Genomic DNA, 57671 nt, shown 5'->3' with positions numbered 1-57671 from the left:
CTTTGATAGGGAAATGTACCTAGTTGCTTAAACGTTTTGGCATCAAATATAAATCCGATGTTTTCTTGCCAAGTAAGCATGATAATTTTATCGCCAATTCTAAGACTGCCTTCTCCAAAAAATTCTGGCGATAATTTAACCTGTTGTATATCTTTCCCAGTTTTAAGATCAACATATTTTAGTGCAGAGGCCCCCTTTTCGCCGGTACTCTCTAAAAATTTACCCTCAACATAACTTAAGCCCTCGGTATAGGAAGTGGTATTATGGGGAAAAGTGTTTATAACCCTATAGCTAAGCTGAACAGGAGGAATATTAGATTTGAGAACTATGTTGGTAGAAACGGTATCCCTCTCCTCGCCCTTGGCAACAATAGCAGTAATCATTCTATAACCTAGGGGCAGATTAGTAGTAGTTATCCAAACTGAATCGGCATTTTTTTTCTTTGCAATAAGATGGTTGTCTACTAAGTATAAAACCGAATCTATTTTAGAATTCTTATCTATATCCAATTTAACTTTAATGGTATCCCCAACATTAAAATTCCTGCCCTGGGCGGGCTCAAAAAATGTAATATTAAATTTGTCTTCTTCTTTACACGAAGTTAAATAGCTACAAAAAAAAAGGAGCAAAATATAATGAAATCTTACTAGCTTGTTATTAAATGGGCCAAAATGCATCTTCAATGTGATTTATAGTAAATTTATTCTGTTTGTCAAAAAGAACCGAAATGATATCAAAACGCACTTCCCCTTGATGATTCATTAATTCGATATATTCATCGGCTGCAAATTGAAGTAGTTTCTGCTTTGTTTCGGTTACAAAATCTTCAGGATAACCAAAGGCAACCGAACTCCTAGTTTTAACTTCAATAAAAATGAGCTGCTTATTTAAGTAAGCGATTAAGTCTACTTCTGCTTTACCGTGAACCCAATTTTCCTCTAAAATTTCATACCCTTTACTGCTAAGGAAATCGAGTGCAATTTTTTCGCCTTGCTTCCCTAGATCGTTATGTTTTGCCATGAGTTAAGAGGTAGGCGCACAGCGCTGAGCGTTAAGTTCATTTTACTTCACAATTACGGATCCTAAAAATCTGGAGATTTCTTTTTCTACATTTTTAATAAACGCATAGCGTTGCATTAATATTTCTTGATTGGTGGCATCATTTTCTATTTTAATCTCTTTTAACAGATCTAATAGTATTCGATCAACCTTACGTTTTTTGAGGTGGTACAGCCCTCCCAAAATTGTGGCCTTTAAATTAACTGTTTCATCACGCACATAGATTTTGTGCCTATTGTACCAGTTCTCACTTAAGCTATAGGGCGAGCTCGAAAGCGTGATAGCTAGATCGGCTATTTCACGATCATCACTCTTGATAAACTGGTTGGCTGTTGGTAATTGTCCGTTTTCTATTTCTGTTCGGTAATGATCTATAATTTTTTTGCAAAGCTGATTTTCAAATACCACATCGGTTAAATTCTGCATAATGAAGGAGCCGATGTACATATTATCAATTTTATCCCAGCTTACGAGTTCGTGCCCGAAAGCTAATAATAAACGTACAATTTCTTGCTCTTGGAGCTCGTCATTCGCTTCTACAGAAACTGTGGGGGATTGTTCCTCATCAGCAAATAGATTATCTGGCGGAAGGTCTTGTTGATGTGCCTGCTGTCTGGCTTGAGGAGTGCCTTTCTTCAGCTTTGCCGCCCTCATCGTATTCAGCTCGCTTAACAACACCCGTTCTTCGATAGCTAATAAGGTACTGCATTCTCTAATAAACACCGAAGCCTTAATGTTGTCTGGAATTTTGGCGATACTTTCAACGATATCTCGTATAATACCAGCTCTTTTTATGGGATCTGCCCCGGCTTCGGCCAGCAGGATATTGGCTTTATATAAAATAAAATCTTGGCGGTTATCTTCAATATAGCTTTTAAATGCTCCAGCACCCACTTTATGCATATATGAATCAGGATCATCACCCTGTGGAAAAGAAACAACTTTTACATTTAATCCCTCCTCTAAAATCATATCCAAACCTCGTAATGAAGCTTTTATTCCCGCGGCGTCGCCATCGTACAAAATGGTTACATTCTGCGTGAAACGACTAATTAGCCTAATTTGCTCTATGGTTAACGAAGTTCCCGATGAAGCAACTACATTTTCGATATGTGCTTGATGAACAGAAAGTACATCTGCATAGCCTTCTACTAAGTAGCAGTTATCCTGATCCCGGATAGCTTTTTTAGCATGGAAAAGCCCATAAAGCACATTTGATTTATGATAGATATCGCTTTCGGGCGAGTTAACATATTTAGGAACGTTTTTGTCTGTTTTAAGGGTTCTACCTCCAAATCCGATTACCCGACCCGTAAAATTATGGATCGGAAACATAACCCTTCCTCTAAATCTATCGTAGAGCTTAGCTTTATCGTTTTTTATAGACAGGCCTGTTTTTTCGAGGAATTCTTCATTATGCTTGTTTTTAATCGCTTGTTGGGTTAACGCATCCCAAACATCAGGCGAGTAGCCTAGATTAAACTTTTTAAGAATATCTTCCCTAAAGCCACGCTCCTTAAAATAGCTCAATCCGATAGTCTTTCCATCATCGCTGTTCCATAACTGGTCTTCGAAAAAATTGGCCGCAAACTGCGAAACTATGTAGAGGCTCTCTCTAGCATTTTGGGCTTCTACATCTTTAACGGTTTCTACCGTCTCTTCAACTTCAATGTTGTATTTCTGCGCAAGAAATTTAAGTGCTTCAGGGTAGGAATACTTCTCGTGTTCCATAACGAAACGAACGGAATCGCCCCCTTTACCGCAGCCAAAACATTTATAAATCCCTTTGGTAACAGAAACATGGAATGATGGAGTCTTTTCTCCATGAAAAGGGCAATTTCCAATTAAACTTGTACCGCGTTTTTTTAGGTGCACAAAATCGCCTACCACTTCTTCTATGCGAGCGGTATCCATTATTTTGTCTATAGTTTCACGGTTAATCATACTAGGATTATAGGATTTTAGGATGATAGGATTAAGGTATTAACTAAGATTTATAGGATCTTATGATGCTAGGATTAAAGCATAATCTTGAAATCCTATAATCCTACAAATCTTAGTCTATTTAATAAATGGTAACATTTGGTCGGCCACCAATTTATTGCCTAGGGGATTAAGGTGAACCCTATCTGTTGTTAAAACGCCTTTTTCTTTATCTTCTGCATTATTTGCCGCTTCATAATCCATAAAAGCCTTTCTTAAATCACACAGTGGAAGATTGTTTTTTGCTGCCAGTTCTCTTATTCCAGCAGCATATTTGGTTAGATCGGCATCGGCTTCATTTGTGCCCTCTTTTTTCTCGCCAATAACCGAGGGCGTGCACAAAACTACCTTGCTTCCTGTAGCTTGAATCTTATTGATGATGGCTTGATAAAACTTAAAATATTTATCGTAGTCAGTACCCGTTTTTGAAGTTAATTTATGCCAAACATCATTGATGCCAACATATACAAAAACAAGATCCGGCTTTTTGCTGATTACATCTTCCTCGATTCTGAGGTACAGATCGTAAACTTTGTTACCACCTATACCTGCTCCAATTAATTGGAATTTTGTGGTATCCACGGATTTTTTTAACAGGTTAATGTAACCATTACCCTTAGCGCCTTGTTGTGTGATTGAATCACCAAAAAAAACCACTTTTTTAGGTTTTGGCTTCATTGCCACACTAGCCAATAGAAATACCAAAATCGCGATCAAGCCCAATAGTTTATTATGTTTCATATTACTTATTTATTTTAAAATCTAAATCCTGAAAATCAAAACTAAAATCTGTTAATGGAGAAATTGCTTCCATTTTAAACCCATCAGCTACTGCTTCATTATTTAGATTGAAATTAACGAAAGCATCAGCATCTAAGCTTCTATCGTACCATTTTACAATAAAGGTATTCCCTTTGTAAAATGTCATATCACCTCTTAGCTTTGGGGCATTTTTGGCAGCGAAATGCATTTTGCCGTTTACCTCACTAATGGTAACCTCTCCAAACCAATTGTCTTTAAAAGTTCCCAAGTAATTCTTTATCTGTGGTTTTGCCGTATTCAACTTCTGTGTTTCGACAATCGAAGCCCAAGTTTTATCTACGATTTCTTTTGCCTGTTTTTCATTTCTGAGCCGGTTATCATTATACAATTTAATTCTATCCATCCCTTTAATGTCTAGATAGCCATCTTTTATTGAATTGGTTATTGAATTAAAGGCAGCACCAGATTGCTGATTAGTTAATACGATGATCCCCAGTTTAAGCTCAGGCAAAATGGTTACTTGCGTTACAATCCCTGATAAGCCACCAGTATGAGTTGCTTGAAATTTCCCATTAACAGAACTTAAAAACCAACCTAGCCCATAGCTGCTAAAACTACCTGGATTTCCTCCAATAAGGGTTTGAGGAGTCCAAAGCTCTCTTGCTACAGCTGGACTAAACAATTTTTTTTCCAGATTATCGCCATACTTACCCCCATTGATCATAGCGGTTACCCATTTGCTCATTTCGGTAACGCTCGAATAGATGCCACCAGCCGCGTTGGCCACTTCGCCGAAACTCAAGCCCACAGGCAATAATTTATCTTCATAAGGCGCATGGCCATCAATCACGTTAGATTTATCTTTTAGACGATACCAGGATGCGGCAGTTTTGGTCATACCCAAAGGTTTAATAATTCTACCTTCGATAAAATCTTCATAGGTAATTCCTGATACTCTAGCCACCACTTCGCCTGCTACGATATACATTAAATTATCATAATCGTATTTAGTACGGAAAGACGAAACTGGCTTAAGATAGCGAAGGTTATGAATTAGCTGTTTTTTATCTACTGTAGATGAATCTGGCCATATCATAAGATCACCTGCTCCCAAACCTAGTCCGCTGCGATGGGTTAATAAATCTCTAACCGTAAATTCACTGGTTACCCAAGAATCGTACATTTTAAATTCTGGGATAATATCGATGACTTTGGTATCCCAAGTTAATTTTTTCTCGTCTATCAAAATCCCTAAAGCCGCAGCGGTGAAGGCTTTGGTATTAGATGCTACTCCGAAGAGGGTATTTTCATCTACTTTTAGGTTTGTTTTGATAGAGCGTACCCCGTATCCTTTGGCGTGGATTACTTTTCCATCCTTGATCACGGCTACTGCAATGCCTGGCACATTAAAAGTGGCTAAGGTTTTTTCAGCTACGCTATCTATTTGTTTGCTGGTTAAGACTTGGGCGTGTAAATTAATGCTCGCAAGAAGCACAATTACAAAACTTAGTTGGACTTTAAGGCGATAAAATGATTGCATAAAATAATGATTTTAAACGTTAAAGATACTAATCTTTTGCGTTTTTGGAGAGGGATATAAGAGATGTTAATTCGTTATTTCGCCTTCCCCAACCTGTAATCTTTATGCACTACCAAAAAACTGGCTCGCTCCTCAGATTTTAGAGGATAATCCCAATTTCCCTGATAGGTAATCTTAGTAGGCAACTTCACTTCATCGAAATAGCTCATTTCAATATTCATTTGTACATCGAAATCAAAAAGCATATTGCTATACTTCATGTCTACATAACGCCCTAATATTTCAAAAGTTCTCCGGTCGAAAATGGTAACGAGTTCCTTAATCATTAATCCATCTTTGGTCCAATTGCTTAGATCTGGTTTAACGGCAACCTTGAACCTATACACAGGTATCGAGTCTAAATAAGTTCCAGAATAAAATGAATAGTCATAATATTGGCGCATGTTTGCCGTAAAAATTTCGGTTTTGTTGCTAATAAAAGGGATGCCTTTTACTGGTCTGCCAGGATTAAAGATCAAGGTTTTCAGTTTGGATTTATAACTTTCATTGGTACCCCCTTTACCATTGCTTGCTGGTGCATTTGGAATAAAATCGGTGTTGTAGGCATTCATGAAAATGTAATCGAACATCTCAATGGTATACAATTGGTATTTTCCGTTTTTCTTGTACAATTTACCATTATCTTCCTTTACCAGATATTCCATTTTATATGGTCCATCATTATTATGTCTAATCTTACGATAGATCTTACCATCAACTTTGTTGTTTTTATCATAGCTAAAAATCCGGTTTTCTGCTATGAAGGTGTATTTTTTCATATTACGGAAAGCCTGATAAAAACTCGTGTCGTTAATAATGGCGTTGATAAATGTTTCGATATTTAAACGTTGGGCTTTAATATTCACTACCGAATCCAACTGAATAGTTTTAATAGTATCCGGGTTAAAGCGTGGTATTTCCTGACTAAAAGCAGTTATGTAGAAAAAAGCAAAGGTCAGTACTAAAAGTATTTTTTTCATTTAAAAAGTTTTGCAAAAATAATGCTACTTGGATTTTAAAATGGAAGTTGGGCAGCATTGCGGCACATCTTCCATTTTACATTTTTACATCTTACATCAATTACCTAACTGCTTAAGTGCAATGTAGGCCATTAATCCAGTAGATGTTTTGAGGGCGTCCTCATCAACGTCAAAATTTGGCGTATGTACAGAATAGGTGGTACCTTTCTCGGCATTGCCAGTTCCTAATCTGTAAAAGCAGGCGTCGGTAACCTGCGAGTAATAGGCAAAATCTTCGGCAGCCATCCAAATATCCAAATCTATAACGTTAGCCGCTCCCAAATAGTCTTCGGCAAAAACCCTGACATTTGCAGTTAGTTTTTCTTCGTTGATAAGAAAAGGGTAGCCTCTCATAATATTAAATTCACAGCTTCCGCCCATGCTCTCTGCAATGCCTTCAGCCATTTTTTTCATCAATCTATGTGCCTCATTTCTCCAATCTTCGTTGAGGGTTCTAAAAGTACCTTCTAATTTCACTTCATTGGGAATAATATTCGTTGCTCCATTTGCGTTTACTTTCCCGAAAGAAAGTACCGACGGCAAACGTGGGTCGGCATTTCTGCTCACGATTTGCTGCAATGCCACAATGATATGAGCCGTTATAAGTACAGGATCGATATTTTGATGGGGTTGTGCTCCATGACCTCCCTTTCCGTGTACGGTTACGTACAATTCGTCTGTTGAGGCCATATAAATCCCAGACCTAAAACCTACCTTTCCAGTTTCGATCAAGGGCATTACGTGTTGGCCTACAATAGATTGTGGCTTTGGGTTTTCGAGTACACCTTCTTTGATCATGATACTTGCCCCCCCGGGTAAAAGTTCTTCCGCAGGCTGAAAAATCAATTTTACAGCGCCTCCAAATTCATCCTTAAGCTGACTTAGGATATGCGCCGTTCCCAAGAGCGACGAGCTATGGACATCATGGCCGCAAGCGTGCATTATTCCATGGTTTTTAGAACGATAAGGTTTGTTGTTAGCCTCGTGGATGGGTAATGCATCCATATCTGCACGCAAGGCGATGACATTATCTGAGGGTTTGTTTCCTTTAATTAAACCTACAATCCCTGTATTTGCCATATCAATAAATTCGATGCCCCAAGCTGTAAGTTTGTCCTTAATAAATAGCGAAGTATTGAATTCTTTGAACGAGAGTTCGGGATTAGCATGGATATGTTGGCGATACCCAACCACATCCTGATATATCTTAGCGGCTAATTCTTGTATTTTTTGTTTCATTGTGCAGTATGTTTGCCGTTACTTATTTTGAAAGTCTAGATCAGGTGCATTTATCTTTTCTCTGAAGATAAACAGGGTTGGGAAATTTGCTTTGAGCTCGTTTTGCATTTTTTGCGCCTCCAATCTAGTTCTAAAATCGCCTACCCTCAAATAATAATTTGGTTCTTTATATGTGATGTAGGCGTTAAATTTAGGATAAAGTGCTTTAAAACGTGTTTGTTCTGAAAAAACTTCCTTTCGGTCTGATCCATAAAATACCTGAACCCGGTATCCCATTCCATTAAATATAACGGGAGAAACAGGGTTGGTAGTTGTGGGCTTTTTTTTATTTAGTTCAATACGTTTGGCGATTAAGCTATCTATTAAAGGATCTTTAATTACTGTAACTTCTCCCCTGGTTTGAGCGGATGAAGTGAATCCAGTGCCTAATAAGATAACGAATAGTAGAATTCTTGTTGTAGAAATGCCAAACATCCCACAAAAATCGGCATAATTGATGGGTAATACAAATTGTTATTGAGATGGATGAGATATTGCAGCTAATCCATTAATATGCTGGTTTGCCACCAAAGATTTCATTTGGATGATGGCAATTTTATTTAATTGGACTATTCGGTCGGATGAGGATAGATTTTGAGAAATCAGCAGGGCATTAATGCTTTCGAGATTGCTTAAAACAATAAGCTGTTCTAATGTTGCTTGATCGCGTATATTTTCGGCAGCTTTTTGATTTTCCCTGCCTCTCTTGAAGGAAGAAATTCTCCACTTTTTTGCGGTTGTACCAAATAAGGCCATGTTCAGCAGATCGGCCTCGTTTGCATATATGTTTGCAGCTTGTTCTTTGGTGATTTCTTTTGGGATAAGATTTTCCTTAATCGCATCGGTATGGATTTTATAATTTATTTTGGAAATTGTTCTTTGGAGATCCCAGCTTAGGTTAGTGAGATTGGCTTCGGCTTCTTTGAGCCGTTGGAATTCTTTGATGAGATAGAGTTTAAAAACTGGGTTTAGCGCAGAACAAAACTCAAACGCAATATCTTTATGGGCATAAGTTCCCCCATACTTGCCAAGAACTACACGCATACCTTTTGCATGGGTTTTAGCAATCCATTGCCCAGGACCCAGAACAAAACTATGGAGGCCCGCCTCCATTTAAAGTGGTCGAATTCGACCACTTTAAACTCTTCATTATATAAATTTTCCCATGCCCCCAGGAACTCTAAAGTTGTTCTGGTTCTCATCCAATTTTTTATAATTTCTGCTGCTCTAGAATCTCCCTCCTTAATTTTGGCAATATCTGTTAAAGAAATATAATCCTTATCCATGTCTTAATAAATTGACACAGCCAGTCCTTTTACAATTAGTTCATTGTGCTTTTTCATGTTCTTAGTTTTAACTCATAGATTCGATGGACTGATTTCAAATTGTGTCGAATTCGGCATAATTAACCCGTCAAATTCGAGGGGTTTAAAACCAAACTAAACAGAAGAATCAACTTAACAATGAAAAATTTTAAACTTCATACCCACAATTAAAATATTAATTAACAGCTAATTATATTTAATCATCAGTAGAATTAGACCAAAAAAAAGACCCTAACTCTCGTTAAGGCCTTTAATTATTATTAAAAGATTGCTTCTTTTAAGCATTAGCACCATGGCAATTTTTATATTTCTTGCCGCTTCCGCAAGGGCATGGCTCGTTACGCCCAACGGCTGCTTCTTTTCTGATGGGTTGAGGCGGTGCCATTTCTCTAGTGTCATCCATTGGCATTGCACTGCTGCTTGATTGGCTAAACTCTGGTTTAGACATTTTCAATTTGTTCTGTACAGGCTTTGGCGCTCTCACTTCTCTTACATCTTCGGCATCTTGCTGAACAGGAATACCACCTTTGTACAAGAAGCTCACCACTTCTTTATTTACTACATTCAACATGCTTTTAAACAGGTTAAATGCTTCCATTTTATAAATAATCAGTGGGTCTTTTTGCTCATAAACCGCATTTTGAACAGATTGTTTCAGCTCGTCCATTTCACGAAGATGCTCTTTCCAGCTATCATCTATCAAGGCCAGAATAATGGTTTTTTCGAATGCCTTGGTTACTTCTCGGCCATTATTCGCAATTGCTTTTTTAAGATCAACCGGCACTTGGATATGACGAATTCCATCACTAAAAGGAACCACCACTTGTTCTATCTGTTGTCCACGCTCAGCAAAAACCTGTTTTAACACCTGCATAGATTGGTTAATGATGCCCTCCGATTTTCGTGTATAAAAAGCAGTTACCTCCTCAAAAAGCAGGTCAGTTAGCAGGTGGATGTTTTTTGCATTAAAATCCTGCTCAGTAATTGCGGTATCGGCAGAGAAGTTTTTGATCACCTCCAATCTAAAGCCCTCATAATTTGAAGCTTCTTTATATTCTGTTACAATATCTTCAGCCACATCAAACACCATATTGTTCATATCTACATCCAAACGATCGCCAAATAGGGCATTTCTACGTTTGGCATAGATTACTGTTCGTTGAGAGTTCATCACATCATCGTACTCTAACAAACGCTTACGAATACCAAAGTTGTTTTCCTCTACTTTCTTTTGTGCACGTTCTATTGAATTGGTAATCATCGAATGCTGGATAACTTCACCATCCTCAATTCCCATTTTTACCATGATATTTGAAATTCTTTCTGAGCCAAATAGGCGCATCAGGTTATCTTCTAATGACACGAAGAATTGTGAAGTACCCGGGTCTCCCTGGCGACCAGCACGACCACGCAACTGTCTATCTACACGACGTGACTCATGGCGCTCTGTACCTACGATCGCTAAACCTCCAGCTTCTTTCACACCCTCGCCCAGCTTAATATCGGTACCACGACCAGCCATGTTGGTGGCAATGGTTACTGTACCTGCTTTACCTGCTTCGGCAACAATATCAGCCTCTTTTTGGTGCATTTTCGCGTTTAGCACGTTATGCTTGATGCCGCGTAATTTAAGCATACGGCTTAATAATTCTGAAATCTCAACGGATGTTGTACCCACCAATACCGGACGGCCAGCCTCTGTTAATTTAACAATTTCTTCTGCTACAGCATTGTATTTTTCTCTAATGGTACGATATACATAATCTTGTTCATCTTTTCTGGCCATTACCCTATTGGTAGGAATTTCTACCACATCAAGTTTATAGATAGACCAGAATTCGCCTGCTTCAGTTGTAGCAGTACCTGTCATTCCGCATAGTTTATGATACATCCGGAAAAAGTTTTGCAAGGTAACCGTGGCATAGGTTTGTGAAGCATCTTCAACTTTCACGTTCTCCTTGGCCTCAATAGCCTGGTGCAATCCGTCAGAATAACGACGGCCATCCATGATACGGCCTGTTTGCTCATCTACAATTTTAATCTTGCCTTCATCAATGATATATTCAACATCAATTTCAAACAAGGTATAGGCTTTCAGTAATTGATTTACAGAGTGGATGCGTTCTGCTTTAACCGCATAATCTCGCATTAGATTATCTTTTCTGGCAATCTTGTCTTCGCTGCTCAGTTCTGATTTCTCTATTTCTGCGATTTCAGTACCCACATCTGGCAATACAAAGAAAGTAGGATCTTCGCCCTGTTGGGTAATCAATTCTATCCCTTTTTCTGTAAGCTCTACCTGATTATTTTTCTCATCGATATAAAAGAATAGTTCTGAATCAACCTTAGGCATGTTCTTCGACTGATCTGCCATGTAATGGTTTTCGGTTTTTAACAAGGTTTGCCTTACGCTTCCTTCACTTAAGAACTTGATCAATGCCTTACTCTTTGGCAAACCACGATGCGCACGCAACAGCGCTAAGCCACCATCCCCTTCTTCGGTACCGGTTTTGCCATCGTTGATTAATTTTTTGGCCTCATTTAATGCTTGGGAAACATACGTCTTCTGTGCATTTACCAGGCGTTCGATTCTTGGTTTTAGTTCGTGAAACTCGTGTTGATCACCGAAAGGAACTGGTCCTGAAATGATCAAAGGTGTACGGGCATCATCAATCAGTACCGAATCGACCTCATCAACCATGGCAAAATGCAATTTACGTTGAACCAATTGATCAGGTGTTTGCGACATATTGTCACGCAGGTAATCGAAACCAAATTCGTTATTGGTACCATAGGTGATATCCGCTAGGTAGGCATTTCTACGTTCCTGGGAATTTGGCTCATGCTTATCAATACAGTCTACACGTAAACCATGGAATTCAAATAATGGCCCATTCCATTCTGAATCTCGGCGTGCAAGGTAATCGTTTACCGTTACTATGTGTACGCCCTGGCCTGCCAATGCATTTAGATAGGCTGGCAGTGTACTTACCAAGGTTTTACCCTCACCTGTGGCCATTTCGGCGATTTTACCACCGTGCAATACCATACCACCGATCAGCTGTACGTCGTAATGTACCATATTCCACACTACTTCTGTTCCGGCAGCTTCCCAACGATTTGCCCAATAGGCTTTATCCCCTACAATCTTAACATTGTTTTTGCGGGCTGCATAATCCCTATCAAATTGTGTGGCGGTTACCTCTAAAGTCTCGTTTTCGCTTAATCTTCTTGATGTTTCTTTAATTACTGCAAATGCAGCAGGCAAAATTTGGGTCAACACCTTCTCTAATGCTACGTCACGCTCTTTACCTAAGGCATCAACCTCATCGTACAATGCGGTTTTTTCTTGTAATGAAAGTTCTTGGCTTTCGGCTCTTGACTTGACATCCGCTATATTAGCATCGATATCTGCAAGCGAACTAACTATTGTTGATTTAAACTCAGTAGTTTTTTCGCGAAGCTCGTCGTTGCTTAAAGACGCTAACTTCGCGTATTCTTCATTGATTTCTACTACTAACGGCTGCAAAGCCTTTATATCTCTTTCTGATTTGCTTCCAAATATCTTGGCTAAAAATCCTAACATGTTCTTATGATTGTGTTTTGGTTAAAAATATTGATTTACAACAACTAAGCCATAGCCTAACGTTAAGTCATCTTGGCAGTTGCTGCGTAATGGGGATAAGTTTGGGCGACAAACTTAATTAGGGACTATTGTTTTTTGGGTTTTTTCTTATCGTAAGATCAGCAATAACCTGATTTTTATTATTGTATTCTAGCACCGGGATTTCAGAAAGAATTCCGATCAGTGTTAGTTCATTGTATGATAAAAAGAATGGATTTCTATCTTCATTAAGCTGCACGCTAGATGAATATGTTACTTCTCTACTGATTTTGTGATCGTTACAATAACGCTCTGTTAATAGCCTTAGTCCATCAACACGCTCGGCTTGAGCAAGATGGGTTAGACTAAAAAATACAAGAGATAGGGTAACAATGTGTTTCATTTAGCGGCAAATCTACCGAATTAATTAGCTAATTAGCAAATTATTTATCCCGATGGCCAAGGGCAAGCTAATTAATTTGTCGATACATATTGCCTATTTAACGATACCATTTCGCGATGGGAAGTAACCTTTACATATTTGATCAGCCAAATAGGTTAAGGGAGGGTTAGCCTAAACTTGACTAGTAAAAACTATCTTTAATTTGTATATGCAAATTTTTAAAACATCAACTGTGTTTATTCATGTAGCGGGATGGCTCCTCTTTTTAACCTTCCCATTATTGTTCATCAACAATGAGCAATCTGGATTTAGCAGTTTGTTGTTGCTTTCTTCACCGTACTATTGGTTATTTTGCATTACCTACGTGGTGATGTTTTACATCAATTCCCTAATCTTGATCCCTAAGTTAATTTTTACGAAAAGGTATTTCAGTTATGGCATATTGGTGTTTATCTTATTTGGATTTGTATACTATGCCCAACCCTATAACAATTTATTGAGCCATAATGCAAACGTTATTAACGTGCTTAAAGGTACATCGGGCAATCGTTCTAGGGGATTAAACCAATCGCTTTTAGCTCAGCCCGATACTGTAGGGCCAAGCGTAGGCATGCCTTTCGGGCCACTGCCTAATAAAGATCTCCGAATGCAGGATCCTAATTTAAAGAAGCCCAAAAGCATGCTCGATCTCCATCAATCTCCAGATATCGACATGGTTAGTTTGTTTATCTTTATGATGGTTATTGGAATAAGTATCGCAACCAGTACCGTACAGCGCTGGCAAACTACTGAACAAAAAGTGGTAATAGCAGAGGCTGAAAAAACAACCGCAGAGCTTTCATTTCTGAAGGCGCAGATCAATCCGCATTTTTTGTTTAATACCCTCAATAATATCTATACACTATCGATAATTAATAGTGAGCATACTGCGGATAGCATCATGAAGCTTTCTAATATAATGCGTTATGTAACTGATGATGTGACCAATGATTTTGTGAAACTTAATGATGAGATAGATTGCATTAGAGACTACATAGAACTTCAACGAATGAGACTTGGCGCAGACGCCGAAATTAGTTTTAACGTAAAGGGAACGCCAAAGGATAGAAAAATAGCGCCCTTAATTTTTATGACATTTATTGAGAATGCATTCAAATACGGTGTTACCAAAAAAGAAAAAACGGTAATCAAAATAGAACTAAGCATTGAACCTGAAAAAATTAATTTCTTTTGTCAAAATAAAATCCACCCTTATAAATCGAATTTAGAGCGTACAGGAATTGGGATTACCAATACCAAACAAAGATTGGTTCACCAGTATCCAAACCAACATGAACTTAAAATTAGCGATAATGATGAGTTTTTTACCGTCGAATTGTGTGTTAACTGTTAATTAATTAGCTATGCCCTTAAAATGTGTTGCCTTAGATGATGAACCTCTTGCCTTAGAGCTGATCAAAACATATGTAAAACGGTTTCCGGGTTTAGAGTTGGTTGCGGCATTTGAGGATGCAATTTCTGGCGCCGAATATCTAAATCAACATACTGTTGAGCTGCTGTTCTTGGACGTAAACATGCCCGATATTTCTGGAGTAGATTTGGCAAGAAGCTTAATAAACAGCCCGATGATTATTTTTACAACTGCCTATCGCAATTACGCATTCGAAAGTTACGAGTTACAAGCAATTGATTATCTATTAAAGCCGATTGATTTTAAGCGATTTACTACCGCTGTAGAAAAAGCTATCGATTTTAATTCTTATAAAACAGCGCCGCAAGATACCAATGGTGATGGTGCTATCTATGTATATTCGGAATATAAGATGGTAAAAATCTGGCTAAAGGATATCATCTATATCGAAAGCATGGGCGATTATCTTAAAATATTTCAGGATCAGCAAGAGAAACCGTTGCTAACCTTAACTACGATGAAAAAGATCTTGGAAAAACTTCCTGAAAATCAATTTGCCCGTATTCACCGGGGATTTATCGTGGCAATTGATAAAATTAAATCTATCCACAACAAAAAGATCCAGTTAGCAGATACAGAATTGCCAATTGGTGATGCCTATAAGGATTTTATACAACAACAAAAAAGAAATTAGTGATGATGAAACTAAAAAGCAACATTGCAACCAGCGAAAACGGGTTTATTTTTAATCCCACCACTGGCGATTCGTTTACCAGTAACCCAATTGCAGCAGAAATTATTACCTTTCTTAAAGCGGGAGAAGACGAAAAACAGATCAAATCAAAGCTGCTGGCAAAGTATGATGTAGAATCGAAACAATTGGAGCGCGATTGGGAAGATTATATGCTTCAATTAAGAGAAGCTAATTTACTAACATTATAGAGCGCTACACTCCAACTAACCATGAAAGATCAAAACGCCTCTCCTCTGTGTATCGCTGTTACCGCTCTTAATGCCAACGATAATCCTGGTCCTGGCATTGCCGTTGTTCGTGCACTAAGGGAGGGTTTTGGCGAAGATATAAGAATTATTGGCTTGGCATACGAAAACTTGGAACCTGGCATTTATTTAGGCACACAGGTTAATAAAACCTATAAAATCCCCTATCCAGCTTCTGGTACACAAGCATTATTAGAACGCCTAAAATATATCCAGAAAAAAGAAAACATAGATGTGCTGATCCCAAATTTTGATGCAGAACTCACAAATTTCATCAAATTGGAAGGCGATCTAGAAGCAATTGGCATCAAAACGTTTTTACCCTCTTTAAAACAACTAGAAAAACGTGATAAAGTTAATCTCAAGGAATTTGGTAATCGTTTTAAATTTAATGTTCCCGATGATCACATAATCTATAAAGAAAGCGAATTGGCCAAAGCTGCCGATGATTTCGGATATCCCCTAGTGGTTAAGGGCAAATTTTATGAAGCCTATGTGGTGCAACATATCGCCGAAGCCCACAAATCATTCCATAAGCTCCAGGCCAAATGGGGATTACCCATCATCGTTCAGAAATATATCCGGGGAACAGAAATAAATATTGCAGGCTTGGGCGATGGAAAAGGCAATGCCATTAGTGTTGTGGCAATGAAAAAATTGTTCATCACAGATAAAGGCAAGGCTTGGGCCGGGATTACGGTTGAAGATGATGCGTTGATTGAAATTGCCAAAGAATTTACAAAATCTACGTCGTGGAAAGGTGGATTTGAGCTTGAGATTATGAAAAATGATAAAGGCGACTTGTATATCATGGAAATCAATCCACGTTTTCCGGCATGGATTTACCTCGCCGCAGCTGCTGGTCAAAATCAACCTACAGCATTAGTACATATGGCATTGGGAAATCACGTGGAAGAACTTACAACCTATCAAAGTGGCAAAATGTTTATCCGCTACTCATGGGATAACGTGGTGGATGTGAGTGAATTTCAGAAGATAGCGGCGTTTGGGGAGCTAGAGATGTGATGGAAGATGTAAAAGGGAAAAGGGAAGATGGGCAGAGACCCCGAAAATAATAAAGTAAAAAACAATCGGTGACATCACCCTAATCTGTGAAATCAACCGCGAAGCGTAGCAAAGTTAAAAACAATCGGTGAAATCAATTTAAGCAAAGGAAAAACAAGTATAAAACGTCTAAGTAGAGCTCATCGTGCCGAAGGCATCCCTTTGGGACAATACGCAATACGCTCTACGCAATACTACAAAGTATGAAAGAGAAATACGAAAGGCCAGTTATAAAGAAAATGAACTCCGGATTAATGGATAAGTTTGGTATGCATCATGATACCGCACCAGTTACTACGATAGATGGAGTACCTGTTAAACGCTTGATCAACGAGTTCGGCTCTCCTTTATTTGTGCTGTCCGAAAAACAGATTAGGCGTAACTATCAATCGGCGGTTCGTTCTTTTTCAACTCGATACCCTAAAGTACAGTTTGCATGGAGCTATAAGACCAATTATCTGAATGCAGTTTGTAGAATTTTCCATCAAGAAGGGAGCTGGGCAGAGGTTGTTTCGGGTTTCGAATACCACAAGGCAATAAATAATGGTGTGGCCGGCAATCAGATCATTTTTAATGGCCCCGACAAAAAATCTGATGATTTGAGGTTGGCCATAACCAATCAATCCTTGATCCATATTGATCATTTCGATGAATTGGATTCCATCATCAGCCTATGCGAAGAGTTGAACAAAAAAGCTAAAATTGCCATCCGTGTAAATATGGATACCGGCGTTTATCCCATCTGGGATCGTTTTGGCTTTAATTATGAGAATGGGCAGGCCTGGACCGCTGTGAGCAAAGTTGCCAAAGAAAGTAAATTAGAGCTGGTTGGTCTGCATTGCCATATCGGCACCTACATGCTTTCTACCTCCCCATATGTAATTGCCACCACGAAACTTTGTACGTTGGCAATGCGATGCAAAACAGAGCTCCAAAACCCCATTCAATATCTGGATCTAGGAGGAGGTTTTCCTTCTAAAAACACATTAAAAGGATCATTATCTGGAACAGATCATATTCCATTAGTTGAAGAATTTGCCGACTCCATTACAGAGACTATTTTACAATTTGGTTTTAAAACAGATGAACTTCCCCTTCTGATATTAGAGAGCGGAAGAGCCCTGATTGATGACGCCGGTTATTTATTGGGAAGCGTTGTTGCCAATAAAAGGTTAAGTGATGGCAGAAGGGCAACGATTGTGGATTTTGGGATCAATCTCCTCTTTACTTCCAATTGGTACGAGCATAAGGTAAGCCCCGCCCAAGAATGCAGTCAGTATTCTGAAGATACTGTCTTATTTGGTCCACTCTGCATGAATATTGATGTGGTAAGGCACAGTATTGACCTGCCCCTGCTTGATCCTGGAGATCAGCTTGTAGTGCATAAAGTTGGGGCCTATAACATGACGCAGTGGATGCAGTTTATCAATATGAGACCAGCTGTGGTATTAATTGACATGAAAGGAAAGGTACATCAGATAAGAAAGGCCGAAACACTGACCTATTTAGAAGAAGTTGAAGAATTGCCTGATTATTTAGCATGAAAAAGCAGATCACCTATTACGTTAACGCCACTTTAAATAGTTATGCCATTCTGTTCTTTTCACAGCATAAAATTTTGGGTGCGCTATTACTATTGGCATCAATGCTTAATATCGCCGCTGGCATAACGGGATTAATCTGTGTTCTCTTCACACTTATTGTGGTTAATAGTTTAGGCTTTAGCAGAGAAACGGCACAGACAGGCCTGTACAGTTTTAATTCATTGCTGTTAGGCATTGGATTTGGTTCTTTTTTTGAGATCAATGCCTCCTTTTGGCTCTGGTTAGTTGTAGCCTGCTTATTATGTATTATTGTAAGTATAAATCTAACTTCATATCTGGGCAAATACCTATTACCTACCTTATCCATTCCATTTGTGCTCATTTTTTGGCTTGTACTTATCGCCACCAATGGATATATAGGTATGGGACTGATGCAAAAAAACAGCTATATCGTCTTCGAATTATACACGGGAAGCCTTGCCCATTTCAACCGGTTTAACAGCTTTATTGAACTCAACATACCAAGTATAATCACCTTATTTTTTAGATCCTTAAGCGCTGTACTTTTTCAAAATAATATGGTTGCCGGAGTCTTGATTGCGATCGGTTTGCTTATCCATTCAAGAATAGCCCTTAGCTTATTGGTATTGGGCTTTATTATAACCTGCCTCATCAACTATATTACAGGCACCTACCCCGAGGGAATAAGCAATTACCATTTGGGAGCAAATTTTATGATGATCAGTTTGGCAATTGGAGGCTTTTTCCTCATTCCATCTCTCCGCTCTTATATATGGGCAGTTGTTTCGGTAGCGCTTACTTTTTTAATCGTTAACGGTATGTCGAGGGTATTAGGAGTGTATGATCTTCCTGTTTTTTCTATGCCATTTTCCCTTTTAACGCTTTCTATTCTGTATTTCTTTATGCTAAGGGTAAATGCTGGAAAATTGCAGATAACTGCAGTACAAAACTATTCGCCAGAAACCAATCTCTATCAACATATAAGTGGTGAGGAGCGCTTTAAAGATTTTAGATACTTTGCATTAAGCCTGCCTTTTATGGGCAGCTGGCAGGTATCACAGGATTACAACGGAACAATTACCCACCAGGGAGATTGGAGTAATGCAATAGATTTTGTAATTACAGATCTTGATCAAAAAACGTTCGAATTCCCGGGCAATCAGGTAACCCATTATTACTGTTATAATAAGCCGGTTTTGGCATGTGCCGATGGTGTGGTGGTAGAAGTGATCCAACATATTGAAGATAACCCAATCGGACAGGTTAACCTCGAACAGAATTGGGGGAATACCATCGTAATAAAGCATGCCGAAGGATTATATTCAAAAGTTTCCCACCTTAAAAAAAGCTCTGCAAAAGTCAAACAGGGAGATTATGTAACCCAAGGTGATGTGATTGCGCTCTGTGGCAATTCGGGGCGTTCGCCAGAGCCACATCTGCATTTTCAGGTCCAGGCTACACCGTATATCGGATCAAAAACTTTAGCCTATCCTTTTGCCTATTACCAAAAGCTTGATGAAAACCAAATCCTTGAACTCCAATCTTTCAGCGTACCAAAAACTGGGGATCAAGTGCAACGGCCCGAAATTGATCCTTATCTAAAACAGGCGTTTAATTTTGAACCTGGGTACCAGAACAGGGTAATTACCACAAAGGGTCTGGCTGAAACTTGGGAGGTGTTTACCGATGCCTACAATCAAACCTATTTAACCTGCAAAGAAAATCAGAGCATAGCCTACTTCGTAAAAAATGCCAATGTCTTTTTCTTTACTAGGTTTTATGGCGACAAACACTCCTTGCTCTATTCTTTCTATTTGTGTGCTTATAGGATAAATCTATCCAGACATCCTGTGAAGGATGATTATGCTACAGATTCAGAATCTTTTAACCCGCGCTTATGGTTACAGGATTTGATTGCCCCTTTTAAGATTTATATAAAAACCAGCTATAAGAATAGAATTAATACGATTCCAGACGGGGTTGAGATTTATGCTCGGGCAGAAAAGCAAGGGATGGGCGAAACTGAGAAGGTGATGTCTGCCAAAATTGTCATTACACAGAGTGGAATAACAGATTTTGAAATTACTACCGAACAACCAATAAATACACTAAAATGCCATATAAAATCTATATAATAACAATATTGCTGCTTATATGTACCAAATTTGGATGGGCACAAACCGACTTTCAGAAAGCAGACAGTCTTTCTACGGCGCTTTACAACGAATCAAAGTGGACGCAACTGATCAGCTTTGGAAAAAATGCTTTTCAACGTGGCGATGATTTTCCTGCATTGAGATTAAGAGTTGCGTATGCAGCTTTTCAATTGGGGAATTACAGTCAGGCCCTGCTCCACTATCAAAAGGTTTTATCAACCGATACATATAATCAAGTTGCACTTTACTATGCCTATTTATGCAATATTTACCTGAATAGGCAAAAAGAGGCAAGTTACCTGGCCAACTTTATAGATGGTAAATCTGTGGATGGAATTTTGATCAAACCTGCGCATCTTTCGGTTGTTGGCGCAGAAACGGTCGCTAGTTTCACAGACAATAATAACAGGGGCAATGCAAATTTTACACGGGTATTTGCCCAGCTTAGGGCAAGCTATCCTATTTATATTGACTATTCGATCCTTTTTTATAATCAAGCTACAACTGTAGACCGAATAAGCCAAGCAGGAAACCATTTAAAACTGAGCGTTATACCAATAAAAAATGTGAGTATAATCGGTGCTTGGAACTACTTACATACCACTTATCTACAGACCAGTGGCGAAACTAATTCGTTATTGTTTGGCCTAAAATATGCCCATCCCTATTTTAATGCACAGGCAGATTTTAGTTTCACCAACAATGAGATCGAAAGAATAGATCAGTATAATTTTCAATTGCTGACCTATTTAAGCGGAAACTTAAATTCATATTTAAGCAATCGCCTATCCTATTTAAATTCGAGTGTTTTAAAATCTTTCGTTTATAGCCCCAGCATTGGGATTAAAGCCATCACTAATCTATGGATCGAAGTAGGGGGCAATTTTGGGAAACAGCACTATTTTTCAGAAGCTGATGGACTTTATCAATACAGCGGAGAAGATATTACCACCTTCAAATCATCTGTCAATGCATACTATCTGTTAAAAAAACAGCTAATTTTAAACTTAGGTTATAGGTTAGAAAAAAGGACGGATGATAATTTAAATGATTATTCACAACACTCAATTAACGGAGCAATTACATGGAATTTTTAAAAAGATCTACTTTATTGGTAATGATGGTTTTTTGCACGGTTTATGCAGAAGCGCAAACGAATATGGCTTTGCAGAAAGCTTTCCAGACCAGTTATACACATGAAGGTAAAAAGCAATATGCTGAAGCTATAAGCGATATCATGCCTTTTTATAGCGAAAAAAATTACGAAACCAACCTCAGGGTAGGATGGCTATATTACCTTTCCAAAAACTATACCTCATCACAACAATATTATGGTAGGGCGGTAGCTATTAAACCCAATTCTATTGAAGCCAAATTTGGATTGATTCAACCTTTATCCCTTTTGGGCAGTTGGGATAAAGTATTAGAGCAGTACAACAATATCATTAAAATTGATCCTCAAAATACACAAGCGGGATATTGGACTGGCGTTTTGCTGTATAACCGAAAACAGTATGCAGCAGCGGCAAAATACTTTAATAAAGTGATCAGCTTATACCCGTTCGATTATGATAGCAATCATATGTTAGGTTGGGCAAATCTATTCATGGGAAAAAAAGTAGAAGCAAAAGCATGTTTCGAACTCGCGTTGCTCATCAAACCCGGAGATTCTTCAAGTACCGACGGATTAAACCGCGCGAAATAATCAGTAATTCATTAATCGATACATATAACCTATTTACCGACACCCTATTACTTTAATATTGCCAAACCCACATCTTTGATCTATAAATATCAGAGATTATGGAAAGGAAAAGATTTTTAAGAAGTTTAGTGATCGGAGCAGTAGCTAGCCCAATGATAATAGAGGCTTGCAAAAAGTCGAGCTCATCTAGCGTTGGCACAACAACTACTCCAACGGGAGGTTCATCAATAGCATCCTGCTCTATAGCGCCTACAGAAACAGAAGGTCCATTTCCAACACATGCTCCTGCATCCTACGTTCGTAGTGACATCACCGATGGGAAAACTGGATATAAACTAACCATCAAATTGGTAGTTGGCAACAGCAATAATGGCTGTAATCCCTTAGCGAATGCTATTGTAGATTTATGGCATTGTGATGCTGATGGCAACTATTCAGAATATGGTGGAAGCGGCACCCAATCAACCAATTATACGGGAGTACACTTTTTAAGAGGCCGTCAAACCACAGATTCAACCGGTGCCGTAACATTTACATCTATTTTCCCAGGATGGTACAATGGCCGGACAACCCACATTCATCTTCATGTCTTTAACGCAGGCGGAACTTCATTAAAGGTCACCCAAATTGCTTTTCCAGAAGGAACGGGCTCTGCTGTATCGTTAGTTAATGGTTATGGTAAGGGCATGGGCGGTTATACCTATAACAAAAATGATAATGTTTTTAGTGATGATACCAGTGGAATTGAAATTGCTACCGTAACCGGATCGTTAACTACAGGTTTTATATTAAATATGCAAGTGAGCGTTCCCGCTTAACTGAAATAGTTTGTCGATCAGCGTTTGGCGTTATGCGAAACGCTTATCGCCTAACGCCAAACGCTTTAACTCAACCGCCATGAAAAATCTACTTCTGTCTTTTCTCGTTGTTTTTCTTTTCATTGTTACTTTTATTTTAAGTTTTAAATCTGATTCTGAAGATGATTTATTAAATGGGTAGTATAAAACCAATAGGAAAAAGAACGATCACCCTGTGCTATCGAAAAATAATTGATGTAAACAGTACAGCCCCATGGGATAAACTTATTTTTGAAGATTCGTACAAAGAATTTAAAATTCAGGCCCAACTTTATAACCGAGAAAAGAAATTTCACACTTTTTCTGAATTGGTTTATAATGTAAAAGGAGCAGAGAAATTGCACTTTTTGGTTAGCGGTGCAATTATCAATTATTTACGGCAACTAAACGAGCTTGTTCCCGATATAGTAAACAACATTGGTAGGCAGTTTTTAACCTTTAAACAATTTAAATTCGAAATCATTAATTCTGATTTACGAGAAATTAATAAACATCAAATTGCGATTAACTTTTACTCAGCACCTTTAATTTGGCATGATACTATTGCTACTTACTTGCTAACCTCTCCCTTGCATACAATTACTGATGAAATATTAACGGATCTGGTGTCTATCCAGCCCTATTTAACCATATATTCCATAAAATGATGAAATCGGTATCTAGTGGCAAGATTTTTCTTGCAGATCAACGTGGATTGAAGGAAACAGAACAGGTTAAAAGATTAAGCACTTTTAATTTTGAGAAATTTAATAGTCCAGATAAAATGGCATTGGGTAAACTTTACCTGTTTAATGATGATATGCTTGCTGGAAAGAAAAAAACGTGTTTTGAGGTAGATCGCGATAGTTACATTATCATTTTGCCTATTACTGGTGCCATAAATTATTTAGACGATACAGAAAATGAGACGGATGTTGAAGTAGAAGAAGTGGTGGTGGTATATGTTGAACAAGGAGCAAATATTACGCTGAGCAATCCATTCGATAATGATATGGTAAACTACCTTTGTATTGGTTTAACTGCTACAGAACCGATGCCTAATAATCCCCAGTTTTTAAATTTCGATTTATCACAAACCAATAATTTAATTAAGATAAATAAGAATTTCTTGCCTTTTACTATAAGTATTGGGCGTTTCGAAGGCAGGAAGGAAGCGGTATATCAACTTTCAGAAAAGGCTTCATTCTATGCTTTTATTATTAGCGGCGTCTTTGAAATTGATGGAAAATTAGTACACGAAAAAGATGGATTGGGCCTTTGGGATACCGATAAAATCGAAATTGAGGCATTAAGCAATAACTCAATCGTGTTTACGCTGGAGTTTGCGGAGGGCGGAGGGCGTTGAGCGTAAAGCGGATAAATTTGGCGATAGCGATGGTCGTTTTGCAACGCGTAGTGCCGAACGCTGCGGCCTAACAAAATAAACTTTCTTCCTCGTCATTTATTAAATATCTTTGCTAGCATGACAATCTTACTTTTAGGTGCTGGCGGAAGAGAATGTGCTTTCGCATGGAAAATGAGCCAATCATTACTCTGCTCGAAACTGTTTATCGCCCCAGGCAATGCAGGAACTAGTGCTTATGGAAAAAACATCAATCTAAATCCAAATGATTTTGAAGCCGTAAAAGCATTTGCTTTAAAAGAAAATGTCGAACTCCTAGTGGTAGGTCCAGAAGAACCTTTGGTAAATGGTATCCACGATTTTTTTATCGGTGACGAAACTCTTGCCCATATTCCTGTGATAGGTCCTAAAAAAGAAGGTGCAATTTTAGAAGGGAGCAAAGATTTTTCTAAGCAGTTTATGGAGCGACATGGCATTCCTACTGCAAGATCGAGGTCTTTTAGCCATGAGACTTTAGCAGAGGGATTAGCGTATCTTCAAACCCATGAACTTCCGGTAGTATTAAAAGCCGATGGCTTAGCTGCGGGTAAGGGCGTATTGATAATTGACAATGTGGCAGAAGCCCAAGAAGAACTGCAATTAATGTTGGGCGGCAAGTTTGGCAATGCCGGCAGTACGGTAGTAATTGAAGAGTTTTTAACGGGGATAGAACTATCTGTATTCGTTTTAAGCGATGGAAAAAATTATGTGATTTTACCAGAAGCAAAAGATTATAAAAGAATTGGGCAGGGCGATACAGGTTTAAATACTGGAGGTATGGGTTCTGTTTCACCTGTGCCTTTTGCCACTGAACAATTTTTAGCAGACGTTAAAACAACGATTATCCAACCCACTATTGATGGTCTAATTAAAGATGGAATCGATTACACTGGCTTTATTTTCTTCGGATTAATTAAAGTTGGAGATAAACCCTATGTGATCGAGTACAATTGCAGAATGGGTGATCCAGAAACTGAAAGTGTAATTCCGCGAATCGAAAATGATCTTGTAGAACTTTTCGTCGCGTGTGCGCAAAAACAGTTGCACAGTTATCAATTAACAATTAACCCTAAAAGTGCGGCCACGGTAATGATTGTTGCAGGAGGGTATCCGGGCGAATACGAAAAAGGAAAAGCCATTTCTGGGATTGATAACATACGAAATTCACTGGCTTTCCATGCAGGCACCAATTTAGAAGGTGGCCTGGTAAAGACAAATGGCGGCCGTGTGCTAGCCATTACAAGTGTACAGGATAACCAATTTAATGCTTTACAAGCTGCAACAGCTGATGCTGCTCGAATCTATTTTGATGGTAAATATTTTAGGGAAGATATCGGGTTTGACTTGATGTAGGTAGCAAGCGTTTGGAGCCGAGCGATGGCTTTCTATTAACGCAAAGTACGCGGAGATAACGCAAAGAACGGAAAACCTTATATGTCTTACATGGTTAATAGGTTCTATGGTACTTAGGTGTCTAAGGCGTCTGAGGTGGTAAAAGATATTAACCGCAAAGGCCGCGAAGAACGCAAAGTCTTATATGTCTTATATAGTAACTAGGTTCTATGGTACTTAGGTGTCTAAGGCTTCTTAGGTGGTGAAAGATATTAACCGCAAAGGCCGCGAAGGACGCAAAGCCTATATTCCCTTGTACCGTTAGTAGCTTAGCTGTTCTAAGATGTCTTAGATGGTGAAAAAAATTAACGCAGAGTACGCAGAGTATCACGCAAAGAACGCAAAGCCATATGTCTTACATGGTTAATAGGTTCTATGGTACTTAGGTGTCTAAGGCGTCTGAGGTGGTGAAAGATATTAACCGCAAAGGCCGCGAAGGACGCAAAGCCTACATTCCCTTGTACCGTTAGTAGCTTAGCTGTTCTAAGATGTCTTAGATGGTGAAAAAAATTAACGCAGAGTAGGCAGAGTATCACGCAAAGAACGCAAAGCCATATGTCTTATATGGTTAATAGGTTCTATGGTACTTAGGTGTCTAAGGCGTCTGAGGTGGTGAAAGATATTAACCGCAAAGGCCGCGAAGGACGCGAAGCCTACATTCCCTTGTACCGTTAGTAGCTTAGCTGTTCTAAGATGTCTTAGACGGTGAAAAAAATTAACCCAGAGTACACAGAGTATCACGCAAAGCCTTATATGTCTTAAATGGTTAATAGGTTCATGGTACTTAGGTGTCTAAGGCTTCTTAGGTGGTGGAAAACCAAGATTAACGCAAAGAACGCAAAGCCTTATATGTCTTATATAGTAAATAAGTTCTATGGTACTTAGGTGTCTAAGGTGGTAAAAAATAAGCCCATTAAAACAATAAAATCCCCCCGAATTTTCGAGAGGATTTTATTTATAACTAATTGATTACTTCGTTTTACCGCCTAAAATTTCGGCTAGCTTGGTTTGTAATGCTTCTCCTCTAATATTTCTTGCAATAATTTTTCCTGTCGGATCAACCATAAAATTAAATGGAATTGCACTTACTCCATAACCTTTAGAAACTTCATTGTCCCACCATTTTAAATCTGAAACATGTGTCCAGGTTAGCCCATCAACTTCGATTGCTTTTAACCAGGCTTCTTTTTGACCAGGTCTATCTAACGAGACTCCCAAAACAGTGAAGTTTTTGTCTTTAAATTTATTAAAAGCTGCTACAACATTTGGGTTTTCTGCTCTACACGGACCACACCATGAAGCCCAAAAATCTACCAATACATATTTACCTTTGAAATCTGATAATTTTACCGGGTTTCCGTCCTTATCATTCTGTGTAAAATCTGTAATCATTCCGATCTGGGTCTTTTTAGCACCATCTATCATGCTTTTAATCCTTAACCCATCAGCGCTATTTCTTAATTCGGCCGAAAGTTTCATAAACGCTGGTTCTGCCGTAACCGGATCAACATCATAACCAACAGCTTGTCTGAATGCCGAGATTGAAATGTATGAATTAGGATTATCTTGGGTAAACTTTAGATACACTGGCTTTTTTTGATCATTTATCGCATCATATTTTTCCATAAAAGGCTTCATGAATGCCTCATCTTTTTTCTGATCGGCGGTGTAGCCATTATACTCTTTCATCAAAACAGCAACCTTATCATCAACTGGTTTCAAAGCTGCCTTTAACCTAGCGTTATCATCATTTACCTTTGAACCCGTAATTGTTGCTCTTTTGATCGAATCTGGCGAGGTAATAGTAATTGTTGCTGCTTCCAAATAAAGAGGAATAATATCTGCTGGAACACGCATTTTTGGATCTGGATTCGCAACTGCCGCATCATGTTTTACACGTATTGATGCTTGGGTTGGGTTATCAACTGTTCCTTTAAACTCAAAGTTTCCATTAACAACAGTAGCCGAATCGGTAACATTCATTGTACCTGCACGATAAGACAAGAAAGCTTTAGCTGGTGCATTTAGGGTTCCTACTTTACCTTTAACCGTAAATTCCTTTTGCGCCATTAAGCCTAGTGGCAACAGGCATAATGCCGATAAGATTAATTTTTTCATTGTATTTTAATTAGTGTATTAGGGTCGATTTTAATCAAAGATAGTGATCCCCAGAAATATATCCTTTAATCTTATTGTAAAAATAACATGCAAATTGGTTGAGAGTTGAGAGCGGGAGGAAGGTTAACTTAGTTTTTGATAGGTTCGCCACCAAAGATCAGGCATTTCACCATTTACTGCTGTGTTATAATCCTCATACCTGCAAGGAACCAAATGATACCTTTCATTCTTTGAAATTCCTATCGGGTAGGGAACTTGCATCCACCATCGATCGGAGCGTTTGCTCTTAACGAAATTCATTTCACCAGAACCGTCTTTCAAACTTGCTCTATAAATGATATATTGGGATTTTGGCGTCAATGGAAAATCCTGTTTACGATTGTAGAACCCATCAATAAAATACCAAACCATTTGTGCCAATAACATCGCTGTTTGGCCATTTTTATCATAAGCAGGGTTAAATTCGTAGAATCCAATCGAGGTTAATTTATCGTTCATCCCCGCATAACGGGTAATCCTACAGGCATCTTCTCCATAAAAACCGTTCGGACTTGCATTGATGTTTGCACAAGCATCGCCAGAGCGGATAGCGCCCAAATCAAAACTGATCATATTCGCATTGCGGATAACAGGCTCTGTTAAGGTAATATCTGGCAGGAACTCTCCCAATCGATGGACATCAAAATACAATTTGTCCATCACTTTTAAACTGTCCTGATTTACAAAATACGTTTGATGACCTATATTGCTGAAATTAAATAGGTAATTAGGCTGGTGCAAAAATATTTTGCTTAAATAAGAGTTAGAAGTGGTTTGGATTCCTTCTTCTGTATCCTCATCCAAATCAAATTTAGAATCGATCACCACCAGGTCCACTTTTTGTTCCAAGGTTTCATAAGCCATGTATTGCGCATAAGTTAAATCTTGACTTCCGCCCATAATAATTGGCAAAATATTCAGTTTAATCAGCTCTGCAACCACCATTTTAAGGGCAAAATAAGTATCAGACATTTCCTTTCCGGCAATAATGTTGCCCAAGTCTACTATTTTACTCTCAAAAGCACCTTCATTTAAGGCGTAAAATTGCGACCTAAAATGATCGGCCCCTAAAGCGCAACCATTATTGTTTACCGCACCACGATCATCTTTTACGCCCACAATAGCAATATCAAAGGCTGTTTCTTCTAAATCGGGGAAACGATCCGTATAGAAACTAGCCTTTAATCCGAGCTGACTGGTTAAAAACCCTTGTTGTGGACTAAACTTTTCGGGGTTAATTGGCGAAAAAAAATCTGACAAAGACATAAAAGCGATAATGTTTGGCATCAAATATCTATTTTTGGAAGCACATATTAATGAACTCCTTAAAAAAAATGCAATGATATTGGTAACTGGCGGTACAGGATTTTTAGGGGCGGAATTGATTTATCAGCTAACAAATCAACATTTAAAGGTACGGGCGCTCAAAAGAGCAAACTCTACCATACCTCCGTTGATCGATAACAACAAGCTTGTTGACTGGGTTATTGCCGACATAAATGAACCTGAGATCCTAGCTGATGCCTTTGAAGGGATCACACAAGTGTACCATTGCGCTGCTTTTATATCTTTCGATCCAAAAGACAAAACCAAATTATTGAAGGTAAACATTGAAGGTACATCAAATATTGTAGATCTATGTTTGCATTATCAGGTTAGGCTGGTCCATGTAAGTTCTATTGCCGCCCTAGGTAATGCTAAAAGAGGGGAACAGATCACAGAACGTGATTTTTGGGAGTACGATTCGAAAGTTCATTCTTATGCCATTTCTAAATATGAAGGTGAAATGGAAGTTTGGAGAGGCATAGCCGAAGGCTTGGATGCCGTTATTGTTAATCCTGCCGTAATTATTGGAAAAAATGCAGGTTATGAAGGTAGTGGAGCCATCTTTAAATTAGTTAAGGAAGGGCTGAAGTTCTACACCGATGGAGCTACTGGGATTGTTGATGTGACCGATGTTGCAAAATGTATGATTGCCTTAATGGACAGTAAAATTACAGCCGAGCGCTATACCATTTCAGCGGACAATTTACATTATAAGGATTTTTTTAGCGCAATTGCCGAAGGGTTTGATCGCAAAGCGCCCGCTATCGCAGCGCAGCCCTGGATGCTGGGAATTGCTTGGAGAGCCGCAAAATTAGCCTCATTTATAACCGGAAAGGCACCCGCCTTAACCCGGGATGCTGCCAGAAGTAGTTTTAATTTGAGCTATTACAGCAACGCAAAAATAAAAAGCGCAATACAAATAGAATTCAAACCTTTGAAAAAGAGCATTCAAGAGGTTTGTGAAGCCTTAAATAATTAGCTAATTACTATCTTTGCATATATTTCGTTACGATGCCCAAAAAAGCTTACTACATAATTGATTTTGACAGCACATTTACCCAGGTTGAAGCACTAGATGAACTCGCTCGAATTTCGTTAAATAAACATCCCAATAAAGAGGCTATTTTTAAGCAGATAGAAGATTATACGAATTTAGCAATGGAAGGTAAACTTTCATTTTCCGAAAGTTTAGCCCAGAGGATCAAGCTATTAGATGCTTCAGAAGATCATCTCAAGCAATTGATTACGCGTTTAAAAAAGAAGGTGTCTTCTTCATTTTCTAGAAATACCGAATTCTTTAAAAAACATGCAGATGAAGTACTTATTGTTTCTGGTGGATTTAAGGAGTTTATCACCCCTGTGGTTAGTCAATACCACATCAAAAAGGAGAATATATATGCCAACACTTTTGTAACTACCGGGGATGGGAAGATAATAGATTACGACCATTCCAATCCGCTAAGTGAAGAAGGTGGAAAGGTAAAATTGATCAGTAAAATGGCATTAGAAGGCGAATTATTTGGTATTGGAGATGGCTATTCAGATTATCAGCTTCGCGAAAGTGGATTAATTAAAAAGTTCTTTGCATTTACCGAAAATATCGCCCGCGACAGCATCGTTGCTAAAGCAGATCATATTACTCCAAGTTTTGATGAGTTTTTGTATGTAAATAATTTGCCAAGGGCCATTTCTTATCCAAAAAATAGAATTCTCTGTTTGGTAATTGGCGATGTCCCTAAAGAAAGTATCGAGCTTCTTAAAAAAGATGGTTTCTCTATCCGACATAAGCAATTGTTTGAAGAAAAATATGTTGCAGATGTGGGGATGATGTTACTGGCCGATGGAGAGAAAATAGAAGACGAGAAATTGTTGCGCGCAGGTAAACTTAAAACCATAGGGTATTTAGGCAGCTCAAGAAACAAATTTTCTATACAAACTTGCACCGAAATGGGAATTGTTGTTTTCGACGACCCAAAGAATAATCCCAGGAATGCGTCTTTTATCCCAAAAAGGGTCATTGATTTTATGAATAAGGGCACAACTTATATGAGCAACAATATCCCAAACCTACAGTTGCCCGCCATTGACAAATCGCATCGTTTAATCCACATCCATAAAAATGTGCCGGGGATTATGGCAAAGATCAACACGCTTTTTGCCAAACACAACATTAATATCGTGGGGCAATTTCTAATGACAAATGCCACCGTTGGATATGCAATTACAGATATTAATGCGCAATACGATAAACAATTGTTTAAATCCTTAAAAAAAATAGACCATACCATAAAGTTTAGGGTGCTTTATTAATTAACATATAATGGATTTTACACCAGAAATTAAAGATAAAATAAACAAGCTTCAAGAAAAATATGAGGCAATGGGTCAGGACATGGCATCCTACCTTGATGGCTTACTGTATGCGGATTTTTTAACCTATTGGGATTACATACATCTCGATACCTTATTAAGCCTTCAAAATCCTAAAACGCAATTTCCGGATGAAGAAATCTTTATCATGTATCATCAGATTACTGAACTGTATTTCAAGCTATGCCTGCACGAATTTAAACAGGTAGCTGAGCATGAAGCACTAACCGTAGAGTTTTTTGTAGAGCGTGTCAGAAGAATCAACACTTACTTTAATGCATTAACCACTTCTTTTGAGGTGATGGTAAATGGAATGGAAAGAGATCAGTTTCTAAAGTTCCGCATGTCTTTGCTGCCAGCAAGTGGTTTCCAGTCTGCACAATACAGAATGATTGAAATTTGTGCTACAGATTTTAATCGCTTGGTTGATAAAAGCAAACGAGAAGGCATATTAGAAGGAAATATTGAAGAAAAATTTGAACACCTCTATTGGAAATTTGGCGCTACAGAATTATCCAGTGGAAAGCAGACCTTGACCCTAAAGCAGTTTATTAAAAAATATGCTGTACAGTTTTTGCTATTGGCCAAAGAACGTGAGTTTACCAATTTTTCTGCGTTATATCATCAATTGAAAAACAAGGGCGAGGAGCTTACAGAACTTGAAGATGAGTTACGAAAACTAGATATGTACGTAAATGTAGAATGGCCCTTGGCTCACTATAAATCTGCTGTTCGTTATCTAGAAAAAGACCCCACAGATATAGCAGCAACCGGGGGAACAAATTGGCAAAAATACTTACCTCCGCGATTTCAGAAACGTATATTTTATCCATTTCTATTTACCGATGAGCAAATGGAAGAATGGGGTAAAGCATGGGTACTTAGTGTATTAAAAACACTGCGAAATGAGCGATAATTGCAACCGTAGCAAAAAATAAATTGCGCTTAAACGTGTTTTTTCGTACTTTTGTATTAAATTAATACCTAAGGCAGTGATAGATACTTTACAAATTAAGATTACCGAAAATACGAATCCTAGGTTGGCTGAAACAGCATTTACCGACATCCCTTTCGGAAAGATTTTTACCGACCACATGTTCACCGCAGATTTTGAGGATGGCGAATGGAAAAATTTTCAGATTTTACCATACGGCCCTATCCCTATGAGTCCTGCTATTTCTGCATTACACTATGGTCAGGCCATCTTTGAAGGTATGAAAGCTTATCACTTGCCAAATGGCGATATCAGTGTTTTTAGAGCTGATAAGAATTTTGAGCGCTTCAATATCTCTGCAGATAGAATTGCAATGCCAATTGTACCAGAAGAGGTTTTTATGCAAGGTATTGCAACCCTGATCAATATCGATAGAGGATGGGTACCTACCCAAGAAAATTACTCATTATACCTAAGACCAGTAATGTTTGCCACAGATACCTCCCTGGGCGTAAGGGCAAGTTCGAACTATAAATTTGTTGTTTTGGCTACGCCTACCGGACCATATTATACCAAGGCGCTGAAAGTTAAAATTGAAACAAAATATACGAGGGCAAATGAAGGCGGGGTTGGTTTTGCAAAAACCGCCGGCAATTACGCTCGCTCGCTCTATCCATTTGCCGAAGCACAAAAAGAAGGTTTCGATCAACTGATCTGGACCGATTCTGCTACACACCAATTTGTAGAAGAATCCGGCGCTGCCAATGTCATGTTTGTGCTAAAGGGCAAATTGATTACCGCAGCCGTTGGCGAAACCATTTTAAATGGCGTTACACGTGATACCATCATCGCCCTGGCAAAAGATAAAGGCATTACAGTTGAAGAAAGAAAAGTTACCGTTGCAGAAATCGTGGCGGGAGCCGAAGACGGAACATTAACCGAAGCTTTCGCAGTTGGCACGGCCGCAACGGTAACACAAATTGGTGAGATTGGATTTGGAGATAAACTATATACCCTGAGCGACCCTTCTACCCGAACTATTTCTATTGGGCTGGCCAAAGAATTAAATGATATCAGAAATGGATTAGCTCCAGATAGATTTGGTTGGAACTGGATAATTTGATTAGCTGATTGAGTAATTAGCTAATTAGCTAATGAAACCTTATTCTCTATCCTTAATTGCCTCCGCTTCCTCCGTTCGTCACGGTCGTCCTTCATTTTCTCAAATATGGCAACCTGCGCTTTAATTTCGGCCTCTTTTTGTGGAGTAATGCCCACGCTATACTTTACCCCTTGAAATAAGGTTTTCCAAATAAAGTTGAAAAATGATGCCGTAGGCTGCCGTTTATAACTAATGGCTGCCGATGTATATTTCCCATCTTTGCTCGGATTATCAGAGTAGATAACCAATGCATTTGCCAAGATTGATAAAAGACCCTTTCTACGTAACCGCTCTTTTCCTTCTTCCTTTTTTAATAGGGTAACCGCCAAATCATTAAACCTAAAATCTACCCTACCCTTAGCCAGCTCCTGGTTTGCCGTAATATCAAATGCCAGTTTTTTTAATAGGCCTTTATTTACCTGTATCATGCCCAAGGGTTTGGTAATCTCGTTTAATTTTCTACCATCCAAGTTGTTAAGTGCACCTTTGTAGGCGAAGGCGCCAACAGGCGATTGAAGGTCGAACCTAAAATTTATCGCCAATTTTCCCTGCCCCATCACATAACTAATCAGATTGGCCTGCATAATTGGGTTGGTCTTTTTTACCATTTCAGAATTGGTAGCATTTATTATTTCACCAGAAGTTTTTTGGAAGGTGATCTTGCCCTTAAGGTTGCTTTTTTTATCAAACTCGGCATAACTTACATCAATATTGTTAAGCAATATTTTCTTAATCGTTAATTGTGTATTTAATTGCTGCAATAATTGATGGGGGAAACTCCCTGTTCTCACTTTGTTTAGTTTTGGGAAGCTGTTATTGTTAAATACTGCAACGTTTCCTTCATTAATAAACATAGAGTTAGCGATCAGCTCTCTTTTTTGAAAGTATGCGGGCAAATTGATCCCTTCGAGGCTAACGTTATTTAACAATATATTAAATCGATCTCTGGCATAACCAGCAACCTTTGCAAATTGTCCTTCACTATAACGGGGCATAAGACCAAACTGTTTGATGTTAACCTTTCCGCTTAATGCGTTAAAATCCAATTGGTTTATCGTAATATGGTACATGCTATCGGGCGTAGCATAACTATAGTTGCTTAGATTTATATTGATATCCTTTAACAAATAAAGCCTAGTAGGATCTTGTGCAGAGAGCGAATCAATTAACCAGTCGTTTAGCGTTACATTTAGGTTTGCCACCGAATCTACCTGTGGTAGTTTACCATTGTTATCTACATATTTAAAGTTGATACCTTTAAAATCTACCACCTCTACCCTTATCGATCTAAATAAATTTGAAATGTAATCATAAGGTGATTTTCTTGGTCGTGGAGGCCTATTGTCATTAAAGTCGAAATGCTTGTTTACCATCTTAACGGCAGGCTTCTCAAACAAGAGCAGACGTACATCTACTTTTTTATTGAAATATATTTGGAAAGGATGAAATTTCTTGATCGAGAGCTGCTTTAGCTTGATATAAAATAGATTGTTGGGAGCTTTCTTTTCGGCGATCAATACGTTGTATACCGTTGTATCGGGTACAATATTTACATCGCTAATGGTAGCAGAGCCTGTAATAAAATTGGTGTGTATTTCAGAAAATTCTGCACTGTATAATCCATGTGTGGCTTTTGTAACCAAAGCCTGAAGTTCTTTCCTAATGAGGGGCTTAAACTTTACACTAATGTACCATGAGGCACCCACTGATGCAAAAGCGATAAATAGACAAATCCCAATAATCCATTTCAGGACTTTCAATTTTGGAGGTGCCTTTTGAGCCATTTGGGAGTTCATTTGTGAGCCCCAAGATACAATTTATTCTGTTTTTTACCACATAGGGGAGTAAGAAAGTTGAATGATCATCCAAGGAGAAAGGTTCATGGTTCATGGCTACTCCACTTTGGACGCTTACCGCCAAACGCCTATCGCTAACTTTTAGGTTTTTCTTTTTTCTTTTCGGCTCTGCGTTCTTCACGCATTTCTTTAGCGCTTTTTTTAGGCTTGGCCATCGGCTTAACGGGAACAATGCCTATTCCCACTGTTTCTCTGATGCCCGTAAAAACGCTCTTCCACATCAAGTTAAAAAATGAAGCTTGGGGCACTCTTTCATATTTAATAGTCGCAACCCTCACTGGATCTCCCTTACTTGGATTATCATTTTTTATCAAAATCGTGTTGGCCAAGAAAGACAGTAAACCTTTTTTCTCTTTTTTACCATCCGCATTTTTCTCTAAGAGATTAACTTTCAAATCGTTATAAAGAAACTTAACCGTTCCATTAGATCCCCGTTCATTTGCCGAAATACTAAAATCCACACTTTTTACATTTCCCTTTTCAATTGATACCAAACCTAATGATTTAGCAAGTGGATTTAAGACCTGCATATTAAAGGGACTCACATGACCTACATAACTAAAGGAAGCGGCTTTATCTATTAAATTCATATCAATTTTGACGTTCATTTTTCCGGCACCCATGGCATAAGTAGTTAGATCGGCATAAGCATGATTGTGCTTAATTAATCTAGCGGAATCATTAGTCAAATTTAAAACCCTTCCACTCAGGTTTTCGAGCCTAAGCGTGCCCCTTTCTTTGGTTTTCGCATCGTACTCCGTATAGGCAATATCCACTTTGTTTATAAGTAAGGTATCGATTAGGGTTGCAATTGGCAAGCGTTTTAGCGCATTATTCGGGTAATTTCTGGATTTATCAAAACTCGGTGGGGGAAGTTCCCTATTCATAAAAATGGCAACTTTTGCCGGACCGATTTTTATACTTTTCGCATGAAGTGCGCCATCATTGTTCAATCCAATAAAATCTACCCCGTTTACACTAATCTCATTAAATGCTACATCATATCGATCTTTTTGGACCGTATATTTTCTACTAAAGGTTAAATCAGGATACATGGGTATAAACTGTAGGCCCCTTATAAAAATTGTTTTTTTGCTCACCGATCCTCTAACGGTATCCATTTTCAGGGTATACATCTTATCTGCAGTAACTGATTTATACCCGCTTAGCGAAAAGCCAATGTTTTTTGCATGGAAAACTCGGGTTGTATCGTATTGAGAAAGCGAATCGATCAGAATATCTTTCACATCAATGGTTAAATGTTTAACCGCATTTAATTTTTTGTTGCCGTTATAGTAATCAAAGTCTGCATCAATTACCCTAATCCCATTTATCCTAATGGCTTTGATCGATTTAGAAATCTGCTGGTAAAGCGTTTGATCTTTGGTAGTATCCTGTAGTTTTTTTACTTTGTGGTAGATCATATCAATAGAGGGATTATCTAAAATAATCGTATTTATCTTGATCTTATGCTTAAAATAAGCAGTCAATATGCCAATTCTACTCAATTTTAAATGGGCCATCTTTAGTCTAAATATATGAGTTGGCGCCTTTTTTATTTCTTTAAGTTGATTATAAACCACCGTATCAGGCATTAATTTAATGCTATCCAATACCACATTTCCGCTTAAAAGATTGAGATGGATATTCTGGAAATCTATTCGATAAAGGTGGTGCGACCCTTCATATACTCCCTCCTTTATTTTAGTGGTGAGCAAAGGTTTCCATTTTGAACTAAAGTAAATAGCAGCAATTCCGATTATTAAAATAAGGGCTCCGAAAATGCTGGCTATCCAAATTAAAATTTTTTTTCTTTTTCTTGTCATCTTAACATAGTTGATAATGATACAACCAATGAAGCCAAAAAAGGTTTTAAGCGCACACTGCTTAACAGGAATGATACTATTAATAAGAAAAAAGACATTAATATGTATGACAATTTGTCATTTATAAATTATAATTCGTATTTTTGAAGCCCTACAAATTTGAATGATTAATGATTGAATTACAGCTTGCAGATAAGAAACATGATGAAGAACGCCAAGGAGAAGCATTGGTTATTGATGCGTTAGCCAAGGGCGACGGAAGAAAACTGTATATTGAAAGCTATGGTTGTCAAATGAATTTTGCAGATAGCGAAATTGTAGCCTCTATTTTAGCGGATACGGGATTTGAAACCACTGGAGATTATCATCAGGCTGATGTGATTTTCATCAATACCTGTTCTATCCGGGAAAATGCCGAGCAACGGGTACGCAATCGATTATCGCAGTTTGGCGTAGAAAAAAGACGAAATCCTAAACTTATTGTCGGTGTTTTAGGGTGTATGGCAGAACGTTTAAAAGCCAAATTCTTAGAGGAAGAAAAATTGGTGGATGTGGTTGTAGGACCTGATGCCTACAGAGATTTGCCACAATTAATTAGCCAGGTTGAAGAGGGTCATAAAGCGGTCAACGTAATTTTATCTCGAGAAGAAACCTATGCTGATATCAGTCCAGTTCGTTTAAACAGCAACGGCATTACCGCGTTTATCTCTATCATGAGGGGTTGTGATAATATGTGCTCATTCTGTGTAGTACCCTTTACCCGTGGTCGCGAACGGAGCAGAGATCCTTTTTCTATCTTGGCCGAAGCCAGAGAGCTAGTAGAAAAGGGCTATCGTGAGGTTACGTTATTAGGGCAAAATGTTGACTCCTACCTTTGGAACAAGCCAAAGACCGAAATACTGGTAAACAATGATTTATCAGACTATATGAACACCTTAACTGGAGACGCCTTGTTAGAGGCGTTAACAAATAAGAAAGAACTGCCTGGTTCGAGGAGGCATATAGCTTCAAGTGAAGTTGAAGGAGCTATTAATTTTGCACAATTGCTTGCCATGGTGGCTGAGATTAGTCCGGAATTAAGGGTTCGTTTTTCTACTTCGCACCCAAAAGATATAACCGACGAAGTTTTATACACCATCGCAAAATACGATAACATCTGTAATTACATCCATCTTCCTGTCCAATCTGGAAATACCAGGATTTTAGCCTTAATGAATAGGACATATACAAGGGAATGGTATATGAACAGGATAGATGCCATCCGGAGGATTATTCCTGGCTGCGCCATTTCGGCTGATATTATCGCAGGTTTCTGCACCGAAACAGAAGAAGAGCATCAAGATACCCTTAGTATAATGCATTATGCCCGGTTCAACTTCGCTTATACCTTTTCTTATTCTGAACGCCCTGGAACTTTGGCCGCACGTAAGTACCCTGATGATATACCAGAAGAAGTAAAAGCGAGGCGATTGGCCGAAATCTTTAAAAAACAGCAAGAAGATTCGTTATCCTGCCTCGAAGAATTTGTGGGCAAAACAGTAAGAGTTTTAATAGAAGGTTTTTCGAAAAAATCAGACAAGGAATACAGAGGTCGTAATGATCAGAATGCAATGGTGGTTTTTCCTGTTACAGATTCTGTAAAACCAGGTCATTATGCAAATGTTTATATTGAGAGATGTACGTCAGCTACGCTGATCGGAAAATTAGTTTAGTGTAAAGCATCTAACGCTCTACGCCAAACGCTTAACGCAAAACGCATGGATATACAAGATATAAAAAATAGGTTTGGAATTATAGGGGGCTCGCCACTTTTAAACCGCGCCATAGATACCGCGAGGCAGGTTGCCCCTACCGATATGTCGGTTTTAATTACGGGAGAAAGTGGAAGTGGTAAAGAGGTGTTTTCCCATATTATCCATCAAATGAGCACTAGGAAACACGGTCCTTTTATAGCGGTTAACTGTGGTGCAATACCCGAAGGAACTATTGATTCGGAGTTGTTCGGACACGAGAAAGGTTCGTTTACAGGCGCGCATGAAGCCAGAAAAGGTTATTTTGAAGTGGCAAATGGCGGAACAATTTTCTTAGACGAAGTTGCCGAGCTGCCCTTAGGCACACAAGCTCGTTTATTGCGTATTTTAGAGAGTGGCGAATACCTCCGTGTTGGATCATCAAAAGTACAGAAAACAGATGTCCGTATTATCGCTGCAACAAACGTTGATGTTTACAACCGGGTTAAGTCTGGTAAATTTCGCGAAGATTTATATTATCGCTTAAATACTGTTCCATTAAGGATCCCTGCATTACACGAACGGAAAGAAGATGTCTATTTACTTTTTCGCAAGTTTTCAGCAGATTTTAGTGATAAATATCGTAGTCCAGGCATCCAGCTAGAACCGGAAGCCATCCAAATTTTGAGCAATTATAGTTGGCCGGGAAATGTGAGGCAACTGAAAAATATTGCAGAGCAGATTTGCGTTCTAGAGAAAGATAGAAATGTAAGTGCTCAGGCCTTGCTAAATTATATTCCGAACGAGCAACAGAATAGCAACTTGCCAATGGCATTAAACGGGCACAGCAAGGAAGATTTTTCTGAACGGGATATCTTGTACAAGGTGCTTTTCGACATGAAAAAAGACATGATGGACCTGAAGAAATTAGTTGCAGAGATAATTCAGAATGGTGGTAATACTTCCCATATAATCGCTGATAATCCTCAGTATATTAATCAGTTATATCAGGATGTTGATTTACCAGGCCATAATGAGGCAACCTTAACCATTAAACATCCATCGCAGGCTATACCTTCAGAATATAATTACGCCCATGACGCAGAGGAAGTAGAGGAATCTCTATCCCTAATTGATAAAGAATCAGATCTGATCAAAAAAGCATTGAAAAAGCACAAGGGCAAACGCAAATTCGCCGCACAGGAACTTGGTATTTCAGAACGTACCCTATACCGTAAGATAAAAGAACTTAACTTAAATTAAATGAACCTGCATGGGTTAACATTCATAAAAAACAAGCTCATGCAAGCTCCATAGCCAATTAAAAACAATATTTACTTATGAAAAAATCGATCCTTCTTCTTTTGGTTGTTACTGTGCTTAGTGGGTGTTATTCATTTAATGGTGCCTCAACCGATGGGATCAAAACGGTAAATATCCAACTTTTTGAAAATAACGCTCCGTTGGTAGTTTCCTATTTAAGCAACAGGTTTACTGAAAGTTTAAAGGAACGCATCCGTAACCAAAGTAAACTAAATATTGTAGAGGGTGATGCAGATGTGCGATTAGAAGGCCGGATCGTGGGTTACGAAATTAAGCCAATCGCAATCCAGGATAATGCAAACCCAATAGCCGGAGCTAATAGGTTAACGATCACAGTTAACGTAAAATATACAGTTAACGTAGACTCGAAAACCAGTAAGAGTTTCGAAGAGCCCTTTAGTGCCTTTGAAGATTTCTCTCTAGCTGGGCAATCACTACAATCACAAGAAGAACGTTTAATTAAGTTGATAAATGCTAAATTAACAGAGAATATTTTTAATCGTGCGTTTGCACAATGGTAATTTCAAATGTTAACTTAGCAGCATGACTGATCCCGTAATAACAATAATCCTTTAATCCTAGTGGAGATAGATCTACAAACCAAACAACAATTGGCAGGGCTACTTGCAAAACCGGCTACGGTAACCAAGGCACATGCGCCTATGTTGGCAGATTTGGCTGAAAAATATCCCTACTATCAGCCATTGCATTTATTGTTAGCAAAAGCAACTCTAGATTCAGGCACACATCATCATTTAACCCGAGCAGCCTTATACAATGGTGGTGCACTAGCTCATCATGTTGTTTATCAGCCAGAAAGTTTAACCAGTAAACCAATCCATTTGGTGGGTAGTCATGCCGTCAAGGCGGAAGATATACTGGGAACCAAAGAAATTGAGGCACTTGATGAAATTGACGCTAATGAAGCGCAAGAGGCAGTTGATGAAGTTGCAGAAATCAATACTACTTCAGCTCCCTCTCACTTAACAGACGAACAAGAAACCTTTGACGAAATTGTAGAAGTTACACATTCAAGCAGTGCTGAAGAAAAAATTGGAGCCGAAGAAGAGGAAATATTTGATGAAATTAGTGAGGTTGAGTCATTTTCTCTGGTAGAACAACCGGCGGGAATTGAACAAGAGGAAGTTTTCGATGAAATAACCGAGATAGATCCTATCTCTTTTGAAGCACCCGTAGGTGCAAAAGCTGAAGAAAAGCAGAAAGAAGAAGAGATCATTCCTGATGAACTTGCGATAGAGAGCATAGCGGCCACCGATTTTTTTGCCTTTGAACAGAATTTTCAGTCAGAGCAGTCTATTGTAACCCAAAACGCAGTGCCTCAGCCCGAAGAGTATAATATGGAGGCAGAGGCACAAACCGTAAGTAAATATGATGATGATAAACTTCCTTATACTTTCTTATGGTGGTTGGCAAAAACCAGAAAAGAACATGAGCAAATTTTCCAGCCCTATGTTACTCCAAAAAACACTCCCAATTCTAATCCGAACGAACTGCAGCAACAGTATGTAGAGCATATTTTTCATTTGCAAACTCCGTTTAACGTTGCAGAAGAAGCCGCCAAGGGCCCCGTAAACAAACAGGTGGCACATATTGGGGATGAAATTATCGATACCTTTATTAAAAATGAGCCCCAGATCAGGGCGCCCAAAGCAGAACAGATCAACAATGAGAACAAGGCGAAGAAAAGTGCCGAAGACCACAATGACCTGGTTTCTGAAACTTTGGCCGCAATTTATATCGAGCAAATGCTTTACCACAAGGCAATAGATACTTATGAAAAATTAAGTTTGAAATTTCCAGAAAAAAGCCGTTACTTTGCCGACCTTATTCAATCTTTAGAAAAGAAAATTTAACAACATCATATACTATGGTAACTTTTTTAGTCATTTTATTAATTATTTTTTGTGTTGCATTGGGCCTATTTGTATTGATCCAAAACCCAAAAGGCGGTGGTTTAGCTACAGGCGGTGGTGCTGGCAGCAATATGTTTGGCGTACAACGTACAGGCGATGTTTTAGAAAAAGGTACTTGGGTATTGTTAACCTTAGTTGTAGTGGTTTCATTAGCCATTACCACAATGAGCAAATCTAATGCAGGCAGAGTAAACGGCGGAGAATCTAAAATTGATTCTCAGGTTGATGCAACAGCTCCGCAATCTCCTCTTGGCACAAATGCCCCTGCAAAATCTACTTCACCAGTTCCTGCAGCTGGAGATACAACAAAGAAAAAATAGTTTCTTTAAAAAAGATAGTTTAAAACTCCTAAGCAAACCTTAGGAGTTTTTTTGTGGAGTTCGGTTTTTTAAGCATTTCGTTGATTACATTGGCATTAATGATTGCTTTCGGGACACGAATCCCGGTGCAGGAAATGGTTCATGAGACACGAGCCACGACACAGGGCATTGTTAATTGTATGGTTCGCTTGTATGGTTCGTGAGACACGAACCATGGCATTTGACATGTACCTTATGTTGCCCGGTTCGTGTCGCCCATGTTCATGTCACCAAGGTTTGTGTCGCCAAGGTTTGTGTCGCCCAGGTTCGTGTCCCCACGAACCTCCTAATAACCAAAAAAATTAATATAAACATGGATAAAACTACATTCGGACGGGAACGAAAATCATCCATGGAATTCGGCAAGATTTATTTTTGGACCGCCACAATAAACAAATGGCAACGGCTCCTAAAAGAAGATCATTATAAAGATGTCATCATCAATTCACTTAAATATTTAAGTGATAGAGGAAAAATAGATGTTTTTGCTTTTATCATTATGCCTAATCACATTCATCTAATTTGGCGTATGAACGAATTAAATGGCAAAGAAACTCCTAAAGGTTCCTTCTTAAAGAACACCGCACACGAATTCCGGAAAATGAAAGACAAAGAAGGTAGCCTCGCAAAATATGCCGTATTTGCCCCTAACAAGGCTCATGAATTTTGGAAGAGAGATTCATTAGCAATTGAGCTTTATACAGAAAAGGTTGCTTACCAAAAATTGGATTACATTCACGAAAATCCCTTACAAACACATTGGCAACTGGTTAAGAATGAAGTGGATTATTTTTACTCTTCAGCGAAATTTTATTTAACCGGAATTAAAGATTTCGATTTTCTTAAGGATTTAAGAGATGAGTTTTAACACAGTGATATGGTGCGTGAGGACACGCACCACGGCAAGTGAGGCACGGACCACAGCAAGTGAGGCACGGACCACGACAAGTGAGGCACGGACCACAGCACACCAACCGCCTAGGTTCGTGTCCCCACGAACCTCGCTATAAGTTATAAACAAATATACCGACCGCCTAGGTTTGTGTCCCCACGAATCTCGTTATAAACTAAATTATACCTCTCCCAGGCTCGCGTCGTCAAGGTTCTTGTCGCCAGACGCGAGGCTGTGGTGCGTGGGGACACGCACCACGGCAAGTGAGGACACGCACCACGGCAAGTGAGGACACGGACACGGCACACCGACCGACCGCCAAGGTTCGTGTCCCCACGAACCTCGTTATAACAAATATACTGACGATTGGTAATTTTCTGCCAGACTGACACGCTTGCTTCTAACGAAAATTCCATTAACTGACAGCAAATGTAAATTTGACAAGTTAAAGTAAATTGGCATAAAAACTGATTAATCGAATTGGTCGTAGTTTATACGAATTTTATCCAATTATAAAAAACTAAAAATAGAAGTATTTATGTCTTTAAATCTTAAACCAATTGCTGGCACTTCAAACAGAGTGATTGTTGAACCTGCTGCGGCAGAAGAAAAAACAGCGTCTGGACTTTATATTCCTGATACTGCAAAAGAAAAACCATCTAAAGGGACTGTAGTTTCTGTTTCAGCAGAAGATTCTGAAGGTAAACATCCAACAGTTAAAGCTGGCGATGTAGTAATCTATAGCAAATATGGGGGTACTGAATTTCCTTATAATGGAAAAGATTATCTAATCATGCGTGAAACAGACATTTTCGCAGTAGAAGGCTAACTAAATTTAAATTTAAATCAATCATTAAAATAGATAGGCTTTTGGGTTTTAGGCATTCGTCTCCATACTCAGATCTCCTATCTCATATCTAATAAAGAAATGGCAAAACAAGTAAAATATAATGTTGAAGCACGCGACGCCCTGAAAAGAGGTGTTGATATTTTGGCAAATGCAGTAAAAGTAACTTTAGGTCCAAAAGGCCGTAATGTAATTATCGACAAAAAATTTGGCTCACCTGCTATCACTAAAGATGGTGTAACCGTAGCTAAGGAAATCGAATTAAGCGATCCGATCGAAAACATGGGCGCCCAAATGGTTAAAGAAGTTGCGTCAAAAACTGCTGATATTGCAGGTGATGGAACTACAACCGCAACCGTTTTAGCTCAGGCCATTGTAACTGCCGGAATAAAAAACGTAGCTGCCGGTGCAAACCCAATGGATTTGAAACGTGGTATCGACAAAGCGGTTAGTGCTGTTGTTGCCAACCTAAAAGAACAATCTCAAGCCGTTGGTGATGATAACAATAAGATTAAGCAAGTTGCTTCAATTTCTGCTAACAATGATGATGTAATCGGTTCCCTAATTGCGGAAGCAATGAACAAAGTTGGTAAAGATGGCGTAATTACAGTTGAAGAGGCAAAAGGTACAGAAACTGAGGTAAAAACAGTAGAAGGAATGCAGTTTGATCGTGGTTATTTATCTCCATATTTTGTAACCAATGCTGATAAAATGGAAGCTGAATTAGAAAGCCCATACATTTTAATCTACGACAAAAAAATCAGCAACATGAAAGAATTGTTGCCGGTTTTAGAAAAAACAGTGCAAACTGGCAAACCATTGGTGATCATTTCTGAAGACCTAGATGGTGAGGCTCTAGCCACATTGGTAGTAAATAAAATTCGCGGTTCATTGAAAGTTGTAGCTGTTAAGGCTCCAGGCTTCGGCGATAGAAGAAAAGCAATGTTAGAAGATATTGCCATCTTAACCGGCGGTATTGTTATTTCGGAGGAAAGAGGTTATAAATTAGAAAATGCGGATTTAACTTATCTAGGTTCTGCAGAAAAAGTTGTTGTTGATAAAGACAATACTACGGTAATCAATGGTGCAGGTCAATCTGAAGACATTAAATCTCGCGTAGGTCAGATCAAAGCACAAATTGAAACCACCACTTCAGATTACGATAAAGAAAAATTACAAGAGCGTTTAGCCAAACTTTCTGGTGGTGTTGCCGTACTTTATGTAGGCGCTGCTAGTGAGGTGGAGATGAAAGAGAAAAAAGATCGTGTAGACGATGCTTTACACGCAACTCGCGCAGCTGTTGAAGAAGGTATTGTTGCAGGTGGTGGTGTTGCTTTCATACGTGCGGTAGAAGCTTTAACCGGACTAAAAGGAATTAACGACGATGAAAATACTGGAATTCAGATTATTCGTCGCGCTATCGAAGAACCTTTACGCCAGATTTGCGAAAATGCTGGAATTGAAGGCTCTATTGTAGTTCAAAAAGTTAAAGAAGGAACAGGCGATTATGGATATAATGCACGTACGGATATCTATGAAAATCTAATCGGTGCTGGTGTAATAGACCCAACTAAAGTAAGTCGCGTTGCCTTAGAAAACGCAGCTTCTATTGCGGCAATGTTATTAACTACAGAAGTTGTTTTGGCTGATGAGCCTGAAGACAGTAATGCTGGTCATGCACATCCCCCTATGGGCGGCGGCGGAATGGGCGGCATGATGTAAGTAGAGCGTTTTGCGATAAGCATTTTGCATTTATATGGCTTTACGCCAACAACAAACAAAAAATCCCTCATAACTTTCGTTATGAGGGATTTTTTTGCTTAAAACTTTAGGGAATGTCTAATTGTTATTAATTTTTAATTAATATATTTACGATACCCTATCTGTTATCTATCGTGAAATTTATACGTCTCTTGTTCTTGACGATATGTTGTGCGTTTGCATTTTCAGCATCTGCGCAGTTAACCGGTGTTACGGTAGATCCGGGTCCTTATACCCCAGAAAGTACAATTGCAGCAACATTCGATATCGATCCTGCAACTTGCATTAGGCCAGGAAATGTTTTTCAACTCTATCTTTCAGACGCATCAGGGAGTTTTGGAAGTGAAGTCTTGATAGGTACCTATAGTGGTTTTTATAGCACTTTTGTGAATGGAAAAATACCAGCTGGCACAGCACCAGGTACGGGCTATAAAGTTAGGATTAAATCAACTTCCCCCCCTGGTATCGTATCAGTAGAATCCAACATTTTCGAAATTAAAGCGGGAGCAATTGTAGAAGCCAAGATAGTAAGCAACAGACCGATCGCAGGAAATACAGAAGCTTTTGGGTTTTGCAGTGGGGCACAATCAGGACCTGCTGCAGACATCGTTTTAACTAACGGCTCTACAGCAACAGGAACCGTAAATGCTACCCTTACAAATGAGTTGGATCAAAGTTCTTCTGCACTTTCTATAGCTCCACAAGTTACATTTAATCCGCAAAAAACCCATTATACCATGTTTGTTAAAGTGGTTATGCCAGACGGAACTGTAGCAACAAAAGCGTATTTTATTATCAACAACGAAACCATTACGGCTTTTTCTACTAATGGGAACAATGTAGTTTGCTTACCAGGAGCGCTAACCTATTTAATCGATGTTAATGGCACCAATGGAATCCGAAAAAATTTCCCGGGCAACACTTATCGGATAGATTGGGGCGATAATGCTACCGATACGTACACATTTTGTGATCTACAGGGTGGCACTGTGCAGCATCAGTATACAAATACATCTTGCGGACAAACGTTTACCTCTGGTAGCACAACAATATATAATGCTTTTGGAATAAACATTCAAATGGTGAGCGCTTTCGCTTCTTGTGGGAATATAGGAACTGCTGTTTCTACAACCGCAAAAGTAGTAAGAATCACCCAAACCCTATTTTCAGGCCCGACCCCTTCGGTGGGATGTACAAATACAAACATAACTTTCATCAACAACTCTGTTCTTGGAGATGACCCCAATAATACCGGCCCATCGTGCAGGCCAGATAATGCTACTTTTAACTGGTATGTAGATGGAGCTTTAATTCCGGCCTACGCAGGTGTACCCCGTGCAACTAATTTTGTATACCGATTTCTTACCAATGGCGTCCATACCGTAAAACTTGAGGCCATTAGTTCTACACCTTGTCAAAGCCCTGTAGCTACGCAACAGATCTGCATCCAAAATCCCCCTGTTCCCTCGTTTACAGTACCAGCTCTAGTTTGCACAGGCACGCCAGTTACACCAGATGCTACAGCGACTGTAGTTGATATTAACTGCAACAACAATGTAACCTATACCTGGTCTATCTCACCAACGACAGGAGTTACGCCCGCGACCCCTATAGTTACCACTTCGGCAACTCCTCCAACTTATAATTTTACCCAAATAGGGATTTATACCATCAGCTTACAAATTACAACTCCAACGTGTGGTGCTTCAGCAACGGTTACCAGAACAGTAACGGTAAATGCAAGTCCACAGGCCATACTTTCACCAGACTTTGAAGTATGTGTTTTAAATACCTACAACTTCGACGCAGCAAATGGTCCAACCCAATCAATTATAGCTGGAACAACAACCACGCTTGCAGACACTTATTTATGGACGGTAACCGGTGGTCCGTTTGCTTTTGTGGGCGGAACGACGGCGGCTTCTAGATATCCATCCATTAGGTTTGACAGTTTTGCTGAATATACCGTTAAGGTAACTCACCATAATAATTGTGGAGATGCTAGCGATACACAAGTGATCACCTTTACTGCTGCTCCCGTAGTAAACGCAGGAACATATAGTGCCGTGTGTTACGATGCAGCAAACATTCCGTTAGCAGGGTCAATTACGGGTAATACCGCAGACGTTACTGGTTTAACCTGGAGCAGTACAGGTGGGGGAACCTTTAGTCCAAATGCAAACACATTGACGGCAACTTATACGCCTTCTCAAGCCGAGCGAAATGCTAGACTGATCAATTTAACATTAACCGTGTCTACGAACTTGCCAGGCATGTGTAGCTCAGTTTCCTCAACAGCAACGATCGCAATAAAAGACCCGGTAACCGTTACTAGTGCAAATAATAAATCCATTTGTACAGGTACGGCTGTAAACTATACTCCCACATCCGCTACTGCGGGAGCAACGTTTGCGTGGACGGCTACCGGATCTTCAAATGCTAGTGGTTATTCAGGCACCGGCTCAGGCCCCATAACTGATGTATTAACAAACAGCGACCCCCTTACCAATGCTACCGTAACTTATACCATAACTCCAACTGGAAATGGTTGTACGGGTAATCCTTTCATATTAACCGTTAGTGTTCTTCCACCTACTGCAGGTGGTACAACTGCTGGAAGCGCATCGGTATGCGCGGGCACTAATTCTGGTCAGGTCACCTTGACTGGCCAGCTGGGAACCATTTTAAGATGGGAACGCTCAACAGATGGCGGGGCAACGTGGCAAACGATCACCAACACCACTGCAACGCTCAATTACAGCAATTTAACAGTTACCACACAGTTCCGTGCCGTTGTAAGGAATGGGAGCTGTGCAGAGGCTAATTCGACCGTTTCAACAATTACTGTAAATCCACTGGTGGTACAGGCAAATGCTGGACCAAACCAGACGCTGTGTAACGCAACATCGGTTACCCTAACTGGAAATGTTCCTGCACCGGGTACCGGCTTATGGACCTTAACTTCTGCCCAATCAGGTGTTACTTTTAGTGATGCCACAGCTGCCACTACCACAGCTAACGGATTGGTAGCTGGCCAAACCTATACTTTCCGTTATACGATAACAGGAGCGCCACCTTGCCCGCCAACTTTTGATGAGGTAGATATCATCATTGACCAGCCCTCAAATGGCGGAACAGCGGCAGGAAGCACCACGGTATGCGCGGGCACCAATTCTGGTCAGATCACATTGAGCGGCCAGTTGGGATCCATTTTAAGATGGGAACGCTCAACAGATGGCGGGGCAACGTGGCAAACGATCACCAACACCACTCCAACGCTCAATTATAGCAACTTAACGGTTACCACACAGTTCCGTGCCGTGGTAAGGAATGGAAGCTGTGCGGAGGCTAATTCAACCGTTTCAACAATTACTGTAAATCCACTGGTGGTACAGGCAAATGCTGGACCAAACCAGACGCTGTGTAACGCAACATCGGTTACCCTAACGGGAAATGCTCCTGCACCCGGTACGGGCTTATGGACCTTAACTTCTGCCCAGTCAGGTGTTACTTTTAGTGATGCCACTGCCGCCACTACCACAGCTAGCGGGCTGGTAGCTGGTCAAACCTATACTTTCCGTTATACGATAACCGGATCAGCCCCTTGCCCACCAACATTTGACGAGGTGGATATCATAATTGACCAGCCCTCAAATGGCGGAACAGCGGCAGGAAGCACCACGGTATGCGCAGGAAATAACAGCGGTCAGATCACATTGAGCGGTCAGGTGGGAACTATCCTACGGTGGGAGAGCTCAACAGATGGATTTGTTACGATTACTACCATAGCATCTTCAACCCCTAGCATTCCCTATCTCAACCTCAACACCACCACGCAATACCGGGCAGTAGTCCAGAATGGAAGTTGTAGTTCGGCACTTTCTACTGTCGCTGTAGTTACTGTTAATCAGGGCGCAGTTGTAGCCAATGCAGGACCCGACCAATCACTTTGCAACACCCTTACTACAACTCTAGCGGGTAACTCTCCCGGATCAAATACAGGTTTATGGACAATAATTTCGGGGCCGTCTGGCGCGATTATTACCAATCCAACACAATTTAATACCACTGTTACTGGTTTGATAGGCGGAGGCACCTATATTTTTAGATGGACAATCTCTGGTTTGGCACCATGCCCTGCAACAAGCGACGAGGTGAATGTCGTGAATTTAGCAGCTCTTACCAATAATGTTATTTCTACGCCAATCACCACAAACTGTACAGGTCAGGTGATCACGTTAACAGGTACTACTCCAATTGGTGGAGATGGCACCTATACTTACGTATGGGAAAGTAGCCCTACCGGAAATGCACCATGGACTGTAATAAACGGGCAAACCAACCGGGATCTAAATGTTACTGTAACAGCTCGCTTGTCTTACAGAAGAACCGTAAATAGTGGTGTATGTTCAACCATAAGTAATGTGTTAACTATTGTTGCCCTTCCGCCAATTGCAAATAACACGATCGCTGCAGATCAAACTGTTTGCTCGGGAACTTCACCAGCTGCAATTGTTGGGTCGCAGCCAACTGGCGGAGATGGTACCAACTATACCTATGGTTGGGAACAGAGCACGGATGGAATTTCATGGGTTTTTGTGCCGGGTGCAACTGGAAGAAATTATTCGCCATCTGTACTTACTCAAACTACTTTTTTCCGAAGGTTGGTAAGTAGCGCCGCCTGTACAGGTGCGCAACAGAGCATTAGCAACCAAGTTAAGATTACTGTTAATCCGAATGCAAGGGCCGAATTTACGTATACAAATGATGTTGATTGTGTGCCTTTCGTTATTACCGCAAGTAATATTAAAGCCGTACCGTATCCCGACAGGAACAATACTTATACCTGGTTTGCAAATAACGTTCAGATAGGAACAGGGATTACCTTTCCAGGATATACCATTGCCACTGATAACACAACAGTAGACATTAAATTAGTAGTTACCAGTAGTCTTGGATGCCTACCTAATGAGTTTACCCATCAGTTTAGCACCCGGCAGACTATTGCCGCATCGTTCACCCAAAATACGACAAGTGGATGCGGACCATTGACCGTTAATTTCAACAACACCTCTACAACATTAACGGGGGTAACTTTCGAATGGCTTGTGGATGGGGTAGTGGTATCTACAGCCGCACAAATTGGTTCGTATCAGTTTCTCGAAGATCCTTTGGGTGCCGACAAAATCTATAACGTAATGTTAAGGGTTACTACTAACTGCGGCTCTAATGATTCCCCGATTACACAAATTACTGTTAAATCTGTCCCTCGGCCAGGTTTAACTCCGGATAAAACATTTGGCTGTTCCCCATTCGATGTAAATTTTACCAATACTTCTCCTGGAAAAGGTAACAACACCTACCTCATAGACTTTGGAGATGGCACTACTCCGAGCACATGGGCCTTCGGAATGCCAATTACCCATCGTTATCTAAACACTACGGCAGAACCATTGGAGTTTACGGTAAAAATGACCGCAACTAACGAATGTGGATCAGTTGAGGTTACAGTTGGGATTATTAGAGTACTTCCAAATACAGTGAATGCGCAGTTTTTTGTAGATGGCAATTCGTTAAGGGTTTGCGTAGGCCAAGATGTAGTGTTTAAAAATAACAGTACCGGGGCTACATTGTACGAATATGATTTTAAAGATGGCACTACCTTCTCAGTAAGGAAAACCGGATTTGACACGCAAGTGCATCGCTTTGCCGCCCCTGGAACCTATGTTGTACAATTGAGAGCAAGCAACGAATGTCCTTCTTTCGATATTAAGACTGTAAGTATTGAGGTACAAGATACTCCAGTAGCTGATTTTACCGCTGATTTAATTGCAGGATGCGATGGCTTTACGGTTAAATTTACCAATAACACCGTAGGGGGCAATACTTATATTTGGGATTTTGGCGATGGAAGTCCAACGTCTAATGAAATTAACCCTTCACATATCTATACTGGAACCGCAAGATTATTTAAGGTTACTTTAACGGCAATGAATACCCTAGGCTGTAGCAATACAAAAGAGAAGCCCGATTATATTAGCATTATTGGTCCTCCGAGTGCTGCTTTTGCTGTATCCCCTGCTGTAGTAATTAGCATCCCTGATTATACGTTTAGATTTACCAACGAGAGTACCAATAATCCTTTAACTTATAGGTGGACTTTTGGAGATGGCGATATGTCTACTCAAAAAGACCCAACGCACACCTATGCAGATACTGGAAGGTATTTGGTTACGTTAAGAGCCTATAACCAACAGGGCTGTGTTGATAGTGTTCAAAAATACGTACAGATTATCGGTGTTCCAGGCTACGCCTTTGTGCCAAACTCATTTATTCCCGGTTCAACAAGTATAGTCTTGCAGAAATTTACGGCTCTAGGCTCAGGCATGAAATCGTGGAAAATGACCATCTTTAATAAATGGGGCCAGGTACTTTGGGAAACCACAAAATTAGACGATGGCAAACCAGTAGAGGGCTGGGATGGCACATTTAATGGTGTGCCCCAACCGCAGGGGATTTATTTCTGGAAAATTGATGTAGAGTTCATAAATGGTTCGGAATGGAAAGGGATGAGCTTTGGCAATGGCCCTCCAAAGCGAACAGGAGAAATTTATTTAATAAGATGATGAAAAGGATTTATTTGGGAATTGTAGGAGTGTTTTTGAGCTTCGGCATTTTGGATGCGAGCGCACAAGACCATTTATATTCTCAGTTTTTTAATGCACCAATCTATTTAAACCCATCTTTAACCGGGCAGTTTGAAGGTGATTTAAGATTAAATATGATTTATCGCAATCAATGGAGCGCTCTGGGAGGCGATCTGTCTTACATAAATGCATCTGTGGATGTTGCGATACCACAATTATCTGGAGGTATTGGTCTCTCTTTTAACAGAAGTAGTGAAGGAACAGCATACCTAACCAAAAACAATATTGCCGCAACCTATTCTTACAGCGTGGGCGGTGATGATTTTCTGGCTTCATTTGGCCTACAAGCAGGGTTTACCAATCGCTCTATAGACTGGAGCAAATTGGTGTTTGGCGATCAAATAGATAGGAGATTGGGTTATATCGAAGGTAGTGTTTCTTCAGCCCAGCTACCAGAAGTAGATAACACCTTTTTCTTCGACCCCGCTGCCGGTGTTAATTTTGTATACCGAAATGCAATGGTGGGTACGGCACTTTATCATATCAATAGACCAGATGAATCTTTTAGTGGTACACAATCGAGATTACCCATGCGCTTTACCATCAATGCCAGTTTAAAAATGGCGCTCGGCTATAATTACAATTATATGGAAGATGAAGGGGCTTTTCTCATCCCTTCTGTAGTGTATTACAAGCAGGGAAACGTAAGTTCGATGAGTGCGGGAGCCCAATTTAAATACAAAGGGTTTAATACTGGTGTTTGGTACCGAACCAATGCAAACGGAGGCTCAGACGCGATCGTTATTTCCTTGATCTTCGACTTCTTTTTAAAACGTAGGGACACCGAAAAAATACGGCTTGGTCTTAGTCATGACGCCACTACCTCCCGACTAAATTATACCAATACGAGCGGCACAACCGAAGCTAGTTTGGGCTATGAAAAATATTGGGCTAACAGTACCCGAACCAAAAAGTACAATGGTTTGAGGTGCTCAAGTTTTTACTAGGATTTATAAGATGATAGAATTTTAGGATTGTATGCCAAAGTATAGTTGGGATAGCAGGCTCTTAAGGAGATCAACTGTCAAATAACACATATCCTATAGTTCGGGTCTTTTCCAATAACATTTGCATCCTCTCGATCAAAAACCCTACGGTTTCTTGGTCTATGCAATAATTCAATTCATAACGGGATTGGATGTAGGCATCCTCTAACAATTGAAGATAATATAATTCTTCTTCTTCCATTTCAGAAAAAGTACCAATAATCGCCGGGGCGAATCGTTTTACATGCTTCCTTAAAATGGCAGGCGAATGGCACTTCAAATCTTTCCCCCTAAATACATTTAATAAACAGCGATAGGTAAGTTCGCAAGCCTGATGAAGCATAAACATCGTCATTTCGAACATGCTTTTTTCAAAATAAAAGGTTGCTCCATCAAAAAAATTCGAAGCCTTCTGTAAACCTGCATTATATAATAAAGCAGATTCTTCCTTCATTATCGCGATGCTTTCTTCATTTGGAGGGCAAAAAACCTCTTCTGAGTTTTTAAGGTAAATCAGATTTTCTGCCACACAGGCAGAAGTATAAAACAAATGCCCTTTACTTAACTGTGCATTTAATAAACCGTAGTTATGGATAGTACACGTACCCTCAACACCTAGCATAGATAATTCGATAATACGTTCAAACTCGGAATAGGGCTTAGTACACTTTTTTTCCAATACTATGATCAAGTCGATCTCTTTCTTCTTCTTACTCAAATTGTAGATCATCCCGATTGGAATAGCTTGCTTAATTAAGTTCACAAGGCCTTCCATCGAAACCAGTGTGTACTCACAAAAAGCAGCCATGTGGCTGATTTCAAATGGAGGATAAAGCTGGTCAAAATGCTCCAACATAGTACCAAGAAAAGAGGGAATTTGATGTCCATATGCCGCCTGATCAACAGGCGGCATTAAAAGTAGGTTTTCCATAGAAAGCTTGATTAACGTTACATAAATTTGGCGTCTATTTCTTTTCCTTGTATATCATCCAAAAATGAGGTTAACCAGTAAAAATCAGATAGCAGTTCTTCAAAATCTATGGGAAGGCCATCTATGTTATAAAACAGATAGTCAATCAACATTTTTCTTAGACCACTATTTAATCGATTAGGTGGCACTACATTCAAAAATTGTCTAAAACTTGATAGCGCCTCATCGGCTATTGCTTCTTCTTCGTGCAATTTCAAATTATTATCCACTTCATTTCCAATTGGGGTTTCTGGCGTAAAATCTACAGTATTAACATGCCGATGATAAATTAACCAAGTGCACTCTATTAATCTTCGTAAATTCCTATAAACCCTGTCAACTTGCATAAGATCGGCAATGGATACATTAGGGCTCATACCAATGTTTAGCCATTCATAAAGCTGATGGTGATAATCGTTAATTGAAAAGGCCGAAAAAGAATTCTGCAGACCTACATACGGGTCAATCAGCTCTGCTGTACTTAAATGCTTCGCATAAAAATTTACCGATAAGCTTTCATGGTTTAGATACCTTTCTTGTGCTTTGTCCGACAGATTTTTTATTGGATTAATTTGCTCGTCAGGTTGCTGCTCCAATAGATAGGCAGCATTGATCATATTACAAATCATTTTATGTTCAAAAATCGGACTACTAAGGGTATCTATTTCAAAATAAGCATTTGTTTCAACTACGTTTCGCCATAGCTTCAGGTATTTTAGGTGTGCTCGCAGATCCTTGTAATCAAAAAATGATCTCAGGGTTTCAATCGGATTTTCTATCCGATCGTAAATAAAACTTGACAGGCAAATTTTGTCCATCAAATTTGAGGTAGGTACGTTAATCATAAATTAAAAATTGAGGTAGGTGAATGTGTATTTCCAACGGAGATTGAAACACAAAATCAAACAAATCCGGTTTTTGTTTGGCTTTGCCATTTTTTAATTACATTTAGAAATACAGAACAATTGTATACACAATAGATGAGCAAATCAAAGGATAATATTAACATTTTACACAATTCAGGTGGAAAACCAGATAAGTCATTGATTTTAAATAGAATAAAATCACATTATAAATTAAAAAAGAAAGCTGATTTGGCAAGATTCCTAGGAATTGAAAGCAATACATTGTCTAATTGGTACACAAGAAACATTATAAATTTCGATTTAATACTCACCAAATGCGACGAACTTAATCCTAATTGGCTTCTGAATGGCACCGGAAATCCTACCAAAAACTACATTAACCTAGAAGAAACCGGACCCTTAACAGCCGAAGATGCAGAGCAAGATTATGGCCTAAACGCTAGGCAACAGGAAGAAATTGAACGCTTAAAAGAAGTGATCATTGCCCAAGAAAAAACGATAGCTGCGCAGGCTAAAACTATAGAGGTGATGGGGTTATTGATTGATAGGAAAGATTAAATAGCATACTCCACAGATGCACAGATTTCTATTTTTTCACCACCTTAGGCACCTAAGTTAGTTAATTCATCACGCGCTAAGGTTTCTAAGGTGCCTAAGGTGGTGAGGATCAATAAAGTTATTCTGCAGCTGATCAAAACTTAAACACCAATGCATGCTTCAACGCCTTCGCTCCTGCTGGAGGAACAATCTCCAAATCACCCCCCATCTTTCTCCATTTAACAGCACCTTTTATTCCTAACAAGATGATTTCCTTTGGTAGTTTTGGTGCCGATTTAATTGTGATTGTTTTGGGCAAGACTTCATTTTCATCTATCAAATACAGCGCATATACATTTCCATCCTTCCCTTGGGTAAAGCAAACATTCCCTGTTTTATAAGGTGCTATAGGATGGGATGCGTAAATGGCGGTGTTATTAAGATCCATCCATTGGCCTATTTCTGTTAACCGATGTATTGCGGCCTGTGGAAAAGTGCCGTCAGGTTTAGGACCAATATCCAACAGGAAATTTCCACCTTTCGCCACAATTTCAACCAATAAATGGACAAGGGTGTTGGTGCTTTTATACGTATCATTTGGCACATATCCCCATGCGTTTCCCATGGTCATGCAGGTTTCCCAAGGATAGTCTAGAGGTTTTTCGGGGATTTTTTGTTCTGGGGTTTGATAGTTTTCGTATTCGCCATGAACCGTTCTATCAACCATAATTAAACCGGGTTGTTTTGACCTTGCCATTTTGGCGATACCCGGCATGTCTATGTCTTGGTCCCATGCCGGGATGGGGGCTCCCCAAGAGATTACTTCAGCGTTAACTGTTGTCTTTGGCCTAACCCAACCTCCGTCGAGCCATAAAATATCAATTTTACCGTAGTTGGTCATCAGCTCTGCTAGTTGATTATGCGTAAACTGCTTAAAAGCGTTCCAGCGTTCGGGGTGCAACCTGATATCATAATTGTTATTCCGATCGGGCGTAGCATATCGTGGCCACCAATAATTTTCGTTGTGCCAATCGGGCTTAGAAAAATAGGCGCCAATCATAAAGCCCTCACTTCTGAAAGCTGTAAAAACCTCTTTTGTAATATTGGCCTTTGGGTTAGTGGCAAAGGGAACGTCTTTCCCGGTAACCTTATAATCGCTTTGCTGGGTATCAAACATAGCAAAACCATCATGGTGTTTAGTGGTAAAAACTACATATTGCATCCCGGCCTTCTTCGCATAGCTTGCCCATACCGTAGGGTTGAAATTTATGGGATTAAACTGCTTATTAAGATCGAAATACCATTTTTTGTATTCTTCATAGTTCTGGGTACTATCTCTGGGGATCCATGACGCATCTTCAGAATTGATACTCCATGATTCTACAATACCCGGAATACTATAAAGGCCCCAATGCATAAAGAGACCAAATTTTTTCTCGCTCCAACGGTTTAAATTGGCTACAACCTTTGCATCGGCAGGTGCCTGATAAGTTTGAGACATGCCATAAAATGAAGCAAACGAAAGAAAAAAGAGTAGGATCGCTCTCGGCATCACGTATTTTTAGTGAACATTATTTGTTGTTAG

47 protein-coding genes and 1 pseudogene (2 of these 48 only partly in view) are annotated in these 57671 nt (G+C 39.3%); 27 read left to right on the top strand and 21 right to left on the bottom strand.

All coding sequences use genetic code 11. The annotated features are described in order from the left end of the window. The 12 genes from AC6H0V_RS16805 to AC6H0V_RS16750 form a co-directional block, all read right to left on the bottom strand. Positions 1 to 677: the 5' portion of a glutaminyl-peptide cyclotransferase gene (locus tag AC6H0V_RS16805; RefSeq protein WP_497561359.1), read on the bottom strand. It extends 418 nt beyond the left edge of the window; the window shows 677 of its 1095 coding nt (coding positions 1–677); its start codon is at positions 675 to 677; its stop codon lies beyond the left edge, outside the window. Further along, positions 658 to 1020 (bottom strand): YraN family protein, encoded by a 363-nt coding sequence (locus AC6H0V_RS16800; RefSeq protein WP_497561358.1) that lies wholly within the window; start codon positions 1018 to 1020, stop codon positions 658 to 660. The genes AC6H0V_RS16805 and AC6H0V_RS16800 overlap by 20 nt, the downstream gene beginning before the upstream one ends. Positions 1021 to 1062: 42 nt before the next feature. Further along, positions 1063 to 3003: a DNA primase gene (gene dnaG, locus AC6H0V_RS16795; protein ID WP_497561357.1), complete on the bottom strand. Its 1941-nt coding sequence runs from the start codon at positions 3001 to 3003 to the stop codon at positions 1063 to 1065. A 117-nt stretch (positions 3004 to 3120) separates the two neighbouring features. Then, positions 3121 to 3783 (bottom strand): SGNH/GDSL hydrolase family protein, encoded by a 663-nt coding sequence (locus AC6H0V_RS16790; protein WP_497561356.1) that lies wholly within the window; start codon positions 3781 to 3783, stop codon positions 3121 to 3123. Between the two features lies 1 nt (position 3784). Continuing rightward, positions 3785 to 5344, bottom strand: a complete 1560-nt coding sequence (locus AC6H0V_RS16785; protein WP_497561355.1) for a serine hydrolase — start codon at positions 5342 to 5344, stop codon at positions 3785 to 3787. Between the two features lie 74 nt (positions 5345 to 5418). Next, positions 5419 to 6363, bottom strand: coding sequence for a hypothetical protein (locus AC6H0V_RS16780; RefSeq protein ID WP_497561354.1), 945 nt, complete (start codon positions 6361 to 6363; stop codon positions 5419 to 5421). 96 nt (positions 6364 to 6459) lie between these two features. Then, positions 6460 to 7641 (bottom strand): M20 metallopeptidase family protein, encoded by a 1182-nt coding sequence (locus tag AC6H0V_RS16775; protein WP_497561353.1) that lies wholly within the window; start codon positions 7639 to 7641, stop codon positions 6460 to 6462. Positions 7642 to 7659: 18 nt separating this feature from the next. Further along, complete coding sequence (locus AC6H0V_RS16770; RefSeq protein ID WP_497561352.1) at positions 7660 to 8115, bottom strand: SPOR domain-containing protein; 456 nt, start codon at positions 8113 to 8115, stop codon at positions 7660 to 7662. Between the two features lie 39 nt (positions 8116 to 8154). Continuing rightward, on the bottom strand, positions 8155 to 8724 hold the full coding sequence (locus tag AC6H0V_RS16765; RefSeq protein ID WP_497561351.1) for a KilA-N domain-containing protein: 570 nt from the start codon (positions 8722 to 8724) through the stop codon (positions 8155 to 8157). Continuing rightward, positions 8715 to 8966: a KilA-N domain-containing protein gene (locus AC6H0V_RS16760; protein WP_497561350.1), complete on the bottom strand. Its 252-nt coding sequence runs from the start codon at positions 8964 to 8966 to the stop codon at positions 8715 to 8717. The genes AC6H0V_RS16765 and AC6H0V_RS16760 overlap by 10 nt, the downstream gene beginning before the upstream one ends. A gap of 316 nt (positions 8967 to 9282) precedes the next feature. Next, entirely contained in the window at positions 9283 to 12591 is a 3309-nt protein-coding gene (gene secA / locus AC6H0V_RS16755) for a preprotein translocase subunit SecA (protein WP_497561349.1), read from the bottom strand. Positions 12592 to 12709: 118 nt separating this feature from the next. Next, entirely contained in the window at positions 12710 to 13012 is a 303-nt protein-coding gene (locus tag AC6H0V_RS16750) for a hypothetical protein (RefSeq protein ID WP_497561348.1), read from the bottom strand. Positions 13013 to 13220: 208 nt separating this feature from the next. Between AC6H0V_RS16750 and AC6H0V_RS16745 the strand changes: the two genes are divergently transcribed. From AC6H0V_RS16745 to purD, 12 genes are all read left to right on the top strand, one after another. Beyond that, the gene (locus AC6H0V_RS16745; RefSeq protein WP_497561347.1) at positions 13221 to 14405 is read left to right on the top strand and encodes a sensor histidine kinase; all 1185 of its coding nucleotides are present in this window, start codon (positions 13221 to 13223) and stop codon (positions 14403 to 14405) included. A gap of 10 nt (positions 14406 to 14415) precedes the next feature. Continuing rightward, positions 14416 to 15117 carry a LytR/AlgR family response regulator transcription factor gene (locus AC6H0V_RS16740; RefSeq protein ID WP_497561346.1) on the top strand — a complete coding sequence of 234 codons (702 nt, stop codon included), beginning with the start codon at positions 14416 to 14418 and terminating at the stop codon, positions 15115 to 15117. A 2-nt stretch (positions 15118 to 15119) separates the two neighbouring features. Further along, positions 15120 to 15365, top strand: a complete 246-nt coding sequence (locus tag AC6H0V_RS16735) for a PqqD family protein (RefSeq protein WP_497561345.1) — start codon at positions 15120 to 15122, stop codon at positions 15363 to 15365. Between the two features lie 21 nt (positions 15366 to 15386). Further along, positions 15387 to 16448, top strand: a complete 1062-nt coding sequence (locus tag AC6H0V_RS16730; protein ID WP_497561344.1) for an ATP-grasp domain-containing protein — start codon at positions 15387 to 15389, stop codon at positions 16446 to 16448. A 242-nt stretch (positions 16449 to 16690) separates the two neighbouring features. Beyond that, complete coding sequence (locus tag AC6H0V_RS16725; RefSeq protein ID WP_497561343.1) at positions 16691 to 18031, top strand: hypothetical protein; 1341 nt, start codon at positions 16691 to 16693, stop codon at positions 18029 to 18031. After that, positions 18028 to 20187, top strand: coding sequence for an urea transporter (locus AC6H0V_RS16720; protein WP_497561342.1), 2160 nt, complete (start codon positions 18028 to 18030; stop codon positions 20185 to 20187). Before AC6H0V_RS16725 ends, AC6H0V_RS16720 begins: the two co-directional genes overlap by 4 nt. Then, the gene (locus tag AC6H0V_RS16715; protein ID WP_497561341.1) at positions 20166 to 21305 is read left to right on the top strand and encodes a tetratricopeptide repeat protein; all 1140 of its coding nucleotides are present in this window, start codon (positions 20166 to 20168) and stop codon (positions 21303 to 21305) included. Before AC6H0V_RS16720 ends, AC6H0V_RS16715 begins: the two co-directional genes overlap by 22 nt. Beyond that, entirely contained in the window at positions 21293 to 21913 is a 621-nt protein-coding gene (locus AC6H0V_RS16710) for a tetratricopeptide repeat protein (protein WP_497561340.1), read from the top strand. The genes AC6H0V_RS16715 and AC6H0V_RS16710 overlap by 13 nt, the downstream gene beginning before the upstream one ends. Before the next feature lie 98 nt (positions 21914 to 22011). Next, the gene (locus AC6H0V_RS16705) at positions 22012 to 22731 is read left to right on the top strand and encodes a dioxygenase family protein (RefSeq protein WP_497561339.1); all 720 of its coding nucleotides are present in this window, start codon (positions 22012 to 22014) and stop codon (positions 22729 to 22731) included. Positions 22732 to 22904: 173 nt separating this feature from the next. Then, positions 22905 to 23417: a hypothetical protein gene (locus AC6H0V_RS16700; RefSeq protein WP_497561338.1), complete on the top strand. Its 513-nt coding sequence runs from the start codon at positions 22905 to 22907 to the stop codon at positions 23415 to 23417. Next, positions 23414 to 24115, top strand: coding sequence for a pirin family protein (locus AC6H0V_RS16695; protein ID WP_497561337.1), 702 nt, complete (start codon positions 23414 to 23416; stop codon positions 24113 to 24115). The genes AC6H0V_RS16700 and AC6H0V_RS16695 overlap by 4 nt, the downstream gene beginning before the upstream one ends. Positions 24116 to 24232: 117 nt before the next feature. Next, positions 24233 to 25504, top strand: a complete 1272-nt coding sequence (purD, locus tag AC6H0V_RS16690) for a phosphoribosylamine--glycine ligase (RefSeq protein WP_497561336.1) — start codon at positions 24233 to 24235, stop codon at positions 25502 to 25504. 1008 nt (positions 25505 to 26512) lie between these two features. On the opposite strand, the gene AC6H0V_RS16685 is transcribed toward purD, so the two are convergent. Together AC6H0V_RS16685 and AC6H0V_RS16680 are read right to left on the bottom strand one after the other, a co-directional pair. Beyond that, a complete protein-coding gene (locus AC6H0V_RS16685) occupies positions 26513 to 27661 on the bottom strand; it encodes a redoxin domain-containing protein (RefSeq protein WP_497561335.1) in 1149 nt (382 codons plus the stop codon). 123 nt (positions 27662 to 27784) lie between these two features. Beyond that, a complete protein-coding gene (locus AC6H0V_RS16680; protein WP_497563390.1) occupies positions 27785 to 28966 on the bottom strand; it encodes a formimidoylglutamase in 1182 nt (393 codons plus the stop codon). 10 nt (positions 28967 to 28976) lie between these two features. On the opposite strand from AC6H0V_RS16680, the gene AC6H0V_RS16675 reads away from it, so the two are divergent. From AC6H0V_RS16675 to AC6H0V_RS16660, 4 genes are all read left to right on the top strand, one after another. Continuing rightward, on the top strand, positions 28977 to 30005 hold the full coding sequence (locus AC6H0V_RS16675; protein ID WP_497561334.1) for an NAD-dependent epimerase/dehydratase family protein: 1029 nt from the start codon (positions 28977 to 28979) through the stop codon (positions 30003 to 30005). 32 nt (positions 30006 to 30037) lie between these two features. Continuing rightward, positions 30038 to 31336 (top strand): HAD-IB family phosphatase, encoded by a 1299-nt coding sequence (locus AC6H0V_RS16670; protein WP_497561333.1) that lies wholly within the window; start codon positions 30038 to 30040, stop codon positions 31334 to 31336. Between the two features lie 10 nt (positions 31337 to 31346). Further along, positions 31347 to 32312 (top strand): tryptophan 2,3-dioxygenase family protein, encoded by a 966-nt coding sequence (locus AC6H0V_RS16665; protein WP_497561332.1) that lies wholly within the window; start codon positions 31347 to 31349, stop codon positions 32310 to 32312. Positions 32313 to 32388: 76 nt separating this feature from the next. Beyond that, positions 32389 to 33453, top strand: coding sequence for a branched-chain amino acid aminotransferase (locus tag AC6H0V_RS16660; RefSeq protein ID WP_497561331.1), 1065 nt, complete (start codon positions 32389 to 32391; stop codon positions 33451 to 33453). A gap of 20 nt (positions 33454 to 33473) precedes the next feature. Here AC6H0V_RS16660 and AC6H0V_RS16655 read toward each other — a convergent pair whose 3' ends face one another. Further along, complete coding sequence (locus AC6H0V_RS16655) at positions 33474 to 35276, bottom strand: hypothetical protein (RefSeq protein WP_497561330.1); 1803 nt, start codon at positions 35274 to 35276, stop codon at positions 33474 to 33476. Positions 35277 to 35422: 146 nt separating this feature from the next. After that, entirely contained in the window at positions 35423 to 37174 is a 1752-nt protein-coding gene (locus tag AC6H0V_RS16650) for an AsmA family protein (RefSeq protein WP_497561329.1), read from the bottom strand. A 170-nt stretch (positions 37175 to 37344) separates the two neighbouring features. On the opposite strand from AC6H0V_RS16650, the gene AC6H0V_RS16645 reads away from it, so the two are divergent. From AC6H0V_RS16645 to secG, 5 genes are all read left to right on the top strand, one after another. Further along, positions 37345 to 38886: a MiaB/RimO family radical SAM methylthiotransferase gene (locus AC6H0V_RS16645; protein ID WP_497561328.1), complete on the top strand. Its 1542-nt coding sequence runs from the start codon at positions 37345 to 37347 to the stop codon at positions 38884 to 38886. Between the two features lie 45 nt (positions 38887 to 38931). After that, positions 38932 to 40167, top strand: a complete 1236-nt coding sequence (locus AC6H0V_RS16640; protein WP_497561327.1) for a sigma-54 interaction domain-containing protein — start codon at positions 38932 to 38934, stop codon at positions 40165 to 40167. A 77-nt stretch (positions 40168 to 40244) separates the two neighbouring features. Next, the gene (locus AC6H0V_RS16635; protein WP_497561326.1) at positions 40245 to 40748 is read left to right on the top strand and encodes an LptE family protein; all 504 of its coding nucleotides are present in this window, start codon (positions 40245 to 40247) and stop codon (positions 40746 to 40748) included. Positions 40749 to 40808: 60 nt separating this feature from the next. Next, positions 40809 to 42101: a DUF8458 domain-containing protein gene (locus AC6H0V_RS16630; RefSeq protein WP_497561325.1), complete on the top strand. Its 1293-nt coding sequence runs from the start codon at positions 40809 to 40811 to the stop codon at positions 42099 to 42101. A 14-nt stretch (positions 42102 to 42115) separates the two neighbouring features. Then, on the top strand, positions 42116 to 42481 hold the full coding sequence (gene secG / locus AC6H0V_RS16625) for a preprotein translocase subunit SecG (protein WP_497561324.1): 366 nt from the start codon (positions 42116 to 42118) through the stop codon (positions 42479 to 42481). 232 nt (positions 42482 to 42713) lie between these two features. Here secG and AC6H0V_RS16620 read toward each other — a convergent pair. After that, positions 42714 to 42788: pseudogene (locus AC6H0V_RS16620) on the bottom strand (hypothetical protein); the annotation flags it as partial. A 45-nt stretch (positions 42789 to 42833) separates the two neighbouring features. Here AC6H0V_RS16620 and AC6H0V_RS16615 point away from each other — a divergent pair. The 5 genes from AC6H0V_RS16615 to AC6H0V_RS16595 all read left to right on the top strand — a co-directional run bounded on the left by AC6H0V_RS16615 (position 42834) and on the right by AC6H0V_RS16595 (position 53674). Beyond that, entirely contained in the window at positions 42834 to 43388 is a 555-nt protein-coding gene (locus tag AC6H0V_RS16615) for a transposase (protein ID WP_497561323.1), read from the top strand. Positions 43389 to 43950: 562 nt separating this feature from the next. After that, positions 43951 to 44241, top strand: coding sequence for a co-chaperone GroES (locus AC6H0V_RS16610; RefSeq protein ID WP_497561322.1), 291 nt, complete (start codon positions 43951 to 43953; stop codon positions 44239 to 44241). 99 nt (positions 44242 to 44340) lie between these two features. Further along, positions 44341 to 45981 carry a chaperonin GroEL gene (gene groL / locus AC6H0V_RS16605; RefSeq protein ID WP_497561321.1) on the top strand — a complete coding sequence of 547 codons (1641 nt, stop codon included), beginning with the start codon at positions 44341 to 44343 and terminating at the stop codon, positions 45979 to 45981. A 173-nt stretch (positions 45982 to 46154) separates the two neighbouring features. Beyond that, positions 46155 to 52646, top strand: coding sequence for a DUF8696 domain-containing protein (locus AC6H0V_RS16600; RefSeq protein ID WP_497561320.1), 6492 nt, complete (start codon positions 46155 to 46157; stop codon positions 52644 to 52646). Continuing rightward, entirely contained in the window at positions 52643 to 53674 is a 1032-nt protein-coding gene (locus AC6H0V_RS16595; protein WP_497561319.1) for a PorP/SprF family type IX secretion system membrane protein, read from the top strand. Before AC6H0V_RS16600 ends, AC6H0V_RS16595 begins: the two co-directional genes overlap by 4 nt. A 70-nt stretch (positions 53675 to 53744) precedes the next feature. On the opposite strand, the gene AC6H0V_RS16590 is transcribed toward AC6H0V_RS16595, so the two are convergent. After that, entirely contained in the window at positions 53745 to 54644 is a 900-nt protein-coding gene (locus AC6H0V_RS16590) for a HEPN domain-containing protein (protein WP_497561318.1), read from the bottom strand. Between the two features lie 17 nt (positions 54645 to 54661). Then, the gene (locus AC6H0V_RS16585; RefSeq protein WP_497561317.1) at positions 54662 to 55501 is read right to left on the bottom strand and encodes a hypothetical protein; all 840 of its coding nucleotides are present in this window, start codon (positions 55499 to 55501) and stop codon (positions 54662 to 54664) included. A gap of 162 nt (positions 55502 to 55663) precedes the next feature. Here AC6H0V_RS16585 and AC6H0V_RS16580 point away from each other — a divergent pair, with 162 nt between their 5' ends. Continuing rightward, positions 55664 to 56107, top strand: a complete 444-nt coding sequence (locus AC6H0V_RS16580; RefSeq protein ID WP_497561316.1) for a helix-turn-helix domain-containing protein — start codon at positions 55664 to 55666, stop codon at positions 56105 to 56107. A 133-nt stretch (positions 56108 to 56240) separates the two neighbouring features. On the opposite strand, the gene AC6H0V_RS16575 is transcribed toward AC6H0V_RS16580, so the two are convergent. Both AC6H0V_RS16575 and AC6H0V_RS16570 read right to left on the bottom strand, forming a co-directional pair. Next, positions 56241 to 57638: an alpha-L-fucosidase gene (locus AC6H0V_RS16575; RefSeq protein WP_497561315.1), complete on the bottom strand. Its 1398-nt coding sequence runs from the start codon at positions 57636 to 57638 to the stop codon at positions 56241 to 56243. A 29-nt stretch (positions 57639 to 57667) separates the two neighbouring features. Then, positions 57668 to 57671, bottom strand: partial view of a TonB family protein gene (locus AC6H0V_RS16570; RefSeq protein WP_497561314.1) — the final stretch only. The gene runs 959 nt beyond the window's last position; the window shows 4 of its 963 coding nt (coding positions 960–963); the start codon falls outside the window, past its right edge; it ends in the stop codon at positions 57668 to 57670.

Source organism: Pedobacter sp. NO84 (assembly GCF_059703915.1).
Note: the sequence above shows the minus strand (reverse complement) of the source record. Positions and strands in the feature narration are given on the sequence as shown.

Coding starts and splice junctions, on each gene's coding strand:
- dnaG (WP_497561357.1), bottom strand. CDS start 3,003: ATGATTAACCGTGAAACTATAGACAAAATAATGGATACCGCTCGCATA.
- AC6H0V_RS16800 (WP_497561358.1), bottom strand. CDS start 1,020: ATGGCAAAACATAACGATCTAGGGAAGCAAGGCGAAAAAATTGCACTC.
- AC6H0V_RS16610 (WP_497561322.1), top strand. CDS start 43,951: ATGTCTTTAAATCTTAAACCAATTGCTGGCACTTCAAACAGAGTGATT.
- AC6H0V_RS16710 (WP_497561340.1), top strand. CDS start 21,293: ATGGAATTTTTAAAAAGATCTACTTTATTGGTAATGATGGTTTTTTGC.
- AC6H0V_RS16770 (WP_497561352.1), bottom strand. CDS start 8,115: ATGTTTGGCATTTCTACAACAAGAATTCTACTATTCGTTATCTTATTA.
- AC6H0V_RS16640 (WP_497561327.1), top strand. CDS start 38,932: ATGGATATACAAGATATAAAAAATAGGTTTGGAATTATAGGGGGCTCG.
- AC6H0V_RS16685 (WP_497561335.1), bottom strand. CDS start 27,661: ATGAAAAAATTAATCTTATCGGCATTATGCCTGTTGCCACTAGGCTTA.
- AC6H0V_RS16750 (WP_497561348.1), bottom strand. CDS start 13,012: ATGAAACACATTGTTACCCTATCTCTTGTATTTTTTAGTCTAACCCAT.
- AC6H0V_RS16730 (WP_497561344.1), top strand. CDS start 15,387: ATGAAAGATCAAAACGCCTCTCCTCTGTGTATCGCTGTTACCGCTCTT.
- AC6H0V_RS16790 (WP_497561356.1), bottom strand. CDS start 3,783: ATGAAACATAATAAACTATTGGGCTTGATCGCGATTTTGGTATTTCTA.
- secG (WP_497561324.1), top strand. CDS start 42,116: ATGGTAACTTTTTTAGTCATTTTATTAATTATTTTTTGTGTTGCATTG.
- AC6H0V_RS16700 (WP_497561338.1), top strand. CDS start 22,905: ATGGGTAGTATAAAACCAATAGGAAAAAGAACGATCACCCTGTGCTAT.
- AC6H0V_RS16765 (WP_497561351.1), bottom strand. CDS start 8,724: ATGCGTGTAGTTCTTGGCAAGTATGGGGGAACTTATGCCCATAAAGAT.
- AC6H0V_RS16575 (WP_497561315.1), bottom strand. CDS start 57,638: ATGCCGAGAGCGATCCTACTCTTTTTTCTTTCGTTTGCTTCATTTTAT.
- AC6H0V_RS16780 (WP_497561354.1), bottom strand. CDS start 6,363: ATGAAAAAAATACTTTTAGTACTGACCTTTGCTTTTTTCTACATAACT.
- AC6H0V_RS16670 (WP_497561333.1), top strand. CDS start 30,038: ATGCCCAAAAAAGCTTACTACATAATTGATTTTGACAGCACATTTACC.
- AC6H0V_RS16695 (WP_497561337.1), top strand. CDS start 23,414: ATGATGAAATCGGTATCTAGTGGCAAGATTTTTCTTGCAGATCAACGT.
- groL (WP_497561321.1), top strand. CDS start 44,341: ATGGCAAAACAAGTAAAATATAATGTTGAAGCACGCGACGCCCTGAAA.
- AC6H0V_RS16595 (WP_497561319.1), top strand. CDS start 52,643: ATGATGAAAAGGATTTATTTGGGAATTGTAGGAGTGTTTTTGAGCTTC.
- purD (WP_497561336.1), top strand. CDS start 24,233: ATGACAATCTTACTTTTAGGTGCTGGCGGAAGAGAATGTGCTTTCGCA.
- AC6H0V_RS16720 (WP_497561342.1), top strand. CDS start 18,028: ATGAAAAAGCAGATCACCTATTACGTTAACGCCACTTTAAATAGTTAT.
- AC6H0V_RS16635 (WP_497561326.1), top strand. CDS start 40,245: ATGAAAAAATCGATCCTTCTTCTTTTGGTTGTTACTGTGCTTAGTGGG.
- AC6H0V_RS16735 (WP_497561345.1), top strand. CDS start 15,120: ATGATGAAACTAAAAAGCAACATTGCAACCAGCGAAAACGGGTTTATT.
- AC6H0V_RS16680 (WP_497563390.1), bottom strand. CDS start 28,966: ATGTCTTTGTCAGATTTTTTTTCGCCAATTAACCCCGAAAAGTTTAGT.
- AC6H0V_RS16650 (WP_497561329.1), bottom strand. CDS start 37,174: ATGACAAGAAAAAGAAAAAAAATTTTAATTTGGATAGCCAGCATTTTC.
- AC6H0V_RS16645 (WP_497561328.1), top strand. CDS start 37,345: ATGATTGAATTACAGCTTGCAGATAAGAAACATGATGAAGAACGCCAA.
- AC6H0V_RS16615 (WP_497561323.1), top strand. CDS start 42,834: ATGGATAAAACTACATTCGGACGGGAACGAAAATCATCCATGGAATTC.
- AC6H0V_RS16715 (WP_497561341.1), top strand. CDS start 20,166: ATGCCATATAAAATCTATATAATAACAATATTGCTGCTTATATGTACC.
- AC6H0V_RS16675 (WP_497561334.1), top strand. CDS start 28,977: ATGTTTGGCATCAAATATCTATTTTTGGAAGCACATATTAATGAACTC.
- AC6H0V_RS16705 (WP_497561339.1), top strand. CDS start 22,012: ATGGAAAGGAAAAGATTTTTAAGAAGTTTAGTGATCGGAGCAGTAGCT.
- AC6H0V_RS16590 (WP_497561318.1), bottom strand. CDS start 54,644: ATGGAAAACCTACTTTTAATGCCGCCTGTTGATCAGGCGGCATATGGA.
- AC6H0V_RS16740 (WP_497561346.1), top strand. CDS start 14,416: ATGCCCTTAAAATGTGTTGCCTTAGATGATGAACCTCTTGCCTTAGAG.
- AC6H0V_RS16785 (WP_497561355.1), bottom strand. CDS start 5,344: ATGCAATCATTTTATCGCCTTAAAGTCCAACTAAGTTTTGTAATTGTG.
- AC6H0V_RS16655 (WP_497561330.1), bottom strand. CDS start 35,276: ATGGCTCAAAAGGCACCTCCAAAATTGAAAGTCCTGAAATGGATTATT.
- AC6H0V_RS16745 (WP_497561347.1), top strand. CDS start 13,221: ATGCAAATTTTTAAAACATCAACTGTGTTTATTCATGTAGCGGGATGG.
- AC6H0V_RS16580 (WP_497561316.1), top strand. CDS start 55,664: ATGAGCAAATCAAAGGATAATATTAACATTTTACACAATTCAGGTGGA.
- secA (WP_497561349.1), bottom strand. CDS start 12,591: ATGTTAGGATTTTTAGCCAAGATATTTGGAAGCAAATCAGAAAGAGAT.
- AC6H0V_RS16760 (WP_497561350.1), bottom strand. CDS start 8,966: ATGGATAAGGATTATATTTCTTTAACAGATATTGCCAAAATTAAGGAG.
- AC6H0V_RS16725 (WP_497561343.1), top strand. CDS start 16,691: ATGAAAGAGAAATACGAAAGGCCAGTTATAAAGAAAATGAACTCCGGA.
- AC6H0V_RS16585 (WP_497561317.1), bottom strand. CDS start 55,501: ATGGACAAAATTTGCCTGTCAAGTTTTATTTACGATCGGATAGAAAAT.
- AC6H0V_RS16665 (WP_497561332.1), top strand. CDS start 31,347: ATGGATTTTACACCAGAAATTAAAGATAAAATAAACAAGCTTCAAGAA.
- AC6H0V_RS16775 (WP_497561353.1), bottom strand. CDS start 7,641: ATGAAACAAAAAATACAAGAATTAGCCGCTAAGATATATCAGGATGTG.